This window comes from Duodenibacillus massiliensis, from assembly GCF_928721995.1.
Lineage (GTDB): Bacteria > Pseudomonadota > Gammaproteobacteria > Burkholderiales > Burkholderiaceae_F > Duodenibacillus > Duodenibacillus massiliensis.
The window spans coordinates 2,173,532-2,231,202 of record NZ_OV788642.1 but is presented as its reverse complement, the minus strand read 5'-3'; the positions used below and the strand labels follow the sequence as shown (position 1 = coordinate 2,231,202).

General features: G+C 54.9%; 50 protein-coding genes and 1 tRNA gene (2 of these 51 running past the window's edge). 16 read left to right on the top strand and 35 right to left on the bottom strand.

Annotation, left to right across the window (positions count from 1 at the left end):
• On the bottom strand, positions 1-82 hold the 5' end (the start) of the coding sequence (locus tag NXF97_RS10235) for a LysR substrate-binding domain-containing protein (RefSeq protein WP_274955908.1). Its footprint begins 683 nt before the window's first position; 82 of the gene's 765 nt are visible here — the first part of the coding sequence; it begins with the start codon at positions 80-82; its stop codon lies off the left edge, out of view.
• Here NXF97_RS10235 and NXF97_RS10230 point away from each other — a divergent pair.
• The 3 genes from NXF97_RS10230 (at position 56) to dsbI (ending at position 3,038) form a co-directional block, all read left to right on the top strand.
• Positions 56-1,624 (top strand): aryl-sulfate sulfotransferase, encoded by a 1,569-nt coding sequence (locus NXF97_RS10230; protein ID WP_274955907.1) that lies wholly within the window; start codon positions 56-58, stop codon positions 1,622-1,624. The genes NXF97_RS10235 and NXF97_RS10230 overlap by 27 nt on opposite strands.
• Before the next feature lie 69 nt (positions 1,625-1,693).
• Positions 1,694-2,353: a thiol:disulfide interchange protein DsbA/DsbL gene (locus NXF97_RS10225; RefSeq protein ID WP_274955906.1), complete on the top strand. Its 660-nt coding sequence runs from the start codon at positions 1,694-1,696 to the stop codon at positions 2,351-2,353.
• Between the two features lie 25 nt (positions 2,354-2,378).
• A complete protein-coding gene (gene dsbI / locus NXF97_RS10220; RefSeq protein WP_274955905.1) occupies positions 2,379-3,038 on the top strand; it encodes a protein-disulfide oxidoreductase DsbI in 660 nt (219 codons plus the stop codon).
• A 141-nt stretch (positions 3,039-3,179) separates the two neighbouring features.
• Here dsbI and NXF97_RS10215 read toward each other — a convergent pair whose 3' ends face one another.
• The 9 genes from NXF97_RS10215 to NXF97_RS10175 all read right to left on the bottom strand — a co-directional run bounded on the left by NXF97_RS10215 (position 3,180) and on the right by NXF97_RS10175 (position 11,873).
• Positions 3,180-3,365: an FAD-binding protein gene (locus NXF97_RS10215; RefSeq protein ID WP_274955904.1), complete on the bottom strand. Its 186-nt coding sequence runs from the start codon at positions 3,363-3,365 to the stop codon at positions 3,180-3,182.
• Between the two features lie 38 nt (positions 3,366-3,403).
• A complete protein-coding gene (pssA, locus tag NXF97_RS10210) occupies positions 3,404-4,264 on the bottom strand; it encodes a CDP-diacylglycerol--serine O-phosphatidyltransferase (protein WP_418928695.1) in 861 nt (286 codons plus the stop codon).
• A gap of 73 nt (positions 4,265-4,337) precedes the next feature.
• The gene (locus NXF97_RS10205; RefSeq protein WP_022373132.1) at positions 4,338-4,991 is read right to left on the bottom strand and encodes a phosphatidylserine decarboxylase; all 654 of its coding nucleotides are present in this window, start codon (positions 4,989-4,991) and stop codon (positions 4,338-4,340) included.
• A 52-nt stretch (positions 4,992-5,043) separates the two neighbouring features.
• The gene (locus NXF97_RS10200; RefSeq protein ID WP_022373133.1) at positions 5,044-5,268 is read right to left on the bottom strand and encodes a hypothetical protein; all 225 of its coding nucleotides are present in this window, start codon (positions 5,266-5,268) and stop codon (positions 5,044-5,046) included.
• Positions 5,269-5,379: 111 nt separating this feature from the next.
• Positions 5,380-5,952 carry an FKBP-type peptidyl-prolyl cis-trans isomerase gene (locus tag NXF97_RS10195; protein WP_074008969.1) on the bottom strand — a complete coding sequence of 191 codons (573 nt, stop codon included), beginning with the start codon at positions 5,950-5,952 and terminating at the stop codon, positions 5,380-5,382.
• Entirely contained in the window at positions 5,953-6,441 is a 489-nt protein-coding gene (locus NXF97_RS10190; RefSeq protein ID WP_274955903.1) for a DUF805 domain-containing protein, read from the bottom strand.
• A gap of 90 nt (positions 6,442-6,531) precedes the next feature.
• Positions 6,532-7,689, bottom strand: coding sequence for an outer membrane protein assembly factor BamC (gene bamC / locus NXF97_RS10185; RefSeq protein ID WP_022373136.1), 1,158 nt, complete (start codon positions 7,687-7,689; stop codon positions 6,532-6,534).
• A gap of 391 nt (positions 7,690-8,080) precedes the next feature.
• Positions 8,081-9,358: an RNA-guided endonuclease IscB gene (gene iscB, locus NXF97_RS10180; protein ID WP_274955902.1), complete on the bottom strand. Its 1,278-nt coding sequence runs from the start codon at positions 9,356-9,358 to the stop codon at positions 8,081-8,083.
• Between the two features lie 385 nt (positions 9,359-9,743).
• Complete coding sequence (locus tag NXF97_RS10175) at positions 9,744-11,873, bottom strand: IS1634 family transposase (RefSeq protein ID WP_423767302.1); 2,130 nt, start codon at positions 11,871-11,873, stop codon at positions 9,744-9,746.
• 234 nt (positions 11,874-12,107) lie between these two features.
• Here NXF97_RS10175 and NXF97_RS10165 point away from each other — a divergent pair, with 234 nt between their 5' ends.
• From NXF97_RS10165 to NXF97_RS10155, 3 genes are all read left to right on the top strand, one after another.
• Entirely contained in the window at positions 12,108-15,632 is a 3,525-nt protein-coding gene (locus tag NXF97_RS10165; RefSeq protein ID WP_274955901.1) for an autotransporter domain-containing protein, read from the top strand.
• A 422-nt stretch (positions 15,633-16,054) separates the two neighbouring features.
• Positions 16,055-17,656, top strand: a complete 1,602-nt coding sequence (locus NXF97_RS10160) for a transposase (RefSeq protein WP_274955900.1) — start codon at positions 16,055-16,057, stop codon at positions 17,654-17,656.
• On the top strand, positions 17,550-18,041 hold the full coding sequence (locus NXF97_RS10155; protein ID WP_338031948.1) for an ATP-binding protein: 492 nt from the start codon (positions 17,550-17,552) through the stop codon (positions 18,039-18,041). The genes NXF97_RS10160 and NXF97_RS10155 overlap by 107 nt, the downstream gene beginning before the upstream one ends.
• 179 nt (positions 18,042-18,220) lie before the next feature.
• Here NXF97_RS10155 and dapA read toward each other — a convergent pair whose 3' ends face one another.
• On the bottom strand, positions 18,221-19,117 hold the full coding sequence (dapA, locus tag NXF97_RS10150) for a 4-hydroxy-tetrahydrodipicolinate synthase (RefSeq protein ID WP_274955898.1): 897 nt from the start codon (positions 19,115-19,117) through the stop codon (positions 18,221-18,223).
• 44 nt (positions 19,118-19,161) lie between these two features.
• Entirely contained in the window at positions 19,162-20,043 is an 882-nt protein-coding gene (accD, locus tag NXF97_RS10145; RefSeq protein WP_274955897.1) for an acetyl-CoA carboxylase, carboxyltransferase subunit beta, read from the bottom strand.
• Between the two features lie 343 nt (positions 20,044-20,386).
• On the opposite strand from accD, the gene NXF97_RS10140 reads away from it, so the two are divergent.
• Together NXF97_RS10140 and NXF97_RS10135 are read left to right on the top strand one after the other, a co-directional pair.
• The gene (locus NXF97_RS10140) at positions 20,387-21,214 is read left to right on the top strand and encodes a ZIP family metal transporter (protein ID WP_274955896.1); all 828 of its coding nucleotides are present in this window, start codon (positions 20,387-20,389) and stop codon (positions 21,212-21,214) included.
• A gap of 108 nt (positions 21,215-21,322) precedes the next feature.
• On the top strand, positions 21,323-21,988 hold the full coding sequence (locus NXF97_RS10135) for a response regulator transcription factor (protein WP_022373141.1): 666 nt from the start codon (positions 21,323-21,325) through the stop codon (positions 21,986-21,988).
• A 165-nt stretch (positions 21,989-22,153) separates the two neighbouring features.
• Here the strand turns inward: NXF97_RS10135 and potE are convergent, their stop codons facing one another.
• The 12 genes from potE to NXF97_RS10075 form a co-directional block, all read right to left on the bottom strand.
• Positions 22,154-23,503, bottom strand: coding sequence for a putrescine-ornithine antiporter (gene potE / locus NXF97_RS10130; RefSeq protein WP_084765631.1), 1,350 nt, complete (start codon positions 23,501-23,503; stop codon positions 22,154-22,156).
• A gap of 182 nt (positions 23,504-23,685) precedes the next feature.
• A complete protein-coding gene (locus NXF97_RS10125; protein ID WP_022373143.1) occupies positions 23,686-25,536 on the bottom strand; it encodes an ATP-binding response regulator in 1,851 nt (616 codons plus the stop codon).
• 22 nt (positions 25,537-25,558) lie between these two features.
• Positions 25,559-26,548, bottom strand: a complete 990-nt coding sequence (locus tag NXF97_RS10120; RefSeq protein WP_274955895.1) for a S66 peptidase family protein — start codon at positions 26,546-26,548, stop codon at positions 25,559-25,561.
• Positions 26,545-27,474, bottom strand: coding sequence for a nucleoside deaminase (locus tag NXF97_RS10115; protein ID WP_274955894.1), 930 nt, complete (start codon positions 27,472-27,474; stop codon positions 26,545-26,547). The genes NXF97_RS10120 and NXF97_RS10115 overlap by 4 nt, the downstream gene beginning before the upstream one ends.
• Before the next feature lie 10 nt (positions 27,475-27,484).
• Positions 27,485-28,903 (bottom strand): mechanosensitive ion channel family protein, encoded by a 1,419-nt coding sequence (locus NXF97_RS10110; RefSeq protein WP_274955893.1) that lies wholly within the window; start codon positions 28,901-28,903, stop codon positions 27,485-27,487.
• Between the two features lie 75 nt (positions 28,904-28,978).
• A complete protein-coding gene (locus NXF97_RS10105) occupies positions 28,979-30,145 on the bottom strand; it encodes an iron-containing alcohol dehydrogenase (RefSeq protein WP_274955892.1) in 1,167 nt (388 codons plus the stop codon).
• 21 nt (positions 30,146-30,166) lie between these two features.
• Positions 30,167-31,477, bottom strand: coding sequence for an MFS transporter (locus NXF97_RS10100; protein ID WP_274955891.1), 1,311 nt, complete (start codon positions 31,475-31,477; stop codon positions 30,167-30,169).
• A gap of 2 nt (positions 31,478-31,479) precedes the next feature.
• Complete coding sequence (locus NXF97_RS10095; RefSeq protein ID WP_274955890.1) at positions 31,480-32,010, bottom strand: hypothetical protein; 531 nt, start codon at positions 32,008-32,010, stop codon at positions 31,480-31,482.
• 10 nt (positions 32,011-32,020) lie between these two features.
• On the bottom strand, positions 32,021-32,515 hold the full coding sequence (locus NXF97_RS10090; RefSeq protein ID WP_074008980.1) for a hypothetical protein: 495 nt from the start codon (positions 32,513-32,515) through the stop codon (positions 32,021-32,023).
• A gap of 24 nt (positions 32,516-32,539) precedes the next feature.
• Positions 32,540-33,496 (bottom strand): SPFH domain-containing protein, encoded by a 957-nt coding sequence (locus tag NXF97_RS10085; RefSeq protein WP_274955889.1) that lies wholly within the window; start codon positions 33,494-33,496, stop codon positions 32,540-32,542.
• 14 nt (positions 33,497-33,510) lie between these two features.
• On the bottom strand, positions 33,511-33,933 hold the full coding sequence (locus tag NXF97_RS10080; RefSeq protein WP_022373152.1) for an NfeD family protein: 423 nt from the start codon (positions 33,931-33,933) through the stop codon (positions 33,511-33,513).
• 125 nt (positions 33,934-34,058) lie between these two features.
• Complete coding sequence (locus NXF97_RS10075) at positions 34,059-35,765, bottom strand: cation:proton antiporter (protein WP_274955888.1); 1,707 nt, start codon at positions 35,763-35,765, stop codon at positions 34,059-34,061.
• Between the two features lie 459 nt (positions 35,766-36,224).
• Here NXF97_RS10075 and NXF97_RS10070 point away from each other — a divergent pair, with 459 nt between their 5' ends.
• From NXF97_RS10070 to NXF97_RS10045, 6 genes are all read left to right on the top strand, one after another.
• Complete coding sequence (locus NXF97_RS10070) at positions 36,225-37,208, top strand: transposase (RefSeq protein WP_274955887.1); 984 nt, start codon at positions 36,225-36,227, stop codon at positions 37,206-37,208.
• Between the two features lie 1,234 nt (positions 37,209-38,442).
• Positions 38,443-38,613: a hypothetical protein gene (locus NXF97_RS10065; RefSeq protein ID WP_274955886.1), complete on the top strand. Its 171-nt coding sequence runs from the start codon at positions 38,443-38,445 to the stop codon at positions 38,611-38,613.
• An 8-nt stretch (positions 38,614-38,621) separates the two neighbouring features.
• Positions 38,622-41,750, top strand: a complete 3,129-nt coding sequence (locus tag NXF97_RS10060) for an autotransporter outer membrane beta-barrel domain-containing protein (protein WP_274955885.1) — start codon at positions 38,622-38,624, stop codon at positions 41,748-41,750.
• A 139-nt stretch (positions 41,751-41,889) separates the two neighbouring features.
• Entirely contained in the window at positions 41,890-43,044 is a 1,155-nt protein-coding gene (locus NXF97_RS10055) for an OmpA family protein (RefSeq protein ID WP_274955884.1), read from the top strand.
• Between the two features lie 411 nt (positions 43,045-43,455).
• Entirely contained in the window at positions 43,456-44,742 is a 1,287-nt protein-coding gene (locus NXF97_RS10050) for an ATP-binding protein (RefSeq protein ID WP_274955883.1), read from the top strand.
• Positions 44,743-44,883: 141 nt separating this feature from the next.
• Positions 44,884-46,026: an ATP-binding protein gene (locus NXF97_RS10045; RefSeq protein WP_274955882.1), complete on the top strand. Its 1,143-nt coding sequence runs from the start codon at positions 44,884-44,886 to the stop codon at positions 46,024-46,026.
• A gap of 141 nt (positions 46,027-46,167) precedes the next feature.
• On the opposite strand, the gene NXF97_RS10040 is transcribed toward NXF97_RS10045, so the two are convergent.
• From NXF97_RS10040 to rpsU, 5 genes are all read right to left on the bottom strand, one after another.
• Positions 46,168-46,380: a hypothetical protein gene (locus NXF97_RS10040; protein WP_274955881.1), complete on the bottom strand. Its 213-nt coding sequence runs from the start codon at positions 46,378-46,380 to the stop codon at positions 46,168-46,170.
• Positions 46,381-46,815: 435 nt separating this feature from the next.
• On the bottom strand, positions 46,816-49,203 hold the full coding sequence (locus NXF97_RS10035) for a sigma-70 family RNA polymerase sigma factor (RefSeq protein WP_084765637.1): 2,388 nt from the start codon (positions 49,201-49,203) through the stop codon (positions 46,816-46,818).
• A gap of 509 nt (positions 49,204-49,712) precedes the next feature.
• A complete protein-coding gene (gene dnaG / locus NXF97_RS10030) occupies positions 49,713-51,605 on the bottom strand; it encodes a DNA primase (RefSeq protein ID WP_274955880.1) in 1,893 nt (630 codons plus the stop codon).
• A gap of 98 nt (positions 51,606-51,703) precedes the next feature.
• A complete protein-coding gene (locus NXF97_RS10025) occupies positions 51,704-52,150 on the bottom strand; it encodes a GatB/YqeY domain-containing protein (RefSeq protein WP_022372805.1) in 447 nt (148 codons plus the stop codon).
• A 100-nt stretch (positions 52,151-52,250) separates the two neighbouring features.
• Positions 52,251-52,463, bottom strand: a complete 213-nt coding sequence (gene rpsU, locus NXF97_RS10020) for a 30S ribosomal protein S21 (RefSeq protein ID WP_008811706.1) — start codon at positions 52,461-52,463, stop codon at positions 52,251-52,253.
• A 198-nt stretch (positions 52,464-52,661) separates the two neighbouring features.
• Here rpsU and NXF97_RS10015 point away from each other — a divergent pair, with 198 nt between their 5' ends.
• Positions 52,662-53,276, top strand: a complete 615-nt coding sequence (locus NXF97_RS10015; RefSeq protein WP_022372806.1) for an epoxyqueuosine reductase QueH — start codon at positions 52,662-52,664, stop codon at positions 53,274-53,276.
• Here NXF97_RS10015 and NXF97_RS10010 read toward each other — a convergent pair.
• The gene (locus NXF97_RS10010; RefSeq protein WP_274955879.1) at positions 53,262-53,756 is read right to left on the bottom strand and encodes an acyl-CoA thioesterase; all 495 of its coding nucleotides are present in this window, start codon (positions 53,754-53,756) and stop codon (positions 53,262-53,264) included. The two genes, NXF97_RS10015 and NXF97_RS10010, sit on opposite strands and share 15 nt — an antisense overlap.
• 401 nt (positions 53,757-54,157) lie before the next feature.
• On the opposite strand from NXF97_RS10010, the gene NXF97_RS10005 reads away from it, so the two are divergent.
• Positions 54,158-54,251, top strand: a tRNA-Ser gene (locus NXF97_RS10005).
• Positions 54,252-54,367: 116 nt separating this feature from the next.
• Here the strand turns inward: NXF97_RS10005 and NXF97_RS10000 are convergent.
• The 5 genes from NXF97_RS10000 to NXF97_RS09980 form a co-directional block, all read right to left on the bottom strand.
• Positions 54,368-55,090: a DUF234 domain-containing protein gene (locus NXF97_RS10000; protein ID WP_274955878.1), complete on the bottom strand. Its 723-nt coding sequence runs from the start codon at positions 55,088-55,090 to the stop codon at positions 54,368-54,370.
• Positions 55,091-55,461: 371 nt separating this feature from the next.
• A complete protein-coding gene (locus tag NXF97_RS09995; protein WP_274955877.1) occupies positions 55,462-55,755 on the bottom strand; it encodes a type II toxin-antitoxin system PemK/MazF family toxin in 294 nt (97 codons plus the stop codon).
• Positions 55,742-56,023, bottom strand: coding sequence for a type II toxin-antitoxin system RelB/DinJ family antitoxin (locus NXF97_RS09990; protein WP_274955876.1), 282 nt, complete (start codon positions 56,021-56,023; stop codon positions 55,742-55,744). Before NXF97_RS09990 ends, NXF97_RS09995 begins: the two co-directional genes overlap by 14 nt.
• 141 nt (positions 56,024-56,164) lie before the next feature.
• Positions 56,165-56,530 carry a hypothetical protein gene (locus tag NXF97_RS09985; RefSeq protein ID WP_274955875.1) on the bottom strand — a complete coding sequence of 122 codons (366 nt, stop codon included), beginning with the start codon at positions 56,528-56,530 and terminating at the stop codon, positions 56,165-56,167.
• Between the two features lie 28 nt (positions 56,531-56,558).
• Positions 56,559-57,671: the 3' portion of a hypothetical protein gene (locus NXF97_RS09980; RefSeq protein WP_274955874.1), read on the bottom strand. It continues 96 nt past the right edge of the window; the window shows 1,113 of its 1,209 coding nt (coding positions 97-1,209); its start codon lies beyond the right edge, outside the window; its stop codon occupies positions 56,559-56,561.

Here is a 57,671-nt window from a genome sequence, read left to right as displayed (position 1 = left end):
GCGTAGTCTCGGGATCAAAGACGGCAGGCTCACAGAGGCGCTCAAGCCCTACGACGTGGGCCGCTCGACGTTTCTCACCCATGACGGTGTGCCGGTTTTCGGCCTCTATCCGAACCACACGAACCGCGTGACGGTCACCTATACCCAAAACGGCAAGAAGATCAAGGACGAATACCGCATCATCACGGGCGCTGTCACCAACTCCTACAGCGACAACCGCAACATCACGGCGCTCCCCACCCCGAAGGTTGTGAAGGTTGATCCGAAGTTCAAGGACCGTCTGTACTTCGTGAATTCCGGCACCCGGCCGCCTATGGGCTCTGACATCAACTGGGTGATGCCCAAACCCAAGAGCGCGAGCAAAACCGCCGCCAACCCCTCCGGCGGTTCCGTTCCCTTCCAGACGGTGCCCCTTAACTACATCGTCGACTCCCAGGGTGAATTCCGCTGGCGGTGGAATCCGGACGTGGTCTATGACGGCCGCGGTATTGATGTTGCCAAGCGCGGCTACACGATGGGTTTCCACCCCACGAAGTCCGGTACCTACACCTTCGTGCAGGGCCAGCGCTGGTACGAAATGAACTTCATGGGCAAGATCGTCGGTGAATACGACCTCCCCCGCGGCTACATCGATATGAGCCACGCGAGCTGGGAAATGCCCAACGGCCATATTCTTCTCCGAGCCGCCAAGGCCAATTACCTCCGTCCGGACGGCCAGAAGGTACACACCGTGCGTGACCACATCCTCGAAGTGGACCGCTCCGGCAACCTCATCGACGTGTGGGATTTAAATAAGATCCTCGACAACACCCCTGACGACCTCATCAAGAACCTCGACCTCGGTGCCGTCTGCATGAATGTGGACGTCACGGCCGCGGGCCAGAAGGTTGCCAATGAACCCGAAGCCCCCTTCGGTGACGCCCCGGGCGTCGGTGCCGGCCGCAACTGGGCGCACGTCAACTCCGTTGCCTACGATCCGAGCGACGATTCCATCATCATCTCCGCACGCCATCAGGGTGTGGTGAAGATCGGCCGTGACAAGGAAGTCAAATGGATTCTCGCGCCGCACACGGGCTGGAAGAACGGTCTTGAGAAGAAGCTGCTCACCCCGGTTGACAAGAACAGCAAGCCCATCAAGTGCACGCCCATGGGCGAATGCGAAGGGAACTTCGACTTCACCTACACGCAACACGCTGCGTGGCCGAGTGCTTCGGGCCGCGGCAACCTCACGGTATTTGATAACGGCCAGATCCGCCACTACGAGCAGCCGCCGCTTCCGGATATGAACTACTCCCGCATCGTCGAGTACAAGATCGATCCGGTCAAAATGACGGTGCAGCAGACCTGGGAATTCGGTAAGGAAAAGGGCGTTGACTGGTTTGCCGCCATCACCTCCAACGTTCAGTGGCAGAAGGACCGGACACGATGTTTGCCTTCTGGGGCTCCGTGGGAATCTTTAATCCCAAGACGGGCACCATCGGCCGCATTTCCGAGCAGGACTACAAAACCAAGGACATCAAGGTGCAGATCGACGTGCATAACGACAAGCCGGCATCCACGCACTAACAGGCGCACGTTTTTGATCCTGAAAAGGTCTTTGCCCGTTAATTTCCGTCCTGTTTAACCCTTTTGAGCGCAACCGGAAAACCTTTGGAAATCCGGTTGCGCCTTTATTCTCCGGATACCGTACATCATGAAACGCAGAACCCTTGTGGCTGCCGCCGCAGCCCTTTCATTCACCGCCGCTCTGCCGGCCCTTGCCGCTGAAAAAGGCACCCAGTATGTGGTGCTCGATAAACCTCTGCCGAACGCCGAAGGGACCTTAATCAAGGTCTTCTCTTACGACTGCCCGTTCTGCTACAAGTACGACGTAGGTGTTGATCCGCGGGTGCTGCCGCGCATTGAAAAGGAAGTCGGCCTCAAATTTAAGCCGATGCACCTCGAAACCAAGGGCACCTACGGCCGCTGCGCAAGCGTCTTTCTTGCGATGTGCATGCTCCGGGACGAAAAAGCCGGTGATTCCATTGAAGACAAGAATTCGCTCTTTAAGAAAGCCAAGGACGCGATCTACAACGCCTACCACCGTAAGCAGGAGCGGTGGACGGCCGGCGAATCAGCGTTTTTGAAGACCATGACCGACGCTACGGGCCTCACCGCCGCCGACTACGAAGCCGCGGAAAAGGATGCTACCGTGACGGCCTTGGCCGACAGCTGGAAGGTCACCTATGACGTCGCGAAGATCCAGGGGATCCCTGCCTACGTTGTCAACGGCAAGTACCTGATTATGACCAAGAGCATCCGTAACTTTGACGGCATGGTCTCGCTTGTGAAAGAAGTCGCGGCCATGAAGTAAGCCGGTGACGTCAGGGAGAACAACTATGCAATGGACAGGGCGCTTTAAGGCCGATCCCGTCGGAGAAATTGCCCGCTGGTCAGACATGCGCTGGCCGTGGTTACTCATTATCTTTTTAAGCTGCGCCCTCGTTGTCATCGCGCACAACGTGTTTCAGGTGTGGCTTTACATGAAGCCCTGCGAGCAGTGCGTTTACATCCGCTTCGGGTTCCTGGTGGTTGCTTTGGGTGCTCTGATTACCGTCATTAATCCCAAAAACCTCACCCTGAAGCTCGTCGGGCTCGTGGTGAGTGTTTACGGGGCGGTCTACGGCCTCATGTGCTCCTTTAAGCTCTCGGCCATTCATCACGCGATTTACGGTGACGATATGGAGGCGGTCTTCGGGATGCAGGGGTGCTCTCTGGAACCGAAGTATCCCTTCGGGCTTGCGTTGGAAAAGTGGGCGCCGGACTGGTTTTTGCCCACCGGTGACTGCGGCTACGACACGGCGGTGGTGCCTGACGGTACGGTGCTTTCTTCCGCGCAGCAGTTTTTGATCAACATGTATAACAGCGCCGACAGCTGGTATCTGATTCCGGCCTGGAAGTTCATGAGCATGGCGCAGTGCTGCATCCTCGCTTTCGGTGTGGCGCTCATCATGGTGGTCTGTTTAACGGGATCCTCTCTCTGGAAACGATTCCGATAAGAAAAGCAACTCCTCTTCTCCAGCTTAGCGCCGGCAATTCACACGAACTGCCGGCGCTTTTTTCGTCTGCCGCACGCAAAACGGCCTCTCCAGGCAACATGTCGGGAAAGGCCGTTTATCCGCTTTCAAAGCATCAGGCGGTTACTTCGCGGTTTTAATGAACTTCACGGCGTTATCACTTGCTGTCTTACCGCTCGTTGCGGCCCAGCCGACATTGGCGGCCGGAGCGGAGTCGTCTCCGTGCACGCTGTTTACCACCTCACCGGCGGCGTAAAGCCCCGCAATGGGTTTACCCGCGGTGTCCGTTACCTGAAGTTTGTCGTTCACACCGAAGCATCAGCGATGGGAATCTTACCTGAAAAGGCTTACTTCGCCTTCTCTTCCTCAGCTGCAGAAGCAGCAGGCACCGCCTCCTTTTCCCTCGGCACCACGGGATTGGGCTTATCCACAAAGAAGAGATACGCCTGGTAAACGTAGCCGCTCAAAGCGTACAAGCAGAAGAGAATGAAGACGGCAAGCGACGGGCGGCTTGAAACAAGGATAAAGACGATGCTTCCGAGCACAATCACCCAGAAGGGGGCACACTTTAAGCTTATGCCGCTTTTGCCCGAGTAAAAGGGCGCGTTACAGACCATCGTAAGCCCTGCGTAAAGAGTCAAAACAAACGCAATCCACGCGAGGTGTCCGGAGACAAATTCAGGGAGCTTATTTTCCACCGCAAGCCACACAAAGCCCGCGATCAAAGCCGCAGCTGCGGGGCTGGGCAACCCCTGGAAAAAGCGCTTGTCCACAACGCCCACATTGCAGTTAAAGCGCGCAAGGCGCACGCCCGCGCAGAGGCAAAAGACAAACGCCGCAGCCCAACCAAAACCACCTAATTCAAAGAGGCAGAACTTATACATCACCAGAGCCGGCGCCACACCAAAGGCCGTCATGTCGGCAATGGAGTCAAACTGCACGCCGAATTCGCTTTGCGTATGGGTTAACCGTGCCACACGCCCGTCCATGCCGTCAAAGATCATGGACAAAAGAATCATCAAAGCGGCGAAACTGAAGTTCTGCTCCATCGCCTGCACGATGGAGAGAAACGCGCAGAAAAGAGAAGCTGCCGTAAAAAGGTTCGGTAGCACGAAAATACCGCAGGTACGCACAATATGCGCCTTACGGCGCCCGGCTTCAATCATGCGGGTGCGTGCCGGACGACGGCGGATGCGGGTAACGGTCATGGCTGACGGCTCCAGCAGGAAAACTGCTCAAAATGGAAGAAAAAGCCCGCACAAAAACTGGCAGGCTCTCATGTTAGGGCTTTTGTACCGCAATTTGCGTTGCAACACCCGTGACTTTCTGTCCGATTGTTACAGAGATGTCCCAATTTAAGGGAATGTAGACGTCAACGCGGGAACCAAACCGGATAAATCCGTAACGCTCACCGCGGGAGATGGCTTCCCCAATCTGCTTGTAGCAGAGGATGCGGCGGGCAACGAGCCCCGCGATCTGCACAAAACACACGCGCGCCCCGGATTCGGTCGTCACCGTCACAGCGTTACGTTCATTGAGTTCACTGGCTTTATCAAGCGAGGCGTTTAAAAACTTCCCGGGCCAGTATTCGATCTTGTCGATTTTCCCGGACACTGGCGCCTTCTGGCTGTGCACGTTAAAAACATTCATGAAGATCGAAATCACGCGGGCTTTGTCCCCGGTGTACGGGCACACAGTCTCTTCGATCTTAATAACGCGCCCGTCCACGGGGCTCACAACAGCCTGGGGATCCGCCGGCGGTTCACGGCAGGGATCACGGAAAAACTGCAGCACAAAGGCAAAGAGCACCCAGAAAATGAGGGCCGCCCAGCCGCCCGCAAAAAGCTGCACAAGAAGCGCAACGATCAGCGTTCCGCCGATAAAGGGCCAGCCTTCACGGGCAAAGAAGGGATGCGGATAGAGTTTTTGGTTCACGGTAGAAAATACTCCGAAAGAATCCGGACAGAAGTTTTTTAAGCACCCCGTCTCAGAGACGCTTTTCAAGGTGATGACGGACAACGTCAAGGTCTTCAAGGAGCTTGGCGTCCGCCGGGTACGTCTTTTTCACGTACTCGATCGTGCGCACGAGTTTTTCCCAAGCGCGGCGGTTTGCTTCAAGTTCACTTTGAACCGCCATCGCGGAGCGTTGGGAATCTTCCGGTTTGATGTCCAGGAAATTGACATCGGTTTCGTCCTGGCGAAGCGTCGTCATTGCCGTAATCCTCAAGGTTCGTTGTGCTTTATGGGACCGCAATCCCGCACGTTGATCAGTTTAGGTGAATTATAGAAGCGCGAAGGCCCGATCTTGGGCAGAGTCTCAGAATCAGTGCCGAGTCACGGGCTCCGGGGATTCTTCAGAAGCGTCGTCCTCATCATCGCCCTCATCGATAATCTTGTCGGCAAACCCGAGAAACGAGGGCACCACCGTATCGTCCGTCCCCACAGCTTCCTTGCCGTCAGTGTCTTCCACGTTTAAAACCGTGATGTCAAAGGCAAGCCCCCAGCCTGCGAGCGGGTGATTGGCGTCCAACACGGCCTTGCCGTCAGCAACATCCGTCACACGGTAATGCCGCCCGTCGTTTGCCTCCCCCGGAACATGGTCAAACACAAGACCCGGAACAATCGTTTCAGGGTCCCCGAGCTTTTCCACGTCGGTCACAAAAACCGCGTCGGGGTCAAATTCGCCGAAGGCGTCTTCGGGTTCAAGGCGCACACTTGCCTTGTCGCCTTTTTTAAGGCCCTCAAGCGCCGCTTCAATCTTGGGGAAAATATCGGCGTGCCCGTGCAGGTACGCCACACCCTCTTCGGGCGTTTCTTCCAGAAGATTTCCCTGCAGGTCCGACATCCGCACGCGGATCGTGACAAGCGAATCCTTGTTAATCGTTAATTCAGGCATTTACTGTCCTTTGAGAATCCGTTCTTTCTGAGCTCTAAATTCGGCGTCCGTAATGAGGCCCTTGTCTTTGAGGGCCGCAAGTTCTGTGAGCGCCCGCACCGTCTGATCCGCGGGCGTCTCACCGGCGGGTGCGTTCCAGCCCGGCCCCCAGCGGTTTGCTCCGTCGCTACCCGCAAGGCAGCCGAGAATCAGAATCCCGATCTGCCCCAGAACCGGCACGATGAGGAGCAGAATCACCCAGAGACCGCTTCGTCCGATATCGTGCAGCCGCCGCACGATAAGCGCAACACCGAAGCAAAAGACAACGAGCGTTGCGAGAATAATCAGTACCTGCGACAGATTCCAGGCGTTTTCGGTCATCTGCACCCAGTAGAGGCCGTCGCTCACGTTCTGCAGAAGCGTCGTCGCGACCGTAAGCAGTATCAAACCCGCCCAGTAGTGTGAGCGCTTTGTGCGGGCGTTAAGCCTGAAACTCAGAATATCTCCCATGTTCTTTTCCTTACCGCTGCCTCATAAAAAACCGGCATCCCGCACTTGTTGAGGACACCGGTTTTTATGCGAGCGGCAAAACCAAAAGGCTTAGCGCGTCTGCTCACCAATGAGGGTCACGATGTTGGGAGCGACTCCCGTGGTGTCGGCCCGGCCCTCGGCGCCCGTCACCGTCACGCGGGTCTTTTCACCCTCAGGCTGCAGACGGATCTGATAGGGAACGGGATCAACGGCAGAGCCCTTACCGAACATATTCGTAAAGAACCCCTGCTCCTGCTTCTGGGCCTTTTCATAGTCCGGATCGAGGTACTTCACCATAAAGAGCCCGCGGCTTCTGTCGCGGTCGGTGACATCAAACCCGGAGCGGTCAAGCGCAAGGCCCACACGGCGCCATGCGCGGTCAAAGGGCTCATTGATCAAAACAGCTTCGGCCTTACCGTCTGCGCCCTTCACGATTTCGCTCTGCGGGGTGTACTTGACAGCAGCCAGGGCATCAAGCTGCTTTTGCTCTTCGGGCTTAGCCTGCGGATTAAATTCGCTTTCAAGCTTCTGCGCAAGGCGCGTGAGCATCTCGGCCTCAAGCTGCGGGTCCGAGGGGCCCGGCTGCCAAATCGTCGAATCTTCCTGCTTACCCTTTAACACTTCCACCATCTGACGGTGCGTGATGTAGATGTTGCAGGTGTTGTCGTCGTTACGTTCCATGCGGGCGCGGTACTGATCACGCTCACCCGTGTCGTAGACGAAGTCGAGAACCTTACCCAAGGTGCCGCGGATGATGTCGCGCGGCAGGTTTGCCTTGTTTTCCGCCCACTCCGTCTGAATCACGCCGCTTGCCGCGTCCTGATCCTTAATCTGAAGACCCATCGTGGCCCAGAAGTCCTGAAGCACCGGCCAAACTTTTTCCGCCGGGGCATTCACGTGCACCCAGCGCACCTGGCCGTCGCGCATGACTTTGGCAACCTGCGTCACAGGGAGCAGCGACCCCGGCTTATCACCGCTTTTTTCCGCGTTAAGTTCCACCTTGGCGGCTTCAGCGTTCGCGCTCACAATCTGCGGGCGCTGCGGCACCGTGTAACGGTCGTTTTTCGGAATGGCCGTCAGATCCGGCGGGATTTCCAGCGGAGCACGCGACGTGCTCGATTCGTACTGCACCGAGTCGTCGGAAAAGTTGATGCCGAGCATAGAGCAGCCCGACAATGCGGCGGCACACGCCGTAAGCGTCGCTGCACGGATCGCTGTTTTGACCATGAGACGAAGATTCCTTAGGAAAATGCGGTAACGGGCGCGGCAACCAGGCATATACAGTTACATATACGCATTGCCCCACCCTGAGTAATTCGGGAGTTTAGCAAAGCCCGGTCACAATATACGGGCCATTTGCAGTTCGAAAAGAATTTGAACGGGCCTGCTGATGTTCCAACTTTTCTCCGATCAAACTGCTGACACACATATACATGTATGCACAGCAAAATTCCCGAACAGGCGTTCTCTGAGGCATTTCCTCTTTTGAAAAACCCGTCCATATAAACAATAATGCGACTCGTTCTCATTTATTGACAATGCCGGCAGACCTTTTCTACTGCCAGGCTGCCGGCAAAAGAACAAAAGTCATAGAAATTCCGCGAGGAAACCCGCGTCTTCAGACGCGGGAGGAATCGCGGCCCTCCTTTCTCAGTTCAGTTAAAAACATCTTTCGCTTCTCAAGAAGCGAAAGTTTCTTGTAGGAAATACCAGCAGAAATCTTTGTACCGTCCAGACGGCGCACATCGAATGCACCCGAGGAGCGTCTGCCAAAAATAAAGCCGACTTCCCCTTTGCTCAGCACCTTGTCAAAGAGCCGGAAGCCGTGCACTCGGTACGGAGCCTGATGGCGCTTGCGCACACCGCCTTTGAGAATCGTCAGCTTGTGGATCCGGCGATTGTGGCGGCGCGTCTGTTTCTGAAACAGGTATTCGCCCCGACGTTTTGCGTCGAGGACGCCGGCAATGCAGAAAGCATCCGCGCAATGCGTCTTCGGCAAGCCCGCGACGATGCGCTTGTGTTTGGTCAGATACCCGTAGGTATTCGTGACAGGCAATTCGGGATGGCGCTCGCGCAGGCGGTTGAGCACCGTCCAACGCATGAGGCCCATGAAAGTCTCTGCCCTGAAAGAAGCGCCGCGCCGGGGATTGAACTGCTTCAACTTGCCTGCGTGATACGCCTTGTGGCACGCCTCGCACAGCGTGATGAGGTTGCCCGGTGCGTCGCCTCCCGTTTTCCGACTCTCAATGTGATGCACGTTGAGAATCAGATCTTTCGATCTGCCTTTGCAGGCTTGGCAAACGTGACCCTCGCGGAACAGCACATATTCGCGCACGTTCCAAAAGCCAAGCTGCTCGCCCTGCTGATAGTCCGTGCCTTCGACTTCGGGATTCTTGATCTTCTGAATGTCGAAGGATGCGGTTTCAATCACGATTTTGGTGATCGGAAGCACTCGGCAAACCGCTTCAATGCGCGATATGTGCGCCTGAATGCGGTTCTCCACGGACGGCGCAAGCCAACCCTTGTGCTTCGATCGAACGCGATTATCAAAACGCGGCGCACGGCAGCGGGTCTTGCGGTTGCGTCGGGCGCGGCGAAGTGCCAAGCGATTCGAGAGCAAGCCCGTCACGTCCTGCCGCAGTTCGACCTCGGAAGCCAACAACTCTTCCTTGGCGGTCGTTGCGCTCAGGCCGACGTGCTTGTAGCCCGCATCCACACCCAAGGTGATCGGCTGCTTGGTTTCGCCCGTCGGCACCGTCAGTTGAATCACAAAGGGCGTTCGGCGCACAGGCACGGCCTTCCCGGCCCGAAGGAGCTTACGCGCCTTGGGCGGGGAGCACGGCATGAGCGGTTGCCCGCGCATATTCAACACAAAAACTTTCAATGTGTTCTCCATTGACGGATACCTCACGGGCTCCGTCTGCTCGACCTTGCGGTCGGTGGTGATCCTGCGCCAATGTTGGAAGGGGTTTGTTGTCTGAAGCACCGCTCCTACCTCTCAGAGCTTTTAACCGCAGACCGCAGAGCGCGGGACTAGGATCGACATCCCGCGGTGCCTGTTTGCGTCCCGTCTTGAGACGGAACGGATTCCCAACCAACGGAGTCCGTCCGAAAACGGACTGAGGCTAGTCAACCAAGACTTGTTGCCAAGCCTCTGACTTCAGTCAGGGGTAGTTGACGTCCTTTCATTTCCGTAAAACCTGAGTTTTAAAGCAGAAAATCGACAAAACCAGTAACCACAAGGTCTAACGGCTGGTTTTGATTATTTTCTTGTTGTACTTCTACCGCTGTCCCAGTTCACGGAGCATGGGTACGGCGGAGCGATTGGTGGGGAAGCGGGTGCCGAGGCAGGAGGCAAGTTCCGGCCTCGAGCACACCCGAGGCGGCAGCGATAGGCCGCAGGCCTGCAGGATGTCAGCTTTGTGGTTGCGTGCTTTGCCGGCAACGTACTGAGCACCAAGTTCTTCTTCTGTCAGCAACTCATTTCCTTTGCGCAGCTTCGGGCCAAAGCCGCACCGGTAGAAGGTGATTTGGTTGTTGTCATCGATGATTTGAGCCATCACGGTTGAGTCGTGCAGTTCACGGCACAGTGTGTCAATGCTGATTGGCGTTCCCTGCTTTTTCAGTTTGTCCTGCAGCAGCCTCAGCAGCAACAGGGCCAGTACACAAGCCGTAATATGGCCGTAAATATGGCTGGAAGTCCAGGCGTACATCGGGTGCAAGCCGATGTTGGATTTCATGATCCGGAAGCACGTTTCAATCTGATTCAGGCAGTGGTACATCGAGGCGATTTCCTTGCCCGTTTTCAGTATCCGTTCTCCCTTGTCAACCGGCTGATTTACCTCGGCACCTGATGCTGCTCCCCTTGCTTTGTTCTCCTGCTCGTCAGCCATTTCCGTCCGCTCAATGCAGTACTCGTCATAAACAACAGCAGCAAACCCGCAGAGCGCTTTGCGCTCTGCCAAGGCGCTTTCGTCAATACCGGTGATCACCTGCTTCTTTTCCCTAGTGTCGGTGGTGGCGATACCTGCCCAAGCCGGCTTTCTTGTTTTAAGTTCCTGCCCGCTTCTTCTGCGGATCAAATCAGCCCAGATCTCAAGCAATTTTTCATCGCGGCACTTACGTTTTTCGCTCCAGGCCAGAACCAGTGAGCATTTGACTGAGACGCTCTTGCCGGTGCGCTCCCAGTCCTCAATAACGCGGTATTTGTTGCTTTCAGGATCTTTGTCGTTAATCGATTGATAGGCCGACAGATCAAGCATCTGCTTGAGTGTTTCGTCATTGAGATTACTCACTTTTTGGGCCACCAGGTAGCCCAGCTCAAGCCGCTGGAGCATCAACAGATTTTCAGCTGAATTGAGTCCTCTGTCGGCAACAACAATGGCATGACCGATGTTGTATTTATCCTTGAGTTTTCTGATGGCGGATTCCATGGTTCTGTACTCGGAGCTGTTGCCTTTGAAAACCTCAAAGTCCATCGGAAAACCATTCTTGTCAATGACCAGAGCAATGGATACCAGCGGCAGATCCGAGCGGTGTTCCTTTGTGGGACCGCGCATTCTCAAAAATTCAGGATTGTGATCATCAGCCACGGCATCGATGAAGTCCTGCGGCAGAGTGTCCGGCAGAACGGAGCCGTCATCGTCAAAACACGCTTCCGGAAGTTCTTTTTCTGCGCGAGCCTGCTCAGCAGCAGCCTGCAGTTTGTCCAGAAAATCCTGGTGGTAGTTTTCCATCTCGGCATCTGTCAGAGGTGCCTCAAAATACGCATTGGTGACGTCATAAAAAACAAGCGTGGCTCTGTCAGTACCGTAGTGCTTGTCCATCTGACGGTTAACCCAGTTGAAAATCTCATCCTTGTTCTCTTTCAGAAAATCAAGCGTCCTGTAGCAGGCCTGCAGAGAGATTCCCTGCAGCGGAGCGCCGAGATACTCATCCTGATCATGGAAACCGGCCAACACAGAGCTCGGTCTCATGGCTTTTCTGAAAATCATGAAAGAAGCGGCGGCATTGAAGCTGAACTGCACTTTCTGATTGAGCTTGCTTTGCAGGTAATCAAATTTGCGGGGTAAGCACAAGGTCTTATTCCAGATTTGCTTCAGTGCATAGTGACCATACCGAAGCTGAGGAAAGTCCTCTGCCGGACTCTCACTTTGCCCAAGGGCCTGCGCCACCGCTTCGGCCGTCTGGGCCCGAAGGGCTGCAACGGCCTGCTTTTTGCTCGCACGTTCACTGCCGAACTGCTGTTTGAGATTTTCCAGATAGTCGGGATCGTTGGCAGTCAGTTCATCAAGGCGTCCCAGGGTTTTGACGGTGCGGTGCCGCACCCGGCCTTTCTCGTCCCGATACCCTTCCACGAGTTTGACATAGGAGAACTTGCCGTTGCCGCTTTTGGTGATTTTTACGAACATAGTCTTTCCCCGAAGAGACCTAATTGTCTAAGGAAATTATATCAAGAAAGACAACAGAATACAACATGAAGATAATTCAGAAAAAGGCACAAAAAATAAGAGCCCGTGCGGCTTTACGGGCTCTCAAAAAGTTAGTTTGCTTTAAAATCAGGTATTCTTCCCATGTCTTGCCACACATATTTGTGGCCAATTGACATCAGGACCAGCCACGACCATTTTTTTGGGAGAAACCAAATGAATCGAGTCTTCAAGACAAAGTGGAGCGCAGCTCATCAGCAGTACGTCGTGACCGACGAACATCATGCAACCAAGGGCAAGTCCTCGAAGAGCGCCGTCGCTCTTGCCGTTTCCGCCCTCATGCTTGCTGCCGGCAGCGCCTCCGCCGCATACATGGGAGCCGGCTTCCTCACCCAGGACTCCTCCGCTGAATCCGTTCAGGCTGCCGTTGCCTCCTGGCAGACTGCCGAATACAAGAAGGACTGGGGTCTTGAAGCCATGGGCGCCGCCAATGCGTACGCTCTGGGCTTCAACGGCAGGTCCGTTACTGTCGGCGTGATGGACTCCGGTGCTCTTCTTCAGAAGCACCCGGATCTTGCCGGCGACCGTTTCTCCGCCACTCACGTCAAGGGTGAATACTCCACCACTGGCAACCGCTATCCGCAGGGTGCCCTCGAACAGTTCGAAGGTAACTACAAGGCTGGCGACACATATGACATCACGGGCGACTGGAAGCTCAATGTCAATGACTCCCACGGCACGCACGTTCTCGGCACCGTCGGCGCCAACCGCGACGGCAATCAATTCCACGGCGTGGCTTGGGGCGCCAACATCATCTCCGGTAACACCGGCGGCACCGACGACAGCAACTACGGTCCGTTCCTTGACCCGGGCTACTTCCTCAATGCCTGGACGACCCTCGCTGACGCCGTCAACGAAGGCAACAACGGCCGCGGCGGTGTGATCAACAACTCGTTCGGCACCAACACCCGCATTACCATTGAGAAAAAGCCCACGTCCGACGCCGAAGCAGAAGCCTGGAATGCTAAGCTCGTTGCCAGCGAAGGCGAACGTCATCACACCTGGAAGAAGGATAAGAAGGGCAACTGGCTGCTCTATGGTCCTGACAATGGTAACGTGACCATTCACTTCCCGGTTGACACGGCTGCTCAGTCCGAATACGAATACTTCCTCTTCAACAACGTCTACGGCAAAGATGCCGATGGCAAGCTCAACAAGAACTTTGTTGACTCCGCTTGGGATGCCGTCAAGGGCAAGAAGGTTGTTCAGGTGATGACCACCGGCAACCGCGACATTGCCAACCCGTTCTTCCGTCCGAACTATCCGTACTTCAATCCGGAAGCAGAAAACCAGTGGATCGCCGTGGCTGGTCTGAAGCAGTCTGCCGACGGCAAGAAGCTTGAACTCATCAAGACCTTCAACGAAGCCGGTACAGGCAAGTGGTGGACTCTCACCGCTCCGGGCAGCGCCATCTACTCTTCCGCCGTTGTGGAAGGCAGCTATGTTGAACCTGGTTCTGGTGTAGGTGCAGGCAAGCAGCTCGGCGACTACACCTACGCAGCTTGGAGCGGCACCTCGATGGCTGCTCCTCACGTGACCGGCGCCTTCGGCGTTCTGTTGTCCCGTTACGCTGAAATGGATGCGCTTCAGGTTCGCGAAGTCCTTCTCACGACGGCCAAGCACACGAACACTGACGGCTCCATCATGGAAGGCTGGGTCAACACCGACGGCTCGACACCCCTTGACGGTCAGGTTTCCGACCGCATGGGTTGGGGCGTTCCCGACCTGAACAAGGGCATGTATGGTCCCGGCCAGCTCCTGAGCAACTTCGAATACAACATGAAGGGCGGTTCGCTCGACGTGTGGTCCAACAACATCTCCGCCGTGGCTCTCGCTCAGCGCAAGGATGAAGATGCCAAATGGAAGGTTGCTGCCCAAAAGTGGATCGACAATCCGAAGCTTACGCTTGACAGCTCCTACACGCCTGAACAGAAGAAGCTCATCGGCGACATCATCCTTACCTCGCCCGACACCCTCAAGGGCATCGGCGACAAAAAGACGATCTCCGAAGCCGACGCCATCCAGTGGCGTAAGGACTACTTCCAGAAGCGCATTGACGCCATCAACGCTCGTACGTACAAGGGTTCTCTCGTCAAGATGGGCGAAGGCACGCTCGTCATGACCGGTAACAACACCTATGAAGGCACGACCACCGTCAAGGGCGGCAAACTCCTCGCCTTTGCCGAATCCATCGGTACGGACAACAAGGTGACGGTTGAAGGCGGGACGTTCGGCGTTCTTGAAAAGTACAACGACAAGTTCACGATGAAGGGCAAGCTTGAAAGCGCCAAGGCCGGTGCCAAGGAACTCGACATCGACATCAAGAACGGCGGCTCCCTCTACATTGATGCAGCTTCCACCATTGCTGTCAACCAGGTTAACTTCGCTGGCGACAAGAAGGTTGTGGTCGGTCTGGCCGGTGCCAACGCCGATGACCTTCTCGCCATCTACAACGGTGACAACGCCCGCGCAGCTGTTGCCGGCAAGTTCACGGCCAACAACGGTGCCACCGCCTTTGCCGGTCTGACGGCCGACAACGTCGTTTCCGACTCCCTCTTCTTCGAATTTGACTCCCACGCCCTCGCTGGCGGCACGCTCACTGTCAAGATGAAGAAGGCCGACACCACGTTCGAATCATTCGCCAAGACGGAAAACCAGCGCCACATCGCCACCGCGATCGCTGCTTCCGGCAATGACCTCACGGCCAACATTCTCGCCGCCACCAATGGCGACAGCGTTACCGCGGTCTACAGCGCTCTGGACGACGACTTCTATGCCACGGCTCGCAACGGTCTCGTGATGAACTCGACCGCCGTCAGCCAGGCTGTCATGGATCAGGCTCGCGGCATGGGTGAAGGCCGCTCCGCTGAAATCGACAACGGTCGTGCCCGTATCTGGGCTGCCGGCATCGGTCACTGGGGCGAAGCCGACGGCACCAAGTCCACGATGGACGTTGACTTCCGCACGGGCTTTCTCGGCGCTGAAGCGATTGTCGTCGACAACACCAAGGTCGGCGCCTTCTTCGGCTATGGCACGTCCGACTACAAGTCCGGTCTGAGCAAGATTGACGCCGATGACATGCACTTCGGTATCTATGGTCTTACCGACATCGCTGACGCCACGATTACGTACGGCGTTGCCTACACGGATGAAGACCGCGACACGAAGCGCGCTCTCAACGGTGCCGGCACGGCTCACAGCGAAAAGGCTTCCGTACTCCAGGGCTTTGTTGAAGGTGCCTACAACTTCGACCTGAGCGTCGCCAAGATTTCCCCGTACGTCGGCTTCACGTGGGCCCACGTAAAGGCTGACGGCGCTACGGACGTTGCCATGGGCCAGCAGTTCAAGACCGCAGACATCAAAGACGACATCCAGATCGCCACGCTCGGCGTTCGCACCTCCATGCCGTTCATGATGGGCACCATGCCGGTCGCCGTTAAGGCCGACCTCGGCTGGTCGCACTACTTCGGAGATACCGAAGCTGTTGCCAACGTCCAGATGGGCGCTGACGGCCAGTTCGCCAAAATCGAAGGCAACGAACTCAAGGATCAGTTCAATGTCGGTCTCGGCATCACGGGCCAGGTTGCCAAGCATGCCACGGTTGGCGTGTCCTACTCCGGTGCTTGGGGTAACGACATTAAGACCCACGGCATCTTCGCCAACGTTCGCTTCAACTTCTAAGAAGCATCCTTCTGATGCAAGCTTGACCGCTTGCGGATGACTCAAAACGGCCGGCAGTCCTTCGGGATTGTCGGCCGTTCCGGGTCGGCACGTCAAATGCCGTTCTTTTGTCCCTTTTGGAGGTGGGTCAATTTTTATGTCGTTTTGAGGGTCAATTCTTATGTCGCTTGACATCCCTGGCCCACCAGGATTACACCTCACCGATACAAACTACCGTCAATATTTATCCGAAGCGCATTGTCTTTATCACGCCCGGCGGCATTCCGCCGGAAATAACTCTTGATGATGCACTCACAGAATTTCCCGCAGGAAGCCCGGGGCTTGAGCCCCGGGAGGAATGCGGGCTTTCGAAATTTTTTAATCTTGGCCCAAACGCAGCCAAACCATGCACATAGTTTTCGCTTAAGGTATATTCAGCCGCTATGAAATCGCGCACACCGTCCTTTGTCATCGAGCTGGGCCTGAAAACCGGAGAGGATCAGGAAAGTGCACTGGAGACCTACTTCTCCGATGCACGCCAGCTCTTCAATGCTGTTCTTGGAACAGCAAAGAAACGCGTGCGCGCCATGAAAAGCACTGAAGCATGGAAGCTGACGGCCGCGATGCCCAAGGGCAAAGACCGCAACAAGCGGTTTAAGGAAATTCAGAAGTCCGCTCGCCTTTCCGAGTATGCCCTGCATGATGTCGTGAAAGAGCACCGTGCCAAGGGCGGCTTTACAAAGCGCATCGGCATCAACGAAGCGCAGAAAATTGCCACACGTGTCTGGCAGGGCATTGAGCGCTGGCTGCTTCATCAGGGCGGTCAGCCGCGGTTTAAGAGTGCTAAACGGGGCTTGCACAGCGTTGAGGGAAAATCAAACAAAACAGGGTTGCGTTGGAAGGCTAAGACGTGGACGCTCGAGGTTCTGGATCTGGTGATAAAGGCTGAAGCCCCGGATGCCTGGCAGAAAGAAGCTCTTCTTTCAGCAACAGATCCGTCCGGCTTTAAGCGTGTCAAATACTGCCGTCTTGTCCGGCGGATGATCCGCGGCCGTATGCGCTACTTTGTTCAGCTCATTGTCGAAGGCGTACCGCCCGTCAAGCACGTTTATGCTCCCAAGGATCTCAAGGTGGCTGTTGACCCGGGCCCGAGGACCATGACTTTTTACAGCCCCGAGTGGCAGCAGAAGATTTTGGTGAGCGCGGGCACTGTCTCTCAGGAAAAGGAGATTGCGCGTCTTTTACGTGCCATGGACCGCTCCCGCAGAGACACAAATCGGGAGTGCTACAACGCGGACGGCACCGTTAAAGCCGCCGGAAAAAAGATTGTCTGGAAGGAATCCAAGACCTATAAGGCAACAAAGGCAAAACTTGCGGATCTGTACCGCCGTCAGGCGGAAACCCGCCGTTGCCTGCACGGCGAAGTGATTAACCAGGTGTTCGGCCGGGCCGGCACCGTCATTGTGGAGAAGAACCCATACAAAGCATTTCAGAGAGCCGGATACGGCAAGAGTTTGGGCAAAAGCGGTATTGCAGGATTGATAACCCGGATGACAAGTAAGGCTGAAAGCGCCGGCTGTTGTGTGGTGGAAGTCAGTCCCCGGAAACTGCGCCCGAGTCAGCACGATCCCGAAACGGGAACGTACCGGAAGAAAGCTCTTTGGGAGAGAAGTCATCAGTTGGGAGATACGGGCTGGTACATGGACCGCGATGTCGCGGCCGCCATGAACCTGTATTTTGCGGATCCCGCCACTGACAGCTACGATCTGAAGGCTGAGCAATCAGCGCTTGCGAGGCTCAAACAAGTCTCAGGGAACGCCGGATCGATAGTGCGGTACAAACCAGCGAATCGGCAAGACGAAGCAGTCCTTCGCCGGAACCGACGGATCGAGCTGATGAAGCCCGTACCCGTAGAGCGGTTGCGTTTTAAATGTTCCTGTGGTGCAGGGGACGCCCGGGCAGACAAGGCCTCAAAAACCTTGGCTGTTACGGAAAAGCCTGCACCGTGTCAGGAAACCCCGTGCTTTCAAGCGCGGGTTGTTTAGTGAGGGAGTTAGTTTCTGCCGGAACGAAAAGCTCGCAGACCTTTTTCTGCGCCTTCGGTGGATGGAAAAAGCCGGTTCCGGTTTTTCAGATATTTTCCGTGCCTACGCACCCTATGCCGTCAAACCCATACTGCAGCACATTGTCCGCATTTTCCGCGTTGAACTGCCTAGAACCGATACCCCCGTTGACAGTCGGACCGGAGCAGTACTCTCCTTTGTCCGAGCAGACAAAAACGGCCGCACACGCGCCGATATCGAAAACTATTTAGGCGTCAGCCGTCCGACAGCCCGTAAAATCATCGAGGGCCTTCTTGCCTCCGGCGAGCTCATGCGCATCGGAAAAACACGAGCCGTACGCTACTGTCTGTCCTCCAAAAATTCTTAAAAAGTACACTGCGGCCATCCATTTTGAACCATAGAAGAACGGGACTTTACAGAAACCCAAAACTTCAGCCGGCAAAAAGCCCTATGCAACCAACTGATTACAAAGGGCTTCTTCGGTTTCTGTAAACCTTTCTGCCAAAATCTGTAAAGGCCTCTGCTTTACAGATTGGCAGAAAAACGTCAGAGCTTCATGTCGGCTTCGCGCATCGCAGCTTCCACCACCTGTTGATTCGCTTCCGACAAGAGCGTGAGCGGCAGACGGATCGCCTTCCCGATTAAGCCCATACGGTAAAGGGCCCACTTCGGTGCCACGGGGTTGGGTTCCACAAAAAGCTTCTGATGCAGGGGCATCAGGCGGTCATTTAACGCACGGGCCGTTTTGATGTCGCCCGAAAGGGCCGCCGCAGCCATCTGATGCATTTCTTTGGGCAAGAGGTTCGCGGTCACGGAAATGACACCGGCCCCGCCCACAAGCATCAGCGCGAGGGCCGAGTCGTCGTTACCGGAATACACCGCAAAATCGCGGCCCCCGGTGGCCGCAGGAAGCCTTCTGATCAGATCAATCGCGCGGGCAAGATCGCCGGTCGCGTCTTTAAGCCCCACGATGGAGGGAAGTTTCGCGAGACGCAGCACCGTGTCGTTTTTAAGGTCCGCAACCGTGCGGCCCGGCACGTTATAGAGAATCACCGGAATGTCAACGGCTTCAGTAATCGCCTTAAAGTGCTGGTAAAGCCCTTCCTGCGTGGGCTTATTGTAGTAAGGCACCACCTGCAGGGAGGCGTCCGCGCCCACTTTCTTTGCAAAGCGCGTGAGTTCAATGGCTTCCGTGGTGGAGTTGCCTCCGGTGCCCGCAATCACGGGCACGCGCCCGGCGGCGCTCTTAACCGCACACTCCACAACCGCGTTATGTTCGTCAATGGAAAGCGTGGGCGATTCGCCCGTCGTTCCCATCGAAACGATGCCATCGGTGCCGGCTTCGATCTGCCAGTTAATGAGCTTTTTATAAGCGTCAAAATCAACCGATTCGTCATCCTTCATGGGCGTGACGATCGCCGTCAGTGATCCGCGCGCAATCATGATTGTTTTCTCCCTGTGTATCGGCGCTTTTGAAAATTCGTATTTTATGCGGCAGGCGTCGCTTTTTTGCCGAGAAGCGCAACGAGTTCGGCAATAACCGGACGCAACTCCCGACGGTCCACGATCATGTCGACGGCGCCTTTTTCGAGAAGCATCTCCGCCCTCTGAAAGCCCTCCGGCAATTTTTCCCGCACCGTCTGCTCGATGACGCGGGGCCCGGCAAAGCCGATTAAGGCATGGGGTTCGGCAATCACAACGTCACCCATAAAGGCAAAGGATGCGGAGACGCCCCCCATCGTGGGATCGGTTAAAACCGACACGTAAGGAATGCGCGCTTCACCCAAAAGCCCCACGGCCGCGTTGGTCTTAGCCATCTGCATAAGCGAGAGCAACCCTTCCTGCATGCGGGCGCCCCCGGAACTTGCAAAGGTCACAAAGGGGATGCGCTCACGTAAGGCGCGCTCAACGCCCAGCACAAAGCGCTCACCCACGACGCTTCCCATCGAGCCACCCATAAAGTCAAACTCAAAGGCGGCGGCTACGATCGGTTCTTTTCTCAGTTCCCCGCGCATCACAACGAGCGCGTCCGTCTCATCAGTCTTGGCCTGGGCTGCTGCCACACGCGCCGGATAGGGCTTGCTGTCCACGAAGTTCAGGGGGTTGGTGGGTCTTACCTCCGCGCCGATTTCTTCGTGCGTTCCCTTCCAGTCAAGAAAGGCGTTGAGACGTTCACGTGCGGAAAGGCGCATGTGGTAGCCGCACTTGGGGCACACCCTGATGCTGTCCTTTAATTCGCTTTGATAGAGCACCTGCTCGCAGTTGGGGCACTTCACCCAAAGGCCCGCGGGAATCGGGCTCTTGCGCTTTTCGGTCCCTTCATTGGACTTGGCGGAGATTTTCGGAAGGATACGTGTGAGCCAACTCATAAACTGTCTTGTGTTTTTTACGTGTTCGGGCGGGAGCCAGTGTCCGTCAGAGACACGGACGCATTCAGAGCGTCTCCCGCAGATAAGTTCAGTCATTTTAAGCCGCAAAGCGCGTCAACGCCTGAGATTTTGTCGGTATCAGCCGCAAAAAGTGCCCAACATCAGCCGATTGGATGACACGAAAAGCGATTCTGCCCATAGATTTTTAACTTCAGGTGTTAGAGGACGCGAAAATCCGGGGCGCCGCGACCTAAAATAAGCGCAACTTTTATTTGAATGCGCCTCCTTACGCCATTTCCCTTTTTCCCCTGCGGTCTGACGCGCATTCCGCACACAAAAACTTATGTCCGACCTTGCCGCTCAGATTACTTCTTTGATGGCCTTAGGGCCTTTTGCAGCCGTTGCCGCCGCAACGGGGTTTACCTTTTCCATGACCGCGCTCGGCGCGTCGTTCGTGTACTTTATCCGCGACACGCACAATCAGTTCATGCAGAGTCTCACATTGGGCTTTGCCGCAGGCGTGATGATTGCCGCGAGTATCTGGTCACTGTTAATTCCCGCGATTGACGCGGCGGAAGCCAGAGGCGACATCGGCTGGATTCCGGCGGCCGGGGGCTTTGTGCTCGGGGTGGCGTTTCTGGCGCTTTTAGATAAGCTCCTGCCGCACCAGCACGCTGACAGCAATACGCCGGAAGGCCCCGTGTGTGACCTCGACAAAACAACACTGCTCGTCTTTGCCGTGACGCTGCACAATATTCCGGAAGGCATGAGCGTGGGGCTTACCTTTGCCGCTGCGGCGTTAACGGGCGACCCCCTCGCCTACTCCGCGGCTGCGGCGCTTGCCATCGGTATCGGAATTCAGAATATCCCGGAAGGCACAGCCGTGGCCCTCCCCTTAAAGGGCTGCGGGTTTTCCGCCAACAAATCGTTTGCCGTGGGGGCACTTTCGGGCATCGTGGAACCCGTTTTCGGGATTCTCACGGTCGCGATCGTTCCCTTTGTGAGTCCCTATCTTCCCTGGCTTTTGGCGTTTGCCGCGGGCGCGATGCTTTACGTCGTCGTGGAAGAACTCATCCCGGCCGCGCACCTTAACTCCCATTCGGACACCGGGACCCTTGCGGTGATGACGGGCTTCTTACTCATGATGATTCTTGATACGTCGCTCGGCTAAAGTCCGGTTAACAATTGGCAAAACAACCGCCGGCGGTGCCCTGCTCGGGCCTGCCGGCGATTTTTTAAAATATCGGATTGTTTTTCAATCTTTTGCACGAAGCCCGTCATGCAGTTTCTCATTGTTGACGACCACACCCTGATTGTTTCCGCTTTAAAGGCACTTCTTACCGCCAAATTTCCGGACGCCGTGATTCACACGGGGTCTACGGCTGATGAAGCCCGGGAACTTGCGCGCACCTACGGCGCCGACACCGACCTCATGATTCTGGACCTCAACCTCCCCGGAGCTCAGTCGACCACCGGGTTACTTGAGGAACTCGTTGCCGCGGAAAACGCAATGAAGATTCTGGTGCTCTCGGGAATCGTTGATCAGCAAAATATCCTTAAGGTCCTGCAGCTCGGGGCCGCGGGCTTTGTACCGAAGTCACTGGACGCCGCGATGCTCACGGCCGCCATTGACTTTGTACTGAAAGGCGGAGTCTTTATTCCGACGAAACTTTTGTCTGACAGCCAGAAGGCCGGGCTTTTAACGCAGGGAAACACCGATACCGCCGAAGCTCCGAAAGAGACCGTGCATCTCACCGCACGCCAAAAGGACGTGCTTGCGACGCTTGCGCGCGGGCTGCCGATCAAACGCATCTGCCGGGAACTGAACCTTTCCGAAGGGACTGTGAAGACGCACGTTGCGGCGATCTACCGCGCCTTTGGCGCCACCAACCGTACCGAGGCATTGATTGCTGCGCGGCGCGCGGGATTTCAGATTGACCTCTGATACGTTTTACCGGTAAAGACACTGAGGGCCGAAAAGTTCGGCCCTTTTTAGCAACAAACGTTGCGCTTTGGCAACGGAAAAGCCAAAGTTCGAATTAAGGAAAGACAAAAAAGAAGCACTGAGCCGACTCAGGGGTGCACACCCTTGAAGCGCGTTTTCCGGCATCTACTCTTCTCCGCGCAACTGCCCCTTCCTTTCAAGCGAATGCGCCGCATAGCCGTAAAGCCAAACACCCAAAAACGTCGCAAGCCCGCCCCACATCATCGCCTGCTCGCCGCAGGCGTATAGCGCGTAGAGGGAATAAACGGACGCAAAGGTCGCAACCATGGTCGTGCGTTTGGCGGTTTTGGTGTCCACAGCGCGTTCGTTTGTTGAGGCGCGGTGCATGATGACGTTCACGGCCGCAAAGGCAAGAAGGTACGGCACGAGGTTTGTGACGACCGCGAGGTCTTTGAGAATATAAAACTGCTGCTCAAGCCGGGGGTCAATCGAAAGCAGTGCCGCCGCGGACTGCAGTATCAGAATGATGAAAATCCCCTTCATCGGGACGTTAAGGCGCGTGACCTGTCCGAAAATCTTCGGAAAATACCCTTCATGCGCGGAGACGCGAAAGACCTCCGAAATCGTAAACTGCCAGCTCACAAGGCACCCGATGCACCCGAGGCACATCAGAGCCATCACGACTTTTCCAACCTCAGGCGAAAAAAGCGTGGCAAACACAAGCCCAAACGGGGCCGTTGAGCGCGAGAGAACGGAATTGTCGACAATCCCGAAACTGATGTTGTTCGCGAGCACATAAACAATGCCGGCACCAAGGGTTGCAAGAACCATAGCCCGCGGCACGCTTTTTTCGGGGTTTTCCACGGCTTCGCTGTTTGCGCACGCGGTCTCCAACCCCAAAAAGCCCCAAAGCGTCATGGAGATCCCTGCGGAGATCCCGTCAAAAAGACTCATGTTCTGGGGATTCCATCCGGCGACGTACCGATCCACCGAAAACCCGCTCCAGCCCATGACGATCAAAATGAGAATCGGAATGAGGATCCCGTAGCTTGAAAGATGTGCGAGCGACCCGATAAAGCGCGCTCCCCCGATGTTTGGAAGACTGCACATCCAGATCACAAAGATGCTCGCCAGGCCCACTTCCAAAGGAGTGAGTTGCACATCAAACAAAACCACCGCATACCCCACGATGCTGATCGCGATCGTGAGGTTTGCGATCACCAGAGACAGCCCGTAGCTGAAATTGGCAATGAAGCTACCCGACTTACCGAAGGCGTAGGCGGCGTAACCGCCAAGGCCCCCGGTCTTGCGGCTGAACATCCCACACTTGGCAAAAACATAGGCAATCGTTGTGGCGCCCGTGATAGTGACGACCCAGGAGAGAATCGATAAGGTTCCGACTTCCGCAAGTTTCGTGGGCATCAGGATGATGGAGGAGCCGAGCATATTGAGCATCACGGCCATCGTAAGTTGCAGGCAGCTCATCTTGGGCTTGGTCACAGCGCGCGTTGTCATTGTCTTGCCAGTATCTTTCGCAAAGTGAGTTCAAAAGGAAATGCGGCAGAGAAAGCGCCCTGCCGGTTTGATGCGGAGCCTACACGAAGTTAAGCAAAATGCCCAAGGTGTTAACCCGCAAGGTTTCTGCCGCACACTAACTGTCGGATTTGCACCACAAAAGGCCCGCAAAAACAGAAATTTCAGCGTTCGGCTACGGCGCGCCTTAAGGCCGAGGCCAGAGACTCAGCGGTCGCGGGTTTCTGCAGGATGACGGGCATCGCCTGCCCGGCGTTGTCGGGATTCAGACACAGCTGCCGGTAGGCCGCCCGGATTTCGTCTTCGTTTACGGCCGTTAAAAGCACACAGGGAATCTTGCGGCCAGAGGCTTTCCGTACCGTAAAGATGGCTTCCAGGCCCGTAGGCTTGCCGCTTCCCAGGTTGTAGTCCGAAATAAAGGCAGACAAGGTTCCGTTTGTGGCCCGGTCAATCACGTCACTCATAAAGGCGTCATCGGGTTCGCCCGAAGCCACCACATCCGCGCCCCAGCTTTTCATCATGAGAACCACCGCATCGCGCACGATCGCGTTATCTTCAAGAAGCGCAATCGAGCCCCGGATATCCAGGCCCGAAGCGATCGGAAGGCCGTTACCCGCGGCCTTTACGGTGCTCTCCGTTTCCACAAAGTTCAGATGAAACACAGAACCTTTCCCGACGCGGGAGGCCACACTCACAGGGATTGAAAGCCGCTGCGCAAGGCCACGGACAATGGAAAGTCCCAGACCGAACCCCTCTTCCATGCCTTCACTGGATTTACCGCGGTAAAAGGCGTCAAAGATTTTTTCGCGGTCCGCGGCTTCAATCCCGGGCCCCTGATCGTAAACACCGATCTGGATTTTCCCTTGGGGGCGGCGCCTTGCACCAAGCACAATCTTGGAGCCGGGCTTTGTGCTGTACCTCAAAGCATTACTGATGAGGTTTCGGAGAATCCGGGATAAAAGGAGCGGGTCGGTTGAAATCATCGCGTCCACGGGCCGGATCTGAAAGAGAAAACCTTTGGCGGCCGCAACCGGCGCAAACTCACGGCTTAACTCGTTAAAGAGGTCCGCAATCCGGATGTTTTCAAACTTGACTTCGATGTTGCCGGTTTCGATGCGGCTGACTTCCAAAAGCTGCTCCACAAGCATCGAAATCGTCTGCGCGGTCTTACTTAACTGCTCCACCGCTTCTTTGTCCGAGCCGGTCGCGCGCGCCTGCAGAATCTGCAGATAAATCCCCATCGCCTGCAGGGGCTGCCGCAGGTCATGGTTCGCGCCCGCGAAAAACCGTGCCCGGCGTTCACTTGCCAGGGCCGTCGCCCGGCGCTCACTTTCCGCGAGCGACTTTTCGGCTCTGAGTTTTTCCACGAGCCGGGCGTTTTGCGCCTCGCGGATAACGCCGCGGGCCACAATGTCGTTAAAGTGCCGCCCGCAATAGAGCACGCACACCGCGACCACCACAAGAATGAGGCTCACGGCGGCCTCCCCCACGCCGTAGGCCGCGGCAAGCACCAAGAGGACCGGGCTCAAAGACACCACGGTAAAGACAGTGAGCCCGGGCAACCAGCAGGAAAACGCGGGCCAGGAGGCAAAAACGACCGCAATGATGATGCAGACCAAAATCATCTGATCAAGCATCTCATGAGCCATGAGCTGAAACACAAAGCCCGCCGCGCCCCACAAAAGGCCGCTTGCGCCGCAGAGCACCATCCAGCGGCTTATCCACTGACGGACGTTAGTCTGCCGGGCGTCGTCCCTGGCAAAGCGGCGCTTAAAGTCGGTCCAGTACCAAAGCACCGCAACCACCGCGGCCGCCCAGACAAAAAGCACGGGCTTAAAAGCGACCGACCAGAAGTAAAGAAGAATCGCAACAGCGGCCACCGCCTGGGTGGCAATCACCACGGGCTGCAGCCTCAGAGACTGACTGATCTGCTCCACGAGCATGTGCGCCGACACCGGGGTCTGGCTCAGGCGCATGAACGACCGCAGTTTTTCCAGGATCACGCTCGTTTTCACAGCCGGTACTCCACAAAAAGTTCTAATGCCACCAAAGGTCTGCCGGGGGCGCTTCCCTCCAGGGAAGGCTTGCAGGTGACGCGCACCCGTATGCAGTCACGGTGAGGTTACTGCCGTCAGAAGCCACATCAGACTCTACCCCGAAGGGCAGCGTCAGGGTATCGGCAAGATGGCCGAAGCGAAGCCCTGAGGCGACGGGAATTTTGGCTTCACGGCGAATCCACGCGAGGGCGTCACTTAGGGAAAAGCGCCCGGCGCCCTCACCCGCCGTTTTATCGGCCCCGGTCATGCTGCCCACGATAAGCGCCCTCTGGCGCGTGAGCACTCCCGCCTGGATTAACTGCAGCAGCATCCGTTCAATGCGCCAGGCCGGTTCCGCGACGTCTTCCACGTACAAAATGCCGCCGTCAATCTTAGGAAACCAGGGGGTACCCACGAGGCTTGTCAAAATCGCGAGGTTTCCGCCCCAGAAAATGCCGCCCGCGTTAAACGCCTCGCCCGTCACAGAGGCCTTGAGGTGAAAGGTTTCACTCATCAAGGCCGCTTCAAAGGCGGCGTCTCTTGCGGGGTTTACGAGCCTGAAGGCTCGTGCGACTGGCCCCTGCCAGGAGGCTTTGCCCGTTACCGCGTAAAGCGCGCAATTGACGGCCGTTGTGTCGCTCAAACCCACAAACGCGGCGCAGCTCGCGCCCGCTCTCTCCCAGTCAACTTTTGGAAGGAGCCTTGCCGTCCCGTAGCCGCCCCGAAGACACAAAATGACGTCTGCGTCCACTTCGTCAAAGGCTTCCTGCAGGCCCGCGGCCCGCGCAGCGTCACTTCCTGCAAAGCGGTGATCCATGAGGCGGACGTTGGCGGTTTCTTTGACGCGCCAGCCGCGGCGCCGAAATTGAGCCTCACAAGCGTCAACCGAGGCCGTATCGTAAGCCGCAAAGTCCTCACCCAGCGTGGGCACCCGTGCGGGCGCGGTGATCACAAGAAGCGGATCGCGTACGGTTTTGACTTCCTCAGTCATCGGGCCTTCTCCTTTCTGCGTCCGGCAAAAAAGTCCTGCAGGAGTTTGACGGCCGCTTCTTTTTCCACGCCGCAGGTACAGAGGGGCCTGTGGTTCATGCGGCAGGCCTCAATCACGTTCGTGGTGCTTTTAAGCGCCCCGCATTTAGCGTCGTCTGCCCCCCAGACGATGCGCTTAACACGCGCAAGGGCCGCCGCGGCCGCACACATAGGGCAGGGTTCAAGGGTCACGTAAAGAACCGCCCCGGTCAAACGTTCACTGCCGAGCATCCGGCCTGCCTGCCGCAGTACCAGCACTTCGGCATGCGCCGTTGCGTCTTTCATTTCTCTCACGCGGTTGCCGGCCCTCGCGATGATGCTTCCCTCATGCACAAGGACCGCCCCCACGGGAACTTCCCCGCGGTCGGCCGCCGCGCGGGCTTCTGCTAAAGCTTCCGCCATACACCGCGCGTCAAATGCGGCGTCAACGGCCGGCGCCTGCGGGGCGTTGACGGCCTTGTTTTTCGCCTGCAGCGTTGCGCGGCGCGCGGCGCGCTCGAGGGCGCGCTTTTGACGAAGCTCAGAAACAGCTGCTTCAAAGCCGGCAAAGGAATCCTTGTCCGAAAAAAGGCGGGGAAGAAGAATACGCACCGTGGTGCCGTCAATGGTGACGGCTCCGCAAGCCCTTAAAAAATCCGTGATATCGGGGTTTTGGGCGGCAAGCCACCTGCCGTCACGTTTGAGGAAACTGCGGATGCGGCGCAGGAAATTGGTGAGCCCTGCGGTGTCATCCCCAGCGTTGGCGCCCGCCGCGATGAGGACATCACGCAGCAGGCGTGCCTCTTCGGGGAAGCGCGTGAGGCCCGCGGGCGTAATGCTGCGTTTTAAGGACATCCGCTCCCAAAGGAGCGCCGCATCCGTAATGACCTTTGCCTCAGCCGCGTCCATACAGCCTTTCCTACTTCACGGCCTGACCGGCCTTCACTTCAGCGGGCTTTACGACCGGCTGACTCTCAACATTGGCAGCCGGGGTGAGCGCCACCGCGCCCGAGAGCTTCACTTCGCTCTTGGCGTACGGGATTTCGATGTTTTCTGCAGAAAAGCGCCGCAGCACCTCACGGAAAATCGCGGATTTCAGGGACCCTACGCCGGCCTCGGGGTCGCGCACCCAGAAGACGCCCTTAAGCATAATTTCACTGTCGCCAAAACCGCTGATCACCACCCTGGGGGCAGGCGTCTGCATCACGCGGGGCTGTGACTTCATGATGTCAAGGAGGATCTCGAGCGCACGGTCAACGTTGGCTTCATAAGCGATACCCACTTCGACGCTTCCGGTTGCCGCACGGTCGCTGCCGGAGAAGTTCTTCACCGAACTTGTCACAAACATTTCGTTCGGGACCACGAGCTCTTCGCCGCTTAAGTTACGGACCACCGAATAACGGGTGTTGATCTTGGTGACCACCCCCTGAAATGCGCCGACTTCAACGAGGTCTCCGATACGAACAGAGCGGTCGAGCAGAATAATGAACCCCGAGACGTAGTTCGAAGCAATCTTCTGCAGCCCGAAGCCTAAGCCAACGCCGATCGCGCCGCCAAAGACCGAGAGGATTGTGAGGTCCACGCCCGCAAAGGAAAGCGATATGAGAACGGCTAAGGTTAAAAGCCCCACACGGCACACGCGGGAGATGACGACCCGGAGGTTTACCTCGATGTCGCCGTTAACCATAATCCGGCGTTCAATGAGGCCCGCAATCCAATTGGCAACCACCAGCGCCAAGGCAACGGTCAAGACGCCGACCATCGCCGACCAAAGCGAGAGTGAGCCCGAACCGATCGGAATCGCCACTTCGTGCATGGCGTCAACGACGTTACCCAAAATCCCCGCAATCTGTAAAACAGCGAGCACCCAGAAGACAATCTTGACGCCCTTTTCAATCGCCCCGTTTTCAAACTTGGGACCGATCATGACGCGCAGCACCTGCAGGATGATGATAATGAGAGCCCAGGCGTAAAAGACGGAATACGCCACCCGAGCAAAAACCGGTTCACCGCCCGCGGCAAGCATGCCCGTTTTCTGCAGGATGTTCACACAAAGCGACAGCACCAGGGCCGCTGCGAGCGAAAACGCCACACCCGAACAAATCCCGAAGAAAAAATCCAAGGGGCGGTTAAATTTTTCGCTGATTCTGTTTTTACTGCGCCAGTAGGCGTGCTTTTTGCCGACAAAAGCGGAGACCCCCGCCGCAATGAAAACGGCGAGCGCGACGGCGGCAAACTGTATCCAGAAGTGCTCTGACATAAGCTGCGGCAGGACCCGGCCTGCGATGTCCCGGAGAAATTCCGGAATGAAATTTAATGTTGATTCAGTTGTAGGCATGACGGTGGGGACCGTGAAAAAAACAACAGTTAATCATGAGGCGGCCGGGACCATCGGCCCCGCTTTTTTACGACTTCAGAGTGCGGCGGTTAAAAGAGCCTCCACGTCTTCCGTCGTTAAAACCTTAAAGTGCCCCAGCGGCCCTTTTTTCGTCGCAAGCGCCGCGATTTCCTTCACCGGCACCGGTTTGTCGGTGAGCTCAGAAAGACGTGTGGGAAGTTCCATCTTCTGCAGGAAAACCGTGAATTTGGCGATACCAAGGGCAATCACTTCTTCGGCACTGCCCTCTTTTTCCACGCCCATCACGTTGCGGGCAAATTGAACAAAACGCGCTTCGTTGGCATGCGCCACATAGCGCATCCAGCTCGGAATAATTGCCGCGAGCCCAAAGCCGTGCGTGATCGTGGTGTCCCACCCAGACAAAGCATGTTCCATGCCGTGGCAGGCCCAGTCTTCTTCAAACCCGAGACCGAAGTAGCCGTTGTGCGCAAAGGTGCCCGCAAGCCCCACCTGACTCCAGGCATCGTAGTCGCGGACGTTTTCCATCACTTTAAGGCCGTTTGCCATAATCGTTTTCAAAGCGGCTTCGGCCTGGCCGCTTGTGTAGTCCACGGCCGGGGTGTTTGTGAAGTAGCGCTCCATGATGTGGCTCATCATGTCAATGACGCCCGCCGCAACCTGCTTTTTCGGGAGCGTAAAAAAGAGCTCCGGATTGATTGCCGCCACTTTGGGGCGGATCACGCCGTTACCCATCCCGAACTTTTCGTTACCTTGGGTGATGACGCAGCGGATTGACGATTCGCTTCCGGCGGCCGGAATCGTGAGGACCGCCCCCACCGGAAGGCACGTTTCAGGCACCACTTTCCCGGTAAAGAAGTCCCAGCCGTCCCCGGCGTAAGGCACGGAAGCGGCCACAGCCTTGGCGGTATCGATCACGCTGCCGCCGCCCACAGCGATGATGAGGTTCACATTTTCCGCACGGGCAAAGGCCGTGACTTCACGCACAAAATCCATTTCAGGGTTGGGCTTGACGCCGCCCTTTACGACCACCGCAAGGCCCGCGGCTTCGCAGCCCGCGACAACGTCGTCCAAAACGCCGCTTCGCTTGGCCGATCCGCCCCCGTAAATCACCAGGGCTTTTTTGCCGTCTTTGGCCCAGGGGAGCATGCGCATCCCGATTTCCTTATGCGCACCGCGCCCGAAAACAAGTTCCGTCGGATTACAGTAAACGAAGTTCTGCATGACGCACGACTCTCCCAAAAATCAAAGACTCACCACGGCGCTTTTCTGTGCCGTGCCGCGCGCAAGATTCACGCGCGATAAAACCAAAAGACCGGCAACGAAAAAAAGGCCGGTAACCAAAATCGCAAGGCGCTGGTTGTTGCCGCTCATCCAGCTCACAGCCCCGTAGGTTAAGGGGCCCACTGCAGCCGAAAGCCAAAGCGCCATATTCCAGAGGCCGTAAAACTCCGCAAGGCGCTTTTCAGGGGCCAAAAGCCCCACCATCGCGCGGCCTGCGGACTGACTTGACCCCATCGCAAGGCCCGCGAGGTTGGCGCTCACCCAAAAAAGAGCTTCGCCCTGCGCGGCAGCAGCTGTTGCGACCATCGCAATCCACAAAAGAAGCGTGAGCGCAAGGGCCCGTTTGTGCCCCAATTTATCCTGCACGTACCCAAAACAAAAGGCACCGACCGCCGCCGTAATATTGACGGCAAGCACCATGATAAGCGTTTTGGTGACGGTAAAACCCATGACGGCCGAGGCGTACACGGCCGCAAGCGCAATCACGGTCGCAATGCCGCACTGATATAAAAACCCGCAGCAGGTAAGCCACGCAAAATCGCGGTACGCGGGGATAAGTTCAAGCGTCCCCCGCATTTCCTTAAAGGACGCCAAAACCGTTGCGGCAAAGCTTTCCGTGACCGCGCCGGCGCTGCTGCGCTCCTTCACCCACAGGAAAAAAGGCAGCGCCGTCACGGCAAAAACAACCGCCACCACAAGGCTTACCGCCGGGACGCTTTCAGTCTGCGGTATATCAAAGGCCCCCGCAATCTGAAGCACAATCAGACAAAGCGCCAATGTCACAAGGCCCCCGCCGTAGCCCAAACTCCAGCCCCAACCCGACACGCGCCCGAGGGACTCGGGTTTGGCAAGTTCCGGCAAAAACGCCGAATTCATGGATTCCCCGACGCTGAAACCGATGTTGCTCACAATCACAAGAAGCGCCGCGATGGCCACCGTTCCCGGGCCCGTAAACGTCAAAAGGGCCGTGGCCGCAATGCAGCAAAGCGTTGCGATAAAGCACCAGCGCTTTTTCTCAGCACGGATGTCGGCTGCCCGCGAAAAGGCGGGCATCAGAATGAGGCAGAGGATGTTGGATGCCGCCACCACCGCGGTCCACAAAAAGGTCGCCCAGTCGGCACTACCGCAGATGACGCTCACAAAATAGGTATTGAAAACGGCTGTGAGAATGACGGTGCTGTAGCCGGAATTGGCCGCATCAAAAAGCGCCCACCCCCAGACTTCTCGCACACGTACGCCCGTCTTTAAAGCCGCCGGATCAAAAAGCGCCATGATTAATGCAGCAACACTTCGGCGGGCGCCCCGGTAAGAAGCCTCGCCCAGAAGTTGATGAGGCGCGCAGCCTGCGGAGAGTTTTCGACACCGTCCATGTTGACCCCGGACCGGGAGAGGTCGTTCAAAATCCGGTAGAGGTCGGCCAGAAACACCGCGGCCGCCGCAAAAACGACTTCTTCGTTGTCTTCGGGCACCGCCCCGGCGGTTTCTCTGAGCTCATCGGAAATCATGTCCCGCAGAAAGACCGCAAGGCCCCGCGGATTCCAGTCTTCGCCCGAAGCGTAATGGGGGTTTCCGCCCGAAAACGTGGTGCCGAGCCAGTCCACGAGGCGGTTGTCCGCCTCATCGATTTCCTGGGGACTCATGTCGCCCGCGGCCGCCGAAACCGCGCGCCGCACGGTGTTGCGAACCGCCTGAAAAAGAAGGTCACCCACGACTTCAATGGAAACAAGGCTCGGCAATTGCGCCGCGCGGCTTGAAAAGTCATGGCAGCCGCACCCCGGAGAGCACCGTCTTGAAGGACAGGACATGGCTTACCTCCTACACCGACGCGATCGACGGGGTAAAGAGTTTGGCCCAGTCGCTGCAGAAATCATGCACGCGCCGTCCGCTCATTTCAGCGTCTTCCACAGACGCCTCGTTTTCCCGGGCAATGAGTTCGGAAACGGCTTTTTGCAGCTGCAGTACGGCAAAAAAGACGCAGGCCTCATCGTCCTTTTCAAAAATCGCGCGGTGCTCGGGATCAAGCGCCGCGATCTCATCGGCAAAGTGTGTGCGGAGAAACTTCCCGAGTCCCCCGTCACTCCACCCGGGCACGGGCTTAAAGTGCTCCGGCAGCGCGCCGCAGAGAATCCCCGTGAGGTTGCCGGCGAGTTCAGAGTCGGCCTTGGCGCAGTCCTGGGCCGTCACCTTTTCCTGCATCAGGGCATCCAACTGCTCCACGTGGTGTTCCACACAGGAAAACACCAGCGCATAAACAACGCGTTCGTCTGCGAGATCCTGAACCGCTCCTGCGGTCTGGTTTGCTTCACCCATGACACTTTTGCCCGTAAAAATTTGTTATTTCGCGATTTTAGCGGCTTGCGAAGCAGGCGACTTCGAGCCTTGAACAATTTTGAGAGCCCCCGTAATGAGCGTTGCCATATCGCCCATATTGGCGGGCACAACAAGGGTGTTGCCTTTTTGGGCAATGCCGGAGAAGGCTTCGACGTACTTTTCGGCAATCTGCAGGTTCACGGCGTTCATGCCGCCCGGGGCGTTTGTGGCTTCTGCAACGCGCTTTAAGGCTTCGGCGGTCGCCGTGGCTATCGCAAGCGTTGCCGCCGCCTCACCTTCTGCCTTATTGATCTGCGCCTGCTTTTCACCCTCAGACTTCGCAATCGCCGCTTCCTTTTCACCGGTTGCGATATTGATCTGCTCGAGTTTGCGGCCTTCAGAGGCAGCAACCACCGCGCGCTTTTCGCGCTCTGCCGTAATCTGCTGCTGCATGGCCTGCAGAATCACCGCCGGGGGCGTCAAATCCTTAATTTCATAACGCAGGACTTTGACACCCCAATTAAGCGCCGCTTCGTCAATCGCGGTCACCACGGACTTATTGATGAGGTCACGCTCTTCAAAGGTCTTATCGAGTTCCATGCGGCCCACGACGCTGCGCAACGTGGTCTGTGCGAGCTGCGTAATAGCAATGATGTAGTTACTCGTCCCGTAACTTGCCCTCTGAGGGTCTGTGACCTGGAAAAAGAGCACACCGTCGACAGTGAGCTGCGTGTTGTCTTTGGTGATACAGACCTGGCTCGGGGTGTCCAGGGGCACTTCCTTGAGGCTGTGCTTATAGGCCACGCGGTCAATAAAGGGGATGATGATATTGAGCCCCGGGTTTAACACGGCATGAAATTTTCCCAGACGCTCCACCACCCAGGCGTTTTGCTGCGGCACGACCTTAATGCACTGCGTCACGAAAATGACGGCAATCGCCGTAAGCACCACGGCAAAAATCAGAAATTCGCTGATGATCATTTAAAAACTCTCGTTTAGGCAATCGGTTCAACAACAAGTGCGGCACCGTCCACACGCACGATGCGCGCAGAGCCCGCGGTGAGCGGGCTGCCGTCCGCGGTTTTTGCGCGCCAGGACGCACCCCGGTACATGACTTCGGCCGTGCCGTCGGCAGAAACCTTTGTGACGGTGACGATATGACCGGCATCGGGGTGGCTCACGGCGTCATCTTTTTCCGGGTGCTTTGCCTTAAAGCCAAACACCATAAGGCACCCTGCCACGGCGCACACCGATGCGGCAGCGCACTGCCAGGCAAGACTTAAATCCGCCCAGTAGACAACGGCCCCGGCAAGGCACCCCAGGCCGATCATCAAAAGGTAAAACGTGCCTGCCACCATGTCGATCCCGCCCAGAATGAGCGCGGCAACGAGCCAGCAAAGTCCGGCAGAAATCTGCATACTCACACTCCTTTGTGTGGTTCGATGCAGATCAGGCTAGCACACAAAGGAATAAAAACCGCGGTTTTTCGCGGCTTGTTACCGGTTTTTTACGGGCGCGTGTTGCCCGGACGATTCGCTGCGGCTCACTCGTCTTCGGTTTTGGGCGCGTAGTGCGCGTAGATCGCACCCGCAAGTCTTTCGGCCGCCGCTTCCTTATCGTTAAAGACCCCGGTGATGCCGGTCTTTTCAAGCTGCAAGGCTTCGTCATTGTTCCGGGCACGCACCATCACTTCGATGTCGGGATTCAGGGCTTTGGCATTTTCAATGATTTTTGTGACCGACAAGGGGTCGCCTGCCGCGAGAACCAAAAGTCGTGCCGAAGCAATATGCGCCTGCACGAGCACCATGGGGTCTGCGGGATCGCCCTGAATCACGGCCCTTTTAGCTTCTCTTAAGCGCTCGGCCGCTTCAGGCGTTGCCACAACGCACACGACCGGAATGTTCTTTTCCGACAGTTTCTTTTCAAGAACCCCTGAAACCATCCCTTCGCCCACGAGAATCACCTGGCCCGCAAGCAACCGCCTCGGGGTTTCCTGCGGCAGTACCGAGAGTTTGTCAACGACCATCGCGGCGCGCCTCGCCCACGCAAAGTGCCGGATGAGAAACCTCCGGCCCCACTTGGTGGAAGCAAAGACCGCGGGGTTAAGCGCAATCGACAAAATGGAGGCTGCCACGAGCAGGCTCATCACGGAAGGATCCATAAGCTTTAACGCGATCGCCTGGCTTGCGAGAATAAAGCTGAATTCCCCGATCTGCGCCAGTGCTGCCCCGACTGATAGCGTCGTGTGCAGGGGGTAGCCCATAAAGTGCACGAGAAGAAATACCGCGACCGACTTACCGAACAGAATGATCGCGAGAACCGTGAGCACGCCCAAGGGGTCGTTGACGAGCACGCGCCAGTCGAGCATCATCCCGACGCCCACGAAAAAGAGCACGGAAAACGCGTCCTGCAGGGGGAGCGACTCCACGGCCGCTCGGTGCGCAAAACGGCTTTCGCGCATCACCATGCCGGCAAAAAAGGCGCCGAGCGCAAAACTCACGTGAAAAACCAGAGACGCCCCGTAGGCTATGCCGATTGCGGCGGCCAGCAGCGAGAGCGTAAAAAGTTCGCGCGACCCGGTTTTGGCAATCTTCATGAGTGCCCACGGAATAAAGCGCCGGCCCACGATCATCATCACCGCCACAAAGGCTGCGACCTGCGCAAACGTTTTGACGATCACCCAGGCAACGTCAAGCCAGGAAACCGCCTTTTCGCTGCCCGCGACAAGGCCCGCGGCGGCGGGCAGCAGCACGAGAATTAAAACGCAGATGATGTCTTCGACAACGAGCCACCCGACGGAAATTCGGCCGTCAACGGTGTTTAACGTCCCCTCCATTTCCAGAGCCTTTAAAAGCACTACGGTTGAAGCGCAGGAAAGGCACAGGCCGAAAACCACGGCCGATGATATGGGCCACTGCCAGAATTCGTGCGCCATCCAGGCCCCGAGAACCGTAGCGGAGGCCATCTGAAGGAGAGCCCCGGGAACGGCGAGTTTTTTAACGCGCAAAAGGTCTGTGACGGAAAAGTGCAGCCCCACTCCGAACATCAGGAGCATGACGCCCACTTCCATCAATTGCGAGGCAACATTCATGTCCGCCACCGGCCCCCAGGTGTGTTTTCCGGCCATGATGCCCGCAACGAGGTAGCCTACGAGCGCCGGAAAGCGGCAGCGCTCTGCAATGTAACCGAAACCGATAGCCAGTCCGAACGCAATCGCAAGCGTCGAGATCAGAGGCAGCGAGTGATCCATACAAACGTCAATTCCGAAAAAGCATGGTGGGGAAATGGGATTTTTGTGTTCCGGCACAGTGCTGAACACGTCTAAAAATTGTATAAAAATCACGCGCAAAAAAGCCCGTGCGCACGAAATATTTTTCGTGCAGTCACGGGCTCTCCAGCACTGCACTCTTCTCTTACGAGCGATTTTTTACCGGTCTTACCTCGATGAACCCCACCTACTTAACCCGGTATCTGAGAAAAATGACAGAAGCCGTCAGGCACTGAAAGCTTAATCCGCTGCCGGCGCATGCCCCGCTAGCCTGAATTTTGCATGAGCGCTGAAAAAACAGCGCCCTTTCCATGACTTAAATTTTGATTTTAATAAAGAAAAAGGTCTTTTTGTTAATATTTTTCTACCACAAAAAACAAAACAAAAGACCTTTCCGTGCATTTTACTCGAACAGCAACAACTGATGGGTTCGGCCGCAGCGTGCAGATCACCAACGGGCGGTTTGTCGCCACCATGATGACGGGCTTGCTGCCCGTCGCCGATATGGTCTCCCGGATTCAGTTTTTGGCCCCCTTTGAGCAGGCGTTGGAGCAGACACACAAGCCGAAAGACCGCAGTCTGTATTCCGCCGGAGCCATGTTTCGGCAGCGTGTTTTCGCACATATCTGCGGATTTGAGGATTTGGCTGACCACGACGTCATCACAGAAGACGAAGACTTTCTTTCCGCACTCGGGGTTAATGATGCTGCAGGCAGCTCAACCCTCTGCAGATTTGAAAACTCAATAACCCGACACGATCTTGATCGCCTCAACTGCTGTTTTTGGGACGCACTGCTTCGGGCCAACCGAAAGCATCGCATCTTTCCCAGGGCCGGGGCCAGGAAGACTCCGGTACTCACCACGACCGGCATGGCTCACCGCACCATCGGTGAACTCGTTAATTACAAAGCTAAGTCCTGGAAGCAGGAACGTCGGCTCATCGCCCGACGACAGCATGACGCTCGTACCAACCAAATGGATCTGCGCCTGATTCAGACCAACATCAAACATGTCAAAAAGGGGGAAGACGGCTGGTACGGAAAGTATTCCGAGTACGGCGCTGCCAAGCTGTATGAAGACCTTTACTGCGGTCGGGCGGCTGACTGCGAACTCAATACCGCAGAATTTAAAACGGATTGCTTTGGCGGCAGAGCAAGTTCAACGCGCTTCTGCACCAACGGCTACCGCATGATATTGGGCATGGTGACATTGCTGGTGCTCAAGTTGGCCCGGCACTATCTCTTTGGTGTTGTGAAGGAAAGCGCGAAAAAAGCTGTACGCGTTTCCATTGCCCGGCTCAGAGCCACTGTCATCCTGGTGACTGCTAAATGGAGCTCAACGATGAATACCGTCCGACTGACGCTGCCCTCTGTTTTGCCGGGAGCCCGCGAGCTGGGAGCGCTTTTCAAGATACCGATACTCTGACGCCTGAGCGTCCCCGACTCACAGAGCGTGCCATCGGGGGTTGGGGGCAATGCACCCAAAATCGAGCCCCGCGTGAATTTTTGCCATGATGCCCCCAGAATTTTCTCGATTTCTGATCTTGCACCAGCCTGCCTTTCTGAAAAATCAAGCTGGTGCAAAATTCAGGCTAGGGTCTGCTCTCACGAAATCAAGCCAAAGAGCAGAGTTGAAATGACTGGTTACAAATTGATTTTTTCAACGGTTGTATGCTCTCTAAACTTCAGTTCCCCAAAAAAAACTATCGCCTTTATACATCGGTCGCCTACGCAGATATCTGTTGTGTTCACGACAGAACTAGCTGATTTCAGCAGTTTTTGTCCGTCACGTCATCCGTCGATTTTCCACTTTAAGACTAATAGATTCCATAGCAGTATGCGTGCTTTGGATTGTTGTTCAATAAGGTATCAATGAAAAATTCGACTTGACTTAATATGCCAGTGCTATAAAGGATATGCAAGGATAGTAGCTTATATGTACCCCCCCCCGCCACTCACCTACGCAACACATACAAGGTATCAGCTCACAAACACTTTCGGCTGAACAGACTCGCCGCACTCATTCTTAGTGTTTTCAGCTGTTCTACCTATGCTATTGACATCACCCGCGAACTTGTTGATCCTGGCGAATATTCCGACGTTAACATCAACATTACGTCTGCATCAGACATTGATGCCATCAGGCCTCTCAAGAACAGCGCCAACCCAAATCACAGTCAGTCTGTAATCCTGAACGGGAAAACCGATATCAAAGCAGACGGCAACGCCATCATTGGCATGAGAATTGTTGACCAAGGTAGTGGCTCGAACAACTATCAAATATCCTTGATTGCGAACGACGACGTTACGATGAATCTCAAAGGTCGAAGCAATGTGTATGGGATGTTAAACGGCGCTAACTACGGGTTCGGTAGTCCTGACTCGACCTACAGTCAAGGCAAAATAGAAATTAACGGCGCTTTAAATTTGACCGGTCTATGGGTGTGTGTAGATTTTTGTGTCCAAGGTGGTTTTCAAGGGGGTAGCCAATCACGACTGTCCTTCGTGTATAGGGGGTTAAAAATCACTGACCAGAGGCTGAGGGAGACCCTCTGCCGTCGCCAAAAATACGCCAAGCGCCACGCGGAGGGTTCCATCATACCTTGCATCATTCCATCGCGTTGGCAAAGCACTCACCGAAGAGTAGAGCAAGCTGCGGCATGGCTGATGACTACCTGTTGCTGGCACGCGGCATGGGCAAGTCCTTCAAGTACACCAACAAGACCAATGACGTCCTCTGGATGAACCGTGGCATGAATAATCAACTGATTCGGATAAGCGGTATAACGTCGATATTGGAAAAGAGAATTAATCTTATATTACTTCGCTGAATTAAATTATGATAATTCCTACGTATTATAAAAAAATAGAGAAAACGGCAATTGTATTGTTTTTGATGTCTTTGACGTATCCTGCGTTTGCGGATATTCATGAAAGACCGTGGCAAAATAAAGTCTATAATGATTTTCTCACATGGGATGAAGAAATACAGCGTTTTCCTGATTGTCCAGGTTGTGGAGGAGCTGATGAGAACTCGCCTATTCAAAAATTTTATTTTTATGGTGGCGCTAAAATTGACGCGAGTAGCACTGGAACAGGGAGCGCAATTTACTTGAATAGCGGAGTTGATTTTACTGTTTATCTTGGTGACGGGAAGGATTTAACTCTTATAGGCAAAGATTTAGCACTAAATGTTGATAGAAATAGCACGGCAACTTTTCAGGGTAAAAATTCTACAGTCCAATTTGGTTCCAACGAGTGGGATAGTTCTAATTCAGAGACAATCATTTATCTTGACAAAGGGGCGAAATTCAACGTTGATGCTCATAATATGTATGCTAGTAATGGCTCCGAAACTAATTTAAAGTTATTTGACAACGCGAAAGCTAATATCAAACTAACTGGTGATTTTATTTCTTCGGCTGGCGGTACGGGCATTGCTATTGAAAATGACCATAGTGGAAGTGATACGAACATTAGTATTGATGCTAAAAATATTCAAATTTCTACCGTAGATAGTGAGCAGGCAAAAAGAAAGTCCGGCCTATATCTGTTAGCTTATGATGATGGCGCACAGTCTAATCTAAGTGTAAATCTCACAGCTGAATCTAACTTAAATATCGCTGGCTTTACAAACGGCATACAAACTTTTGGTTCATCAAGAATTTATCTTACAGCAAACGATATTAGCGTAAGTGGTAAGAATAACGGGATTTACCTTTACGGTTATCATGTTTCACTTGCGCCAGACGTAACTGTTGCCAATGGAGCTGTCATTACATCAAAAAATTCTGTTTTTATTGAGGGTGAAAGTGTTGCTACATATCTACGCGATCGAAGCACATTAGATATTAACTCAGGCAACACTGCTGTTTTATTTGGCGATTATATTTCCTCTAGGGTAGAAAATAATAGTCGTTTAAATGTTACTGCGAATTCTGCAGATGTGCTAGCAAGTAAATCTTCGAACTTGGCTTTTTTTGTTGATGATAACTCAAGTGCAACAGTTAAGGCGTCGAAGTTAACTATTGTTGGAAAAAGTGTTTTCGAAAATGGGAGTTCATTAAAGGCTGTCGCTGACACTGGAAGCCATAATGGTCTGATTGGAGCTTATAGTGGGTCCGTAATTGATTTGAACTATAAAAATGACTTTTCGATTAGCGTGGATAACGATCCCACGACCCTGTCAATATATGCGACAGGTACTGATTCTCAGGTTAAAGTTAAGGCAGATAGACTTACTATGAAAGGTGAGTTAAAGGCCGACAATAATGGGATAATCGATATTACTGCAGGCATGAACTCTCAAGTGATAGGAGCGGCAAAGTTAGGCGATAATACAGGTGCTATCAATATGGTCTTTGATAAAGCATCTGTTTGGAAACTTTCTGATAGTTCTGAACTCTCTTATCTGAAAATGACGAATTCAACTCTAGATTTCTCTAGTTGGAAGCCTATAGTGTCCGCTTTGGACTCTGGCTCTAGTGAAGTTTATCGTTCATTAAGGACGAGAATATGGGCCGGGAATAACAATACACTAAAAATGAAAATTGATCTTGGAAAAGAAGATATGCCAAATGTCTTTACGGATCAATTTATTATCGCAGCTGACGCTACGGGGAGTCATATTGTAGATATTAATATAGATGGTAGTGAATTGGTGCCTGAAAAGCTGCATAGTATAAATTGGTTGATCAGCCAGGGCGAAGGCTCGAATATGACCATCACAAACCGTGACGGCAGCAACACCTACAGCGGACGCGGCATGGTGAGCGTCTGGAGTCTTGGCTTCGTCAAGACTGGAGAAGAAACGTTGCTTGATACGGACGATGGTCGTCAACAGATCAGCACTCAAACGAACGGTAATGGCCCAGGCAAATGGTACCTTGTGAAGGCCGAACATTCCCTGCCTGATCCGGTTCCCAGTCCAGATCCCACCCCGAATCCCAACCCGCCGACGCCTCCCGTGACGCCGCCGCTTCCGCCTGAAGTGAATGACAACATCACAATCGGTACCTCCAGCGGTCAGGCTGAAGCGTATCAGGCTGACATGGAAGATCTTCGCAAGCGTACTGGCGAAGTCCGTTATGGGACACAGGACGGCGGCTGGGTTTCGGTCTTTGGCAAGAAGGATTCCGTCAAGGCCAGCGGGACCGCAGGCTTCAAGCAGGAAATCTACGGCTTGAACATCGGTGTTGACCGTCTAGTCCACGCCGACGAAGACAGCGCCTGGCTACTCGGCGGTGCGTTCCGCTACAGCGATGCCGATCAGAAGGGGCTTGGTTCCGGTTATACGACGGGTACGCTTCAGGAATACTCCGGAAAGCTCTATGCGACGTGGATGCACGACAAGGGTTCCTATGCCGACTTCGTTCTTCAGGCCGGTCGCTATGAACAGGAACTCGAAGGCTTCGACAACACGGGCATGGACAAGTCCAAGGCCGACTACGGCACCTGGGGCTTCGGCGCCAGCGTTGAAGTGGGCCACATGTTCTCGTTCGACGGTGGCGTTGATGACCGCCTGTGGTTAAACCACTGGTTCCTCGAGCCGCAGCTGCAACTGAGCTACTTCCTCGCCAAGGGTGCCGACTACACGACTTCCACGGGGCTCAAGGTCGATCAGGGGAATGCGGACTTCCTGACCGGCCGTGCCGGCTTCGTTCTCGGCAAGAAGTTCAACTATGGAACGGTTGACGATCTGGATCGCCGTTACTTCCAGGTCGCCCTGTTGGGCGGCGTCAAGCATGAATTCCTCGGCGGCGATCAAACGATTTCCTATACGGGTGTCGATGGCGCCAAGGCCAGCGTGCATGCCGGCGACATTGATGGCACGCGCTTCTATTACGGCGTCAATTGTGACTGGCAGGTGACTGACAACTTCCGTCTCTATGCGCAGGCAAGTCGTGAAGAAGGCGATCGCTATACGAAGGACTACGACATCAGCATCGGCGGCAAGCTACTGTTCTGATGAGTCTTCGGGCCGTCCCGATCGTTTCGGGACGGCTGTTCAAACAATCAAGACTGCTCCTTCCTGTCGAGGATGACGGAAGGAGCGGCAGACCCAATGAATAGGAATGAAAATGAGCTGTAGAAAACAGGCATTGGCGATGATTGCCATTGCAGGCATGTCCGCCAACATTTTGGCGTCGGAAATGTCCCTCGAAGATTGCGGACGGACGGCTGAGACGTTTGCCTTTGTGGCCGATGTCTCCGGATCCATGATGCAGACTGTCGGGCACATGAAGTCTCAGGCGCAGAAGGAGATCGAAGAAGCTCGCGAGCGTGGTGAATCGCTCCCGAAAATCCGTCTTGTGCCTCCGGCGAATGAAGAGATTGACAAGCTGACTCGTCATGAACTGACGCACCGCTTCATCGAGAAGGCCGGCACCTATGCGATTGAGAAGGCCGGGATGCAGTCGTCGGTTCTGACAGTGGCGCCCTTTACTCTGCTGGTGCCGATGAAGGAGCGCAATTCTGAAGAGTTCAAGGCCGATCTTCAAAAGAAGTTTGGCGTTCGTCTGGAGGTGTTCGGTCGCTCAACGTGGATGGGGAACCGCGCCTTTGAGAGCTTCTCTGAACAGCTTTCCAAGTCACAGGCAACTGTTCTCGTTACTGACGGCAACTTTGAGGTTGATCCCGATCAGAAGCATTTGGATCCGGTGGCAACGTTGAAGGCCTTCTATGCAGCCAATCCGAAATCCTGCATCCATATCGTATCTGCCGCTTATACGGAAAAGGAGCGAAAGGCCATTGATGAGCTTGCTTCGGTTTCCACCTGCGGCCGCGTCGACGACCTGGAAGCCTTGATGACGGATGACACCTTGTGGAAGAGCTTTGTTGAAGAGGTCTTCTATCGTGAATGTCAGAAGAACGGTGTGATTGAAATTCAGAGCATCAACTTTGCGTTCGACAAGTCGAACCTTCCTGAAGAAAGCCGCCGCATTCTGGACAAGGCGCTCGTGGTCATCAATTCGCGAGACAAGTCTGAAAAGATTGAAATCCGAGGCTGGACCGACTGGGTCGGCAGCAACAAGTACAACGCCGGTTTGTCCCAGCGTCGTGCCAATGCCGTTCGTCAATACTTCATTGAACATGGCATTGACGCCGATCGATTGACAGCGCGCGGCATGGGCAAGTCCTTCAAGTACACCAACAAGACCGATGACGGTCGCAGGATGAATCGCCGGGTCGAACTGATTTTCGAAGGTGGCCTCCAATCCAATGACTCTGAAAAGCGTTATGACACTGAGTCTCTGAACTGATTCTCTTGATCGTTTAGCTTTGTCTTAGGCGATAACTCTGCGCCCGTGGTTCGCAAGAATCGCGGGCGCTGTTGCAAGAATGTTTGAACAACAAAGCGAGCCCTCAGGAACATTCATTTCGCGCAGTTGGCGCCGATGCCTTCACGTCTACCCATAGGCCTCCATGAAGCCTCTTAAAAAGGGGACACCTGCTACCCACAGGTCTCCACGAAGCCTCAAAAATACCCCTTGCAATGCAAGGGGATCCATAGTAAATCAATGAATTCCCAAAGGAAGGAGTGCCCGTAGAACTAACAATCAACATGGAACTCAGGATAAATGTTCAACATATTGAACAGTAAAATGTATCTTTGTTCATTTAGCTAAACATTCGAGATATAATATTGTTCATCATATTGAACGGGTGCCGAAATGATTGCCTCTGAAACACTGATTCAGGTGATGCTTGACAACCGAGAGCTTGTGGCGTCGAAAAAGGTCTTTCCCAGAGAAACCGAGATCGGCACCTTTCCTCGCTACGTGCTGGTCGGCGTTCGCCGATCCGGCAAGTCATATCTCCTCTATCAAAAGATCCAGTCCCTTCTCGTAAACGGGAAGAGCTGGGACGACATGCTGTACCTCAATTTCGAGGATGAACGGCTTCTGGGATTCGACGTCAGCGACTTCAACAGCATTTTGTCCTGCCATACGCAAATTTCCGGAAAGAAGGACTATCCCATCCTCTTTCTCGATGAAATACAAATCATCGACGGCTGGGAGCGTTTTGCGAGACGCATGGCGGATACAGGCTTGGAAATCTACATCACCGGCTCGAATGCCAAGATGCTCAGCACAGACGTTGCCGCTGTTCTGGGCGGACGGTTTATGTCGATCAATGTTTTTCCGTTGAGTTTCAGAGAATTTCTAGGATTCAAGAACATTCCTTCGGACCTGGCTTCCCGTCTCTCAACAGCCGGCACGGCTTTGATAAAGAACGGTTTCTCACAATACCTGCGCTTTGGAGGATTTCCTGAATGTGCAGAGTTCCAGAATCCAAGAGAGTACCTCAACAGTATTTTGCAGAAGGTCTATATCGGCGACATTGCAGTCCGCAACAAAGTCGAGAACCTTTACGCGCTACGAGTGCTTCTGAAGAAAATAGCCGAATCCGTCGGCCAGCCCGTGTCGTACACCAGGCTAACGCGCATCGTCACAGCCGTCGGCGTTTCGCTGGCCAAAAACAGCTGCATCAGCTACCTTAATTTCGCTCAGCAGGCGTGTCTGATTCTTCGCCTTGATAACATTGTTGGGAAACTCTCAGACCGAGAGTCCAATCCGAAGTTCTATTTCGTTGATACCGGACTCATCGAGCTTCTCAAACAGGACAACCTGTCTGACCAGCTGGAAAACCTTGTTGCGATCGAACTGCTGCGCCGGTACGGCCGCGAGGAAGCCGTTTTTTTCTACAAACGGGACATAGAGGTCGACTTCTACATTCCGGAAGAGAAAATCGGCATTCAGGTTTGCGTCAGACTGGGAACTGATCCCGACACCATTGCCCGGGAAATTGGGGCCTTCGACAAAATGGAAAAAGAGGTCGAACTGAAGCGCCGGATCATCATTACTTCCGATGAAGAGAAAACACTCCGCTGCGACATGGGTGACATAACTGTTATACCCGCCTGGAAATGGCTTCTCGATGTCGAACGGAAGGCCTGAAGGCCATCTCCTTGATCAAGCTATTTTTGAAGGACCGGCAGACAACAGATTCTGCCAACAGCCTTGATGCGTTGCAAGAAATCTCCGTTATAATAGTCTGTAATCGGCCGGAAATCGTCGTTATAACGGAGAATTCTTGCAATGACTCTTCTCAAACGTGCCTTACTAGCATCTATTTTGAAACACAAGCCGCCCAAGGCCATGGTAATTTTTGGTCCGCGCCGTGTTGGGAAAACGACGCTTCTGCAACAAGCAGATGTTTCTCTTTCTGCGACATGGTATACGGGTGACAGCCTGACCGACATCCAAGCATTGAACATTCCTTCCACGGATGACTTGCGGAATGTTTTGCTTCAAGGAAAGGCACTAGTTATTGACGAAGCACAACGAGTACCCGATATTGGCCTGCTTCTCAAGCGACTGGTAGACATAAACGCCACGCTGGAGAATCCAGTAATGATCTTTGCAACTGGATCATCATCCTTCGAGTTGGCCTCTGGCGTGAAAGAGTCGGCCCTTGGACGTATTAAGGCACTTCAGATGTGGCCGTTATCAACCAAGGAACTTGCTGATAACTCTAGTTGGGGAAAGGTTGCTCAAAATATCCGTTGGCACATGGTTTATGGCATGTATCCTGAAATTTGCATGGACCCAGAGTGCGCAAAAGAGAACCTGATGGAACATTGCAGTGCCATGCTGTTCAAGGATATTTTTTCCCTTGGCGGAATTCGCCTCGGTGACAAGTTTGAAAAGCTTGTGCAGTATCTGGCGTATAACGTCGGTTCTCTGATCAGCTATGACAGCGTCAGCCGTGAGATTGGACTCAATAAGAATACTGTTGCAGATTACATCACGCTCCTGGAGCAATGCTTTATCGTGAAGGTTTGTCCTTCATACGCCAAAAATTTGTCGAATGAATTGAAAAAAAGCAAGAAGATTTACTTCTGCGACAATGGCATTCGCAATGCTGTAATTGGGGATTTCTCGCCCATCTCGAATCGCTCCGATGCTGGTGCCTTATGGGAAAATTTTGTATTCACCGAGCGCCTGAAACTGCATACTCTGAATAACGATTTCGCAAGAATCTATTTTTGGAGAACTTCAGACAGACGGCCGAGAGAGTTGGATTTTATTGAAGTTGTTGACGGGAAAATGACCGCAATTGAATGCAAGATGTCCAAGGAAGAAGTTGCCAAGCCAGGGGATGCTTTTGTCGCAGCATATCCGGAATGCCCAATTCATACGATATCCCCGGTGGATGTCATGAATCTTTGGACTATTTGAGAACTCAACAGATCATTCCAACCTTGCTTGAGAGCCTGAGTCCTTGCGATATGCAAGAAATCTCCGTTACGATCTACTAAAATCGGACGAAATTCGTCGCTATAACGGAGAATTCTTGCAATCGATCTTTTCCAACCTTCCTTATGCAGCCAACAGAAACACTCCACTGCGACAGAGGCGACATAGCGGTTGTGCGTGCCTTGAAAAGGGAGGCTTCGCTTCGTTGAAATGAGCCTGCGTTAAGGCCGTTAAGCCGCCGGCTTCCATCAGTTGCTCTACGGCATCGTTCAGAATGGCCTGCTGCTGGTCGGTAAATTTTACGGTGTCGTTTATTTTGGGTGTACGGTGTGCCACGGTGATTCCTTTCGCGCCCTACGGGAGCGCTATTATCGCCTGGACACAAAAAACATTACATCCTCGATACAGCATCCTTGTATTGGACTCATTGGCTAGCAGACGCTTGACTATGCGGTCTCGTAGCTCTGTAGGATACCCCCATTTATCTCTCCTGGTGTGGTTTAACTCCTGGAAAGATATTTTGACATTAAGGGGTGTGTACCTGTGTCCCAATGGTTAAGAATCAGTGTCCCAGTAGATAAGAATCAAAAATTTAGGCTTCTGTCCCAATCTTTAAGACCCCCCCCCGTCCCAGTGTTTGAGAAGCGCCGTGCCAATAAATAAGAAAAGCCATCTATTAATCGATTAACAGAATGACAGAAAAAAACTCCGGCCAAGCAAAACTCAACCGGAGTCCGAAAACGCTGCCGCCGGTTTTGCCCGGCGGGCGTTTTAGTTATTGGAATGGTCGCGCAGACGTTCTTGGAATTCCGGGCTTCTCAGGCGCCGGATCGCAGCGCTTTCAATCTGACGCACGCGTTCACGGGTAAGCCCCATCGCCTGACCGACTTCTTCAAGCGTATGGTCGTGGTTCGTGCCGATCCCGTAGCGCAGACGCAGTACCTGCGCTTCGCGCGGCTGCAGCTCACTCAGGCAATGCTGGATTTCGCCTTCCATCGCCGTGCGAAGGAAACGAACCTGGGGATCATCCGTCTCATCGCCCTTCACAAAGTCAATACGGCGCGCATCTTCATCGTCACCGATCGGGGCGTCGATGGATTCCACACCGCGCATGGCCTGCGTGAGAAGCTGAACCTTCGCAAGCGGCACCTGAGACAAACGCGAAAGCTCGGCGTCCGAGGGGTTGCGCCCCGTTTCCTGCAAAAGCTTCTGGCGCACGCGGCGGATCTTGTTGTAAGACTCCGTCATATGCACCGGGATGCGGATCGTGTTGCCGTAATCCGCCACGGCGCGCGTCACGGACTGACGCACCCACCAGGTTGCGTACGTGGAGAACTTATAGCCGCGGCGGTATTCGAACTTATCCACGGCCTTCATGAGCCCGAGGTTACCTTCCTGAATGAGGTCGGTCATCGCAAGGCCGCGGTTGACGTAGCCCTTCGCAATCGAAATCACGAGGCGAAGGTTCGCTTCGATCATCTTTGCCTTGGCGTTTGCGAGATTCGTCTGCGCGAGCTTAATCTGACGCGAGAGATCACGCTGATCCTTAAGCGACAAAAGCGCGGTCTGCTCGGCCTGGCGGAGCTCTTCCTGCAGATGAAGGATCAGCTCCCGGTTCAAACCGATCTTCACGCTGTAGGGCTTGCCGGCAGCGGCAAGTTCATCAACCCACTTCTCATCCATGCAGCGATCGTTCATGTCAGCGAGGAACTGCTGCACGGGCATGCCGCTGCGGTCAACCATCGCGTTTCTCAGGCGGTGCAGGCTGTCGTTGACCTTATCCATGTGCGCGCCGATGACGTCCGCGAGATGCATCACGGTCTTAACGGCAAAGCGCACCGGAGCGAGCTCTTCGGCAATCTTGGCGCGGGCCTTGTCGTACTGGGCTTCCTTGCCCGGAACACCGAAACTGGCGCGGATCTTTTCGATTTCCTTGGCGCAGCCAGCAAAGAGCTTTAACGCACGGTCGCGCATCTCTTCGAGCTGTTCGCTTGTCATGGCCGCGGCACCGATATCGGTCTGAACGGCTGCATCGTCTTCGTCGACGTCAGCAAGTTCCTTCGTATCGGTAAAGCCGTCGATCACCTGGTCAATGGCGGATGCGTCATCTTTGAGTTGCTCGGACTGGCGGATCAGTTCCTCAACGGCCATCGGGTGCTGAATGACGGCGGTAAGAAGCTTACCCGTGTACTGTTCAATGGACTTCGCGACTTCAATTTCGCCCGCACGGGTTAAAAGCTTATGAGCACCCACGCCTCTCAGATACGCGCGCAGCGGATCTTTACTTAACCCCGCGCTTTCTTCGGGGGTGAGCATCGCGGCCGCATCTTCTTCACTGATTTCTTCATCATCACCGACGGGCTCGTTCATGATGATGTCTTCTTCGTTCGGGGTGGTTTCAAAGACCTGAATCCCCAGGCGTCCGAGCTGATCAGTGAGTTCGGAGAGCGCTTCTTCGTTGCGGACCGCGTTGTCCGGGAGCTTATCGTTGATTTCAGCGACCGTCACCCAGCCTCTCTGGCGGCCCATGCGCACAAGCGCACTGTAGCCGTTGCCGGTACCGGCCTCGTCTTCATCATCCTCAGAGGACGAGGTCGTCACGCCGCCTTCGGCCTTTTCCACGCTGTCGGCGAATTTGTCGAGATCTTCGAGTTCGGAAAGTTCGTCGCTGTCGCCTTCGGTGTCGCCGTCATCGGCGTCAAGGATTTCCTCGCCCACGCCGAATTCGTCCTCGTCCACAGCCTTCTTCGCGGACTTCTTGGGACGGCCGGCCTTCGCCTTCACGGTCTTTACGGGCGTCTCTTTCTCAGCCTTTGCAGCCTTCTTTTTCGCGGTCTTTGCAGGTTTTTCCTCAGCCGCTTCTTCGGCCTTTACGGCTTCAGTCTTCTTCGCGGCGGACTTCTTTGCGGCCGCGGTCTTTTTCGCGGGCTTTTTTTCAGCGGTTTCGCTCTCAGCCTTCACGGTCTTGGCGGTCGTTTTCTTGGCGGCAACCTTCGCTTTTGCGGGCTTTTTGGTGGCCTTGGCGGGCGCTTCGGTTTCTTCAGCTTCGGCGCTGACTTCAATTCTCGGATGGTCCTTGAGCCACTTGAGGATGTTTTCCTCACCGCTGTTCGTGCCGCTCACGTCCGTCTTTGCCGTCTTTGTGGTTTTCTTTGCCATTGTTAATCTGACTCAGTTTCAAAAAATGGCCGTTGATCCGTGATTACTGCCTCGGCTCTTGCGTTTTTAACGGCAACAGCAAAGCCCCGTTTTCTGATGCATGTCCATCAAAAAGCGTCAAAAATCATCTGATCACGAAAAAACAGCCCTTTGTTTTAGTCCTGTTGCGCCCGTACTTTCCCAAAAGGGAACGCCGGACGGTTTGCCGGAAAGAGTCTTTACGGTGCGGGCTTACTGAAAACGCGTTCAGCGCCGCCTGCTCCGGGTATCCGCGGCGAAGGCTTAAAAAGGGCCGAGAGCGGTAACTTGGGCCGTCCGGACATTCGTGTCCGGTAACAGCCAGTAAAAGGCCTCACGTCGCACTGATTCTCTGTCGCCCCGCCTCCGACGGCTTTCGCTCGGTCTCCTGGGCGTGTTTTTCTTCCGGCAGCAAAAAACACGGGCGGCAAAATCTTTTAGATTATCTCAAATTTCAGGCGAAAAGTCAAATAACCGAAAACGGCGTGAAATCAGAGGGTCGCCAGTTCCGCGGTGCGGTCAAAGGCCTGACTGATTTCGTCAATCTGGGCTTTAATGGCCATGCGGCGGGCGGTGAGCGCCTGATAGCGCGCAAGGTCCGGATTGGGCGAAGCCGCAATGTCGGTGAGCATTCGCTCGATGCGCTGCAGTTCAAGCCGGTTCATCGCCACATTGATTTCCTGGCGCGCTGCAGCCAGAGGCGTTTCAATGAGCATTTCCCGCGCCAAAAGCTCGCGGTAATAGGGGGCGTTGGGGCTTTGCGCGAGCATTTCCAGAAGAACCTGCGGTTTATCGACCGGGTGGTCGCCGTCACCCTGCACCGCGCGCCAGACTTCCACAATCTGCTGCGCCACCGGGTCTTCGGCGTCCACAAATTCTTCGGCAATGCGGGGCCCGAATTCGTACGCGAGTTCCGGGTAACTCACAAAGTACTGCAGGAGTTTTTCGCGCATGTCGGCCACCCCCGGCACGGGCGTGATGCGCCGCGGCGCTTCTCGGTAGCCGCTTCCTCTGAAAAACCCCGGTTTTTTCTGAAAGCCGAAACCGGGCGTGCGGTTAAACGCGGGGACGGCAGGACGCGCCGGAAGCGGCGCCTGCGCAAGCCCGAAGGCCCTCGCCAGTTCGTCCGGGGTCATCCGCGCGTACATCGCAAGTTCCCCGATCAACTGCCCCCTTAAAAGCGGCGCGTTTTTCATCAGAAGCACCAGGGGCTTGGCTTCAGCCAAAAACTGGCTTCGGCCTTCAGCGGTGGCAGGGTCTTTTCCTTCCATCACGCTTTTTACGAAAAACTGCGAGAGCGTCAGACTCTTTTTGAGTTCGTCTTCATAGGCCGAGGCCCCGAGCGCCTTAATAAGGCTGTCGGGGTCATGTTCGGGCGGCAGCACCACAAAGCGGATTTCCTGGGCGTCGCCGACGGCAGGAAGCGCCGCTTCCATCGCGCGCCTTAAGGCATGCTGCCCCGCCGAATCTCCGTCAAAACTGAAGTAAATCTTGTCAACGGTTTTCAGAAGCTTTCGGACGTGATCGCTGGTGATGGAAGTCCCGAGCGCCGCAACCGCCTCCCGAAAGCCCGCCTGCGAGAGCTGGATCACGTCCATATAACCCTCGCAGACAATGGCGCGCCCGGACGTGCGCACGGCGTCCGCCGCCTCGTAGAGCCCGTAGATTTCAAGGCCCTTATGGTAAATCGCGGTTTCCGGGCTGTTTAAGTACTTGGGGTGCTCATCCCCGGTCATCGTGCGGGCCCCGAACCCAATCACCTGCCCGCGGCGGTTTCGGATCGGAAACATGATGCGGCCGCGGAAACGGTCGTAGCGGCGTCCGTTTTCGTTCACGATCACGAGACCGCACCCGTTTGTTTCCTCCATTTCCGGGTCTTTGTAGTGTTCTCCGAAAACGCTCTCAAGGCTCTGCCAGGCGTCCGGCGAATACCCCAGCGAAAACCGTGCCGCCGTTTCTCCGGTAATGCCGCGGGTCTTGAGGTAATCCTGCGCCCGCGTGTTTTCCTTAAGCGCTTCAACGTAAAAGTTCGCCGCCTGCTGCATGCGGTCAGTGAGCGTCCGGGCCCGCGCTTCGCGCTTTGCAGCGCCCTTTTCCTCCGGCACCACCATGCCGACGCTGTCGGCAAGCTTTCGGATCGCTTCAGGGTAGGTGAGCCCCTCGTAGCGCATCACAAAGCCGATGGCGCTTCCTGCGGCGCCGCAGCCGAAACACTTAAAAAACTGCTTCTGGGGATTCACGGAAAAAGACGGCGTCTTTTCCTTGTGAAAAGGGCAGCAGGCCATGTAGTTTTTTCCGGTCTTTTTAAGCGGCACAACCTTGTTGATCATCTCCACGATGTCAACGCGGTTTAAAAGCTCCTGGATAAAAGACTCGGGAATCATGGCCTGTTTAAACGTAAGAAAGAAATCCGCCGGCACCGGTCAGGCAAAAAGGCCCTTCCGGATTGGATTACGGCGGATTGTACGGGTTAAGCCCCAAATTAAGCCGAAAGCACGGCCTTCACAACGGCGCTTACCTTACCCATGTCGGCCTTGCCGGCGCACTTACCCTTCACGACGCCCATCACCTTGCCCATGGCGGCCATGCCGGAAGCACCGGTAGCCTTCACCGCTTCTTCAACGATTGCGCGGATTTCATCCTCGCTCATCTGCTGCGGCAGGTACTTCTGCATCACGTCGATTTCAAACTGTTCCTTGTCGGCGAGGTCCTTGCGGTTGGCGGCGGTGTACTGCTCAACCGAGTCGCGGCGCTGCTTGACAAGTTTGCCGATCACGCTGATCACCACGTCATCGGTCGGTTCGATTCTCTCATCCACTTCACGCTGCTTGACGGCTGCCAGAAGCAGACGCAGGCAGGAAAGCTTGGCGGAATCATGGGCGCGCATGGCGTCCTTCATGTCATTTGTTACGGTTTCCTTGAGTGACATTGTCTTTTCTCCGAACAAAACAAAAGCGGCCAACCCGTTTGAAGAGCGGCCGCTTTCTGGCTTATCAAGCTGATACCGACTCAGGGCCGGTACGAAGCGATCAGTAGAGCTTCTTGGGCAGCATCATGCTGCGCAGACGCTTGTAGTGACGCTTGATGGCAGCAGCCTTCTTGCGCTTACGTTCAGCCGTGGGCTTTTCGTAGAACTCACGGGCACGGAGCTCGGTGAGCAGGCCGGACTTTTCGATGGTGCGCTTGAAGCGACGCAGCGCAACTTCAAACGGTTCGTTTTCCTTAACGCGAATGGTGGGCATTGATAAGCACCTAATCCTAAATTCTGTTGTTTGTTGTGGGCGCCGAGTCGTGCACCCCAACCTAAGGGCGCATATCTACCTCAAACGCAAAAAAATTTGAGACACGCATTTTGGCATAATCCCGCACTAAAGTAAACACCCGGCAACAACAAAAAATTGTGCCGCCGTGTCTTTTCAACCACAGACTCAGTTTGTCCCATGGAAACCGTACTGCTGCACAGCTGCTGCGCGCCCTGCTCAGCCGCGATCATCGAGTGGATGCTTAAAAACGACATCACCCCCGTTGTCTATTATTACAACCCCAATATCTTTCCGCGGGATGAATATGAAAAGCGCAAGGGCGAAATCACCCGGTACTGTGAAAAACTCGGGATCCGCGTGATTGACGGCGACTGGGAGCACGATCTCTGGCGCGAACGCGTCAGGGGCCTTGAGCTCGAACCCGAGCGCGGTGCGCGCTGCCAGTGCTGCTTTGATCTGCGTCTGGAAAAAGCCGCCCAAAAATGCAGCGAGCTCGGGATCAAACGCTTTACAACGACGCTTGCCTCAAGCCGCTGGAAGACCTTAAGTCAGGTTGACGCGGCCGGCCACGCCGCCGAAAAGAAGTACCCCGGCGTGACCTACTGGGAAAAGAACTGGAGGAAAGGGGGCCTGCAGGACAGGCGCGGTGAACTCATCAAAATCAATAACTTTTACAACCAGCAGTGGTGCGGCTGTGAGTTTTCGATGGGACACATGGTGCAAAACCGGGACAAAATCGAGGAAAAGAACCTCCCCGACTTTCTGAAAAAAGGCACCTCAGACGCGCAGTAGGCTGGCCGACGGTGCAAACCGGATTTCCCGGGCAATGCCGTATTGCTGAAGTTCCGGCGCATCGTTGTCCAGCACGAGCGCCGCAAAACGCTCTTTATCGGGCGAAGCGATCGCCACGGGCCGCCCTCTTTCAAGATCGATAAAAACCCATTCCGTTGCACCGATTGCAGCCAGTTCCTCACCTTTTTTGACGGCATAGCGTCTCAGGCACACCGGGCCTCTGACGGCCTGAAGCCACGTAAAGACCGTGAGTCTGTCGCCCTCAAAGCAGGGTTTGAGATACTCAATCCAGTGCTCTCGGGCCACCCAGCTTCGTTTCATCGACACCAGCGTTTTCCAGTCCCAGCCGAAAGTGGCCGCGTGTTCGGTGGCGGCCTCTTCCATCCAGCGCATGTACTCACGGTTGTTGACGTGGCCCTGGATGTCAATTGACTCAGCACCCACCGTGAGCTCTTTTTTATACAAACTGAAATCCGGCATATTGTTTTCCCGCACACAAATTACGACTCAGTGCGCTGCATTTTAAGTACAAGAACCCGTTACTCAATTTTCCGACAAAATTTGCTCTGAAAAATCCGTAACATACTTTTGAAGACAGATCGTCACTCACATTTGCGTAATCCTGTAATGGCCGTCTCTTTAAAGTTAGGCCCGAAAGCAACACTGCTCTTAAGCTGACTGACAAATCTGTGCCTCGGGCAAATCGATCAGCCGCACGTAAACTCCTGATTAACCTTCTTTCATATTTTCTTTTTTAATCAAACAACAAGACTCAAATCCGAGTCAATTCCCCGGTTTCTGCGGCTTAAAGTTTTGCGCCGATGACATGATTCATGTATGATGCGCAATTCCGAAGAACTGCGCGAGCAGAAATTCTTCGCGGAGAAGTGGCCGAGTGGCTGAAGGCACGCCCCTGCTAAGGGCGCAGATCAAATATACCTGGTCTCGAGGGTTCGAATCCCTCCTTCTCCGCCACAAAATTCTTAAGGGCTCCCGATCGGGGAGCCCTTGTTTTTTTCAGTTCCTGCTTTCTGAAACCACTGTCTGACAAAAGTCATTACCCGGCCGATCTCAAATTTCTGCCGGCACAGTCAGAGAATTTTTTGTTCCAAGATCCTCTCTGACGCATCGAGCATCTGATCAGGCGTGAGCCCGAGGAATATCGCCTCCCACGAGCTGTAACCGCCGTGCGCATCAAAAAACGCTTTTGCTTTTTGACGCAGTTTTGCTTCATCAAGCTTTGAGGCCCGGGTTTTCACCTCCGCAAAGATAATTCGCTTTCCGGACTTATCAAGCGCAATGAGATCAACTTCGTTTTCACCGCGTCGATCCCACCAGGCTCCCACCGGCGAAAGTCCCGCAAACTCCAAAAAACGCCGCCGGTACCAGTCTTCCAGCGACCGGCCAAGATAGGCAGGCAAAGCCGCAGCTGTCTGCCCGATCAAGTCAGGCCATTTCTGCAGTTCGATCTGCGCCTCGACATCGTCTCCGCTTAAAAAGTTCAGCCAAAATCTCAGATACGGATCGGGTACACGATAGCGCGTCTTGCGTGTTTCTGCGGGTTCCCCAAAAGGGTGCACGCGGCTAACAAGTCCGTACAAATTTTCAAGGCGTGCCAGATACGGCGAAATATCAACCGTCTCGCCATCCTGCAGTTGCGTGCGTTTGGAGCGCCCTGTCGCGAGCTTGTACAGAATTCGGCGGTAAAGCGGAGCCGTAAGCCGAAACTCATTGGCCAGCAGCGCATCGCCTTCCTTCAGCAACGCCGTGCCGGGCTCTGAAAAAAGAAATGAGAGGATTTTTTCCTGCGTCACGGCCTGCGCGTCAACAAGCGCCTCAATATATCGCGCAACGCCTCCGAAAAGCAACAAATCTTTCGAGACAAATACCGATGGTTTTGCATCCGAATAAATTTGGCCGATAAGACTCGTCGTAAAAGGCTGAACGATCATCATTTGGTCTGACCGTCCGAAAAGAGGCTCGTTGCGGCTGCCGAAAATCCGTTCAACCGCAGTTTGCACTGAACCGCTCAATATCAAAAGCGCCTGAGCTCCGTCTTTACCCAGAGCCCAGGTACGCTGAAGTTGTGCCCAAAAATCCGGCAACCCGTCAAACACTTCATCCGTCCGGGACTTCAGCAACAGAAGTAGAAACTTTTCAAAGGCCGAGCACCTTACGCAGTGACTCAGAAACCTTCTGCATATCGGATTTCGACAGCTGACCGACTTTGTTTTTTAATGCACTGAGGCACAGCCATGATCTTTTCCGTCGCAATCCAGCTTGTCTTGAGAAGTCCGTTTGCAGGGCTCGGCTCGATTCTGACGCGCGTCGGAATATCGTCTGACACAAACGACGTAATCAGACACATCACCGTAGAGCCGAACTGTCCGGAAACCGCGTTGTCCTGCACGATGAGGACTGGGCGCGGCTTGGAGGCATAGCCTTCGTAGAGGCACGTCCAGACATCACCGCGCTCCATGTCGGGCCTCTTCTTCATCGAATCTGCGCATCATGTCCGCGCCGGCAGCCTGCACAAAATCATTCATTTCAGCTTCCGAGGCAAACGGCTCAGCCTTGTTTTTTTCCTGATTCAGGCGAATCGGAAAAGGGAAACCGCCTGATTGGACATAAGCGTATGCAAACATCCGGAAGGCATCGGTGGCAGAGATACCCAACCGCTCAGATACCTCCTTCACCTTCTGCCCGACTTCCGCGTCCAGGCGAAAGGCAAACTGCAGTGTTGCCATGGTTTTCTCCGATGAAATTCACCACACACCGCAATTTTATCAGCTGGTTTACAACAAAATGCTGTTAATTTGTTGTTAATTTGCTGACGTGTCATTCCATAAAAAGAAAAAGAGAGCTTCAGCTGACAGCAGCTCAAACAACTAAACAACCCGCGCTTGAAAGCGCGGGGTTTCCTGACACGGTGCAGGCTTTCCCGCAACAGGCAAGGTTTTTGAGGCCTTGTCTGCCCGGGCGTCCCCTGCACCACAGGAACATTTAAAACGCAACCGCTCTACGGGTACGGGCTTCATCAGCTCGATCCGTCGGTTCCGGCGAAGGACTGCTTCGTCTTGCCGATTCGCTGGTTTGTACTGCACTATCGATCCGGCGTTCCCTGAGACTTGTTTGAGCCTCGCAAGCGCTGATTGCTCAGCCTTCAGATCGTAGCTGTCAGTGGCGGGATCCGCGAAATACAGGTTCATGGCGGCCGCAAGGTCGCGGTCCATGTACCAGCCCGTATCTCCCAACTGATGACTTCTCTCCCAAAGAGCCTTCTTACGGTACGTTCCCGTTTCGGGATCGTGCTGACTCGGGCGCAGTTTTGCGGGGACTGACTTTCACCACACAACAGCCGGCGCTTTCAGCCTTACTTGTCATCCGGGTTATCAATCCTGCAATACCGCTTTTGCCCAAACTCTTGCCGTATCCGGCTCTCTGAAATGCTTTGTATGAGTTCTTCTCCACAATGACGGTGCCGGCCCTGCCGAACACCTGGTTAATCACTTCGCCGTGCAGGCAACGGCGGGTTTGCGCCTGGCGGCGGTACAGATCCGCAAGTTTTGCCTTTGTTGCCTTATAGGTCTTGGATTCCTTCCAGACAAGCTTTTTTCCGGCAGCTTTAACGGTGCCGTCCGCGTTGTAGCACTCCCGATTCGTGTCTCTGCGGGAGCGGTCCATGGCACGTAAAAGACGCGCAATCTCCTTTTCCTGAGAGACAGTGCCCGCGCTCACCAAAATCTTTTGTTGCCACTCGGGGCTGTAAAAAGTCATGGTCCTCGGGCCCGGATCAACAGCCACCTTGAGATCCTTGGGAGCATAAACGTGCTTGACGGGCGGTACGCCTTCGACAATGAGCTCAACAAAGTAGCGCATACGGCCGCGGATCATCCGCCGGACAAGACGGCAGTATTTGACACGCTTAAAGCCGGACGGATCTGTTGCTGAAAAAAGAGCTTCTTTCTGCCAGGCATCCGGGGCTTCAGCCTTTATCACCAGATCCAGAACCTCGAGCGTCCACGTCTTAGCCTTCCAACGCAACCCTGTTTTGTTTGATTTTCCCTCAACGCTGTGCAAGCCCCGTTTAGCACTCTTAAACCGCGGCTGACCTCCCTGATGAAGCAGCCGGCGCTCAATGCCCTGCCAGACACGTGTGGCAATTTTCTGCGCTTCGTTGATACCGATGCGCTTTGTAAAGCCGCCCTTGGCGCGGTGCTCTTTCACGACATCGTGCAGGGCATACTCGGAAAGGCGGGCGGACTTCTGAATTTCCTTAAACCGGTTGTTACGGTCTTTGCCCTTGGGCATCGCGGCCGTGAGCTTCCATGCTTCAGTGCTTTTCATGGCGCGCACGCGTTTCTTTGCTGTTCCAAGAACAGCATTGAAGAGCTG

Coding starts and splice junctions, on each gene's coding strand:
- NXF97_RS10225 (WP_274955906.1), top strand. CDS start 1,694: ATGAAACGCAGAACCCTTGTGGCTGCCGCCGCAGCCCTTTCATTCACC.
- dsbI (WP_274955905.1), top strand. CDS start 2,379: ATGCAATGGACAGGGCGCTTTAAGGCCGATCCCGTCGGAGAAATTGCC.
- pssA (WP_418928695.1), bottom strand. CDS start 4,264: ATGACCGTTACCCGCATCCGCCGTCGTCCGGCACGCACCCGCATGATT.
- NXF97_RS10200 (WP_022373133.1), bottom strand. CDS start 5,268: ATGACGACGCTTCGCCAGGACGAAACCGATGTCAATTTCCTGGACATC.
- NXF97_RS10195 (WP_074008969.1), bottom strand. CDS start 5,952: ATGCCTGAATTAACGATTAACAAGGATTCGCTTGTCACGATCCGCGTG.
- NXF97_RS10190 (WP_274955903.1), bottom strand. CDS start 6,441: ATGGGAGATATTCTGAGTTTCAGGCTTAACGCCCGCACAAAGCGCTCA.
- bamC (WP_022373136.1), bottom strand. CDS start 7,689: ATGGTCAAAACAGCGATCCGTGCAGCGACGCTTACGGCGTGTGCCGCC.
- iscB (WP_274955902.1), bottom strand. CDS start 9,358: ATGGAGAACACATTGAAAGTTTTTGTGTTGAATATGCGCGGGCAACCG.
- NXF97_RS10175 (WP_423767302.1), bottom strand. CDS start 11,873: ATGTTCGTAAAAATCACCAAAAGCGGCAACGGCAAGTTCTCCTATGTC.
- NXF97_RS10165 (WP_274955901.1), top strand. CDS start 12,108: ATGAATCGAGTCTTCAAGACAAAGTGGAGCGCAGCTCATCAGCAGTAC.
- NXF97_RS10160 (WP_274955900.1), top strand. CDS start 16,055: ATGAAATCGCGCACACCGTCCTTTGTCATCGAGCTGGGCCTGAAAACC.
- dapA (WP_274955898.1), bottom strand. CDS start 19,117: ATGATTGCGCGCGGATCACTGACGGCGATCGTCACGCCCATGAAGGAT.
- accD (WP_274955897.1), bottom strand. CDS start 20,043: ATGAGTTGGCTCACACGTATCCTTCCGAAAATCTCCGCCAAGTCCAAT.
- NXF97_RS10140 (WP_274955896.1), top strand. CDS start 20,387: ATGTCCGACCTTGCCGCTCAGATTACTTCTTTGATGGCCTTAGGGCCT.
- NXF97_RS10135 (WP_022373141.1), top strand. CDS start 21,323: ATGCAGTTTCTCATTGTTGACGACCACACCCTGATTGTTTCCGCTTTA.
- potE (WP_084765631.1), bottom strand. CDS start 23,503: ATGACAACGCGCGCTGTGACCAAGCCCAAGATGAGCTGCCTGCAACTT.
- NXF97_RS10120 (WP_274955895.1), bottom strand. CDS start 26,548: ATGACTGAGGAAGTCAAAACCGTACGCGATCCGCTTCTTGTGATCACC.
- NXF97_RS10115 (WP_274955894.1), bottom strand. CDS start 27,474: ATGGACGCGGCTGAGGCAAAGGTCATTACGGATGCGGCGCTCCTTTGG.
- NXF97_RS10110 (WP_274955893.1), bottom strand. CDS start 28,903: ATGCCTACAACTGAATCAACATTAAATTTCATTCCGGAATTTCTCCGG.
- NXF97_RS10105 (WP_274955892.1), bottom strand. CDS start 30,145: ATGCAGAACTTCGTTTACTGTAATCCGACGGAACTTGTTTTCGGGCGC.
- NXF97_RS10100 (WP_274955891.1), bottom strand. CDS start 31,477: ATGGCGCTTTTTGATCCGGCGGCTTTAAAGACGGGCGTACGTGTGCGA.
- NXF97_RS10095 (WP_274955890.1), bottom strand. CDS start 32,010: ATGTCCTGTCCTTCAAGACGGTGCTCTCCGGGGTGCGGCTGCCATGAC.
- NXF97_RS10090 (WP_074008980.1), bottom strand. CDS start 32,515: ATGGGTGAAGCAAACCAGACCGCAGGAGCGGTTCAGGATCTCGCAGAC.
- NXF97_RS10085 (WP_274955889.1), bottom strand. CDS start 33,496: ATGATCATCAGCGAATTTCTGATTTTTGCCGTGGTGCTTACGGCGATT.
- NXF97_RS10080 (WP_022373152.1), bottom strand. CDS start 33,933: ATGCAGATTTCTGCCGGACTTTGCTGGCTCGTTGCCGCGCTCATTCTG.
- NXF97_RS10075 (WP_274955888.1), bottom strand. CDS start 35,765: ATGGATCACTCGCTGCCTCTGATCTCGACGCTTGCGATTGCGTTCGGA.
- NXF97_RS10065 (WP_274955886.1), top strand. CDS start 38,443: ATGGCTGATGACTACCTGTTGCTGGCACGCGGCATGGGCAAGTCCTTC.
- NXF97_RS10060 (WP_274955885.1), top strand. CDS start 38,622: ATGATAATTCCTACGTATTATAAAAAAATAGAGAAAACGGCAATTGTA.
- NXF97_RS10055 (WP_274955884.1), top strand. CDS start 41,890: ATGATTGCCATTGCAGGCATGTCCGCCAACATTTTGGCGTCGGAAATG.
- NXF97_RS10050 (WP_274955883.1), top strand. CDS start 43,456: ATGATTGCCTCTGAAACACTGATTCAGGTGATGCTTGACAACCGAGAG.
- NXF97_RS10045 (WP_274955882.1), top strand. CDS start 44,884: ATGACTCTTCTCAAACGTGCCTTACTAGCATCTATTTTGAAACACAAG.
- NXF97_RS10035 (WP_084765637.1), bottom strand. CDS start 49,203: ATGGCAAAGAAAACCACAAAGACGGCAAAGACGGACGTGAGCGGCACG.
- dnaG (WP_274955880.1), bottom strand. CDS start 51,605: ATGATTCCCGAGTCTTTTATCCAGGAGCTTTTAAACCGCGTTGACATC.
- NXF97_RS10025 (WP_022372805.1), bottom strand. CDS start 52,150: ATGTCACTCAAGGAAACCGTAACAAATGACATGAAGGACGCCATGCGC.
- rpsU (WP_008811706.1), bottom strand. CDS start 52,463: ATGCCCACCATTCGCGTTAAGGAAAACGAACCGTTTGAAGTTGCGCTG.
- NXF97_RS10015 (WP_022372806.1), top strand. CDS start 52,662: ATGGAAACCGTACTGCTGCACAGCTGCTGCGCGCCCTGCTCAGCCGCG.
- NXF97_RS10010 (WP_274955879.1), bottom strand. CDS start 53,756: ATGCCGGATTTCAGTTTGTATAAAAAAGAGCTCACGGTGGGTGCTGAG.
- NXF97_RS09995 (WP_274955877.1), bottom strand. CDS start 55,755: ATGGAGCGCGGTGATGTCTGGACGTGCCTCTACGAAGGCTATGCCTCC.
- NXF97_RS09990 (WP_274955876.1), bottom strand. CDS start 56,023: ATGGCAACACTGCAGTTTGCCTTTCGCCTGGACGCGGAAGTCGGGCAG.